Raw genomic sequence first — 55,694 nt, 5'->3', positions numbered from 1 at the left:
GTCTGACCACCGGCCGTGCGCGAGTTGGACGACGCGTGATCAAGAATCCGGTGGAACGTGAACGAAGCCAAATCGAATGATGGCGGCCTGGTGACCTATGCCATCTTCACCGCGTGGGAATGCGCGAGCTGTGACGTTGCTGGACGAACCCCACCGGGCGGGGCCGTCGAATGCTGGAACTGTGGCGGCTCCGTCGTGGTCACCGCGCGCCCGAGTGTCCGGAACGTCATTACCTAGTCTCGCGGAGTCAACGGGCCGGGGAGATCGAAGCCTCCCCGACCCGCAGCTTCCGCGAGGCATCACATTTGGTCAGGACGTGACCGCACACTGTCCGCGGTCTGCCCGAACCGGTCCATCCTTCGTTGGCCGCACGTCGAAATCGAAGATCGCCGTCGGCACATAGATCGTGCAGCAGGCGTTCGGGATGTCGACGATGCCGCTGATGCGGCCTTCGACGGGTGCCGAACCCAGCAGCAGGTAGGCCTGTTCGCCGCTGAATCCCCACCTCTTGAAGTACTCCACCGCGTTCAGGCAGGCCCTGCGGTAGGCAACGGTCGCGTCCATGTAGTGGTTCTCGTCCGTCTCGCGGTCCACCGAGACACCCGAGAAGGAGATGAACTCGGAGTACCGCGGTTCCACGTTCCCCGGCATGAACATCGGATTCGTGGTGATGCCGTACTTTTCCATACCGCCCTTGATCACGTCGACGTGCAGGTCGAGGAACCCGCCCATCTCAATGGCGCCACAGAAGGTGATTTCACCGTCACCCTGGCTGAAGTGCAGGTCCCCGGCCGAGAGCTTGGCGTCGTTGACGAACACCGGGAAGAAGACCCGAGACCCGCGGGTGAGGTTCTTGATGTCCTGGTTTCCTCCGTTCTCCCTGGCCGGCACCGTGCGAGCACCTTCACGGGCGATCCTGTCCGCGGCCTCCCCGGTGGCCATTCCGCCGAGTGCGTTCTGCGGTGTGGGTGGCAGGCCCAGTGGCGGTACACGGTTGGGGTCGCGGTCGATCAGCGCCTGCTCCCTGCGGTTCCACCGCTGGAGCAGCTCGGCCGACGGTGCGGTGCCGAACAAACCGGGGTGGGTGATGCCGGTGTGCCGGATGCCGGGAAGGTGGCGCGAGGTGGCCTGCTGACCGTGGAAGTCCCAGATCGCCTTGTAGGAGTCGGGGAAGTAGTCGGTGAGGAAGCCGCCGCCGTTGTTCTTGGAGAACACACCGGTATAGCCCCAACCCTGTCCCGGCGCCTCGCCGACCTGCTGGGGAACCGGTCCGAGGTCGAGGATGTCCACGATGAGCAGGTCGCCGGGCTCCGCGCCCTCGATGCCGATGGGGCCGCTGAGCATGTGGGCGCGCGTCAGGTCGACATCCCGCACGTCGTTGGCCGAGTCGTTGTTGCCGAGCTGAGCGTCGGTCCACTCCCGGCATTCCAACCGGAACTCCTGCCCGGGACGGACCATCGTGACCACGGGAACGTCCGGGTGCCACCGGTTGTGCCCTGGCACGGTCTGGTCACGCATGGACTTCGACTGGTCTACGGTGAAGATGGTCTCCGGCATGTGATCTCCTCCTCGCTTCGTGAGCTTCTCTCACCAGATGTCGCCCGCTGTTGTCCTGTCCGTATTCGTGCACCTCCTCGTCACGTCGGCGTCGCCGGGCCTTGAGCCGACAGTTGGCTGATGGAGGGTCGGGTCAGCGGCACCAGCGCCACGAAGACCACGACCCCGAAGGCCGCCAGCGCCACGGTGGTGACCGTCGGGTTCAACGCCCAGTAGCCGGTCAGGAGCAGGAACCCGGGAATCGCGCCGGTCACCCAGCCCTCGATCGCGGTCACCCAGCCGGTGTAGTTGTTGAGACGCTCGATCTTGAGCCCGAACAACAGAAAGAACAGGAACCAGAGGAACGCCCAGTACAACCAGATCACGCCGAACGGGTAGTCACCGAGTATGCGGAAGTTGGCGACGGAATAGCCGATCGCCATGATCGCGACGAACAACGAGAACCAGCCGACACCGGTGCTGTCGAGACCGGCGAGCAGGCCGATCCCGACGTACAGATAGGTGAAGCCGAACAGGTAGATTCCCGATGCGGCGAGGATGGTATTGGGATTTCCGCCCGAGGTGAAGATCAGATATGTCGGCGTGATCACCTGTAGTCCGCCGACGAAAAGATTGAAAACGGCGCCGGATTGGGGATTGATCCTGCCCAAGAGCATGACGCCGTTCAGGAAAAGCACAGCGCCGACGAACAGCAGGCCCACAGCTGCCATGAGCGATCACCTCCATGCATCACGCGAGCCGTTGTTCGTGCCGACTCTCGCTGCGTTCGGCGACCTGACAAACGTGCGTGGCCGGGTGCAGGTCAGTGCCGACCGGGCCTGACCCGTGCTCGCCGGCCTGCGCTCATAGTCGGGGAAGGCGGGACAGCGCCGGATGCGGTGGCCGTACCGCCTTGTTGCGAGGTACTTCCGACACGACTGCGGGTTCGTCGCGGGTGCTTTCCGCGCGCTCATGCGCGGCTCCCAACTCCTTGGACATCAGGGAGAGGTGAGCCGTGGTGAACTTTCGGCGAGACGCTCCACCACATTCCGGACACTCCGCCTGTGACGGTGCCGTGCCGATCGGATGCCGCGTCTCGAAGGGCCCACATTGTGCGCAGGCGTACTCGTAGGTCGCCATCACCACCCCCACACATGAGCCGTCTCACGTGTTTCGGGTCGACGGTTGATCTTCACTTTCTGGTCTCTCAGCGTCCAGACCAGCTCACTTCAGCACAACTCCGATAGGAGCGGATGTCAATAGCGGCGACGAACTCGGTTTCAACGGCGCGTCCAACCGTGGCAACGCCTACGCTGCGTCGTTAACGCCGTGGACGCGTGCGTGGTGACCACAGTGGACATGCTGCGCGGTCGACGTCCACATGCGACACCACAGGCACCGTCCTCCAGGCGGCTGGCCAGGCCGTCCAGCAGGCAGGTGAGGCCGAGCTCGAACAAGGCGTCCAGGTCGAGGTCGAGGTCGTCCAGCGCGGTGACTCGCTCGAACATGGGGAACCTGCTCGGCGCGGCGAGCGACGTCAGCACCTCCAGGTTCGCCTTGACCCGTTCGTCGCTGTCCATGCCGGTCTCCGCTTCGGCCTGCGCCGCCGACTCGAGGTTCACCCCGAGCCCGCGTACGAAGCTGAACAGCATGATCTGAATGTTGAGCGAGATGGTGGCGGCGGAAGCAGGACCACAGCGTGTGCGCGGAGGAAGCCAGCGCGTCGCGCCAGCCCGCCTGCTGCTCGTGGGGGAGGAGCTCACGAAGGCCGACGCCATCACGCTGCCCGAGTGCCCGATGGCCGCTGCGGCTCGTTGATCTCTAGGACCGCGCCGCCACGAGCTGGTCGGCTTGCACGATCTCGGCCGCGGTGGGGGCGTGCTCGGGATCGGTGAGCCATTGCAGTGCGGTGCCGACGAGCAGTGAGTAGTAGTGCGTGCCGAGTACGCGGACCTCGTCGTCGGTGGCCTGCGGTCCGGGGCCGCCGAACGCACGCGCCAGCGCGGCGCGGGCCGTCTGCTGGCCCTGGGCGTTCATCGTGCGGATCTTCTCGTCGTGCTTCAGGTAGCTGATGCCCTCGAAGTTGACGAACCACAGCTCGCGGTTGGCCTGGATCGACTCGATGATCCGGCTCCAGCGAGCCTCGTGCGCGGCGGCGAGGTCCGCGGTGTCGGCAGTCTCCGGGGTGGCCGAATCGTCGAGGACGGCGAACAGCAGCTCACCCCACTCCCGGTTCAGCTCGTGGAGCGCCTGCGTGAGCAGCTCCTCCTTCGAGCCGAAGTGGTAGTTGATCGATGCCTGGTTCGCCCCCGACGCGGCTACCAGCTCGCGCACCGTCGTGCGCGCGTACCCGGTCCGCAGGAGGCACTCTCTCGCTGCACTCAGCAGGTTCTCGCGGTGTCCCACGTGTGCTACCGTAGCATGTAAACGTTCGTTTTAAACGAACATTCATCACCTGCGAAAGGGTCAGACATGGGCATACCTGCTGTGCGCACGAGAGACCTGCGCTGCAGATTCGCCGGGGAGGCCGGCCCGGTCGACGCGCTACGCGGGATCGACCTGGACGTCGCACGCGGCTCGTTCGTCGCGATCATGGGCCCGTCGGGTTCGGGCAAGACGACCTTGCTGCACTGCGCTGCCGGGCTACGGACCCCGACCTCGGGAACCGCTGAGCTCGACGGCGTGAACCTGTCCCAGCTTGGCGAGGCGCGGCTCGCGGAGCTGCGCCGCAGGCGCATCGGGTTCGTGTTCCAGTCGTTCAACCTGCTCCCGGCGCTGACGGCGGCGGAGAACATCGAGCTGCCGCTGCGTCTGGACTCGCGCCGGGCCGACCCGCGGCACACGGCTGCCCTGCTCGCCAGGGTCGGCCTCGGCAACCGCGGCCAGCACCGCCCGGACCAGCTGTCGGGCGGGCAGAAACAGCGCGTGGCGGTCGCCAGGGCGCTGATCACCGGCCCGGACGTGGTGTTCGCCGACGAGCCGACCGGAGCGCTGGACATTCGCAGTGCGCGGGAGGTGCTGTCCCTGCTGCGCCAGCTGGCCGATCAGGGACAGACGATCATCATGGTCACCCACGACCCGGTGGCCGCCTCGTTCTCCGACGAGGTGCTCTTCCTCGCAGACGGCCTGATCGTCGACCGGCTGGCCCAGCCGTCCGCCCGCGCGGTCGCCAGCCGCATGGCGACCCTCGTCGAGTCGGCCGAGCGGGCGGCGAATGCGGCGGGGGTGCGCTGAGATGATCGCACTGGCATGTCGCCTCTTCCGTCATCACCGCGCGACGGCGCTCGCCACCGGGCTCGTCGCGCTGGTCGGGATGGCGCTGGTCGTGGCGATGGCCGCGCTTCTCGGCACGGGCCTCGCAGACGGAACGGCCCGTGCGGACCGGCCGTTCCTGACTCAGTTCCCGCTGATCATGGGTGGCTGGGTGGTCGCGATCGTGGTGTTCGCCATGGTCTCGACCGTCGGGGTCACACTCAGCGGAAGGGCCGCCGAGATCGGTGGCCTGCGCCTCATCGGAGCCACTCCGCGCCAGGTGCGGGTGCTGGTCTCGGCGGAGACGCTGGCGGTCTCCGCCGCGGCCGCGCTGCCCGGCCTCGGTGCCGGCTACCTCCTCGGCTGGATCCTCATGGCGAGCATCCGTTCCGCGGGACTGACCGATCCGGCGTCGAGCTTCGCACCCGGACTGGGTGTTCCGGTCGCCGGCGTCGCCCTCGTGCTGGTCGCCAGCACGGTCGCAGCGTGGATCGGCAGCCGTAAACCGGCGGAGCGGAGCCCCGTCGAGGACCCGGTGCCCGCGACGTCCAAACAGCGCAGGGAGAAAGGACGGCGAGTCGTCGCGGCGGTCCTGCTGATCGCCGGTGTCGGCTCGGCGAGCGCGGTCCTCGGCCTGTCGGCGGACAACATCGCGACGACCGCGATGACCGGGCCGGCCACGGTCCTCACCGCCATCGGACTGGCCGTGCTCGCACCCGAGCTCGTGAACGTGGTGAACCGCATCCTGCGCGGCTTCCCGGCGTTGCCACGGGGTGCCGCAGCGCATCTCGCGGCCATCAACCTGTCCGCAGCGCCGGAGCGGGTGCGTCCGGTCGTCACGTTTCTCACCCTGCTCGTCGGGGTGTCGGCAGGCACCCTCAGCATGCAGGGGATCGAGAACCAGCACGCGAGCGCGGACAGCACGGCCCAGGTCCTGGCGTCGATCAACTACCTCGTGGTGGTGCTCATCGCGCTCTTCACGGCGATCGCGTTGACCAACAACCTGGTAGCCGCCATCGGCCGGCGGCGCGAGGAGTTCGCGGTGCTGTCCCTGATCGGCTCGACCACCCGGCAGGCGCGCGGGATGCTGCTGCGCGAAACCACCGCGGCGACGATCGTCAGTGTCGCCGTGGCCGGTATCGGCGCGCTGGTGTGCGTCATCCCGTTCGCCATCGTCAAGACCGGCAGCCCCGCCGCGGCGTTCGACGCGGGCCCCTACCTGCTGAGCATCGCGATCGGCGCCGCCATCGCCCTCGGCGTCACGTCCGTCGCGGGCAGCAGAACCATCCGCAACGCCTGAGAGTGCCGACGCGGAACAGCGGCTGCGGAACGAACACGAGATCTGGCTGACGACAGTGCGGTCGGACGGTCAACCCCAGGCATCGGCGGTCGGCTTCCTCTGGGCCGGCGCGGAGCTGCTCATCCTGACTGATCCGCACAGCCAGAAGATCCGTAATCTCAACGGCAATCCCAAGGTCGCCCTGCACCTCGATATCGACCGGCACAGCGAACAGGGTGGCGTTGTCACACTCGAAGGTCTGGCGATGCTCGATGCCGCACCGTTGAGCTCGGACGAGCGCACCACCTATGCACAGAAGTACACGGACGAGATTCGTGCGGCCGAGCTGACGCCGCACGACCGGTACGGGCTGTCCGTCGACGCGATCACGACGCGGGTGCGCAAAGAGCTCTGACGTGGCCGGTAGCCTTGAGCCATGCCACGAATCGCTACCGCCGAGCACGTTGATCGGTCCGCTCTGCTGGAGTTCTTGCGGCCTCGCCACCGAGGCGTGCTCGTCACCACCCGCTCTGACGGCAGCCCACAGCTGTCGCCGGTGACGTGCGGTGTGGACACGCAAGGCCGGATTGTGGTGTCCACTTATCCGGAGCGGGCGAAAGTGCGCAACGTGCGCCGCGACGCAAGGGTGTCGATCTGTGTGCTGTCCGATGACTGGAACGGTCCGTACGTGCAGGTCGACGGACAGGCGGAAGTGCTGGACATGCCCGACGCTCTGGACGGGCTGGTGGAGTACTTCCGCTGTATTTCTGGAGAGCACCCGGACTGGGACGAGTACCGCGATGCCATGGTCCGGCAGAACAAGTCCTTGATCCGCATCGATATCGAGCGCTCGGGTCCAATCGCGACCGGCGGTTTCCCGCCCCAGCTCGCCGGTTCCTGAACCCAGCCGTCCTATCAGGACTGTCAGCGGGAACGGGTGAGCGGCCGGAGGATGGTGTCGACCTCGTCGTGGGCCGGGCTGTCGACGTACCGGTTCTCCGGCTGGCACCAATCCAGCGGGGTGCGCTGGTGCTGTGGGTCGCGGAGGCCGGGGTCGGCGCCGTGGGCGAGCAACCGTCGGACACTGGCGGGCCGCCCATGGTGCGCGGCAACGTGTAACGGCAGCCGTTGCCATTCGGCGTCGGCCTGGTTGACCGGAGTTCCGGCGGCGACGAGCTGGTCGATCACCGCCAGCCGCTGGTGGTCGGAGGCGAACACCAGCGCCCGTAGCCGGCTCTGCAGCGTGCACCGGCCCGGCTCCCAGCGGCTGATGTCTCCAGCGGCGGCGGCCATTTCCAGACTGCCGGTGCGGGCGCCGGCGGCCACCAGCAGGTCGAGGACCTGGGTCATGCCGAAGACCGCCGCATGGTCCAAGGCCGTGGCGCTGGGTACTCCGCCGGAGTCGGGCGCGGAGACGGCGTCGATGTCAGCCCCCGCCTCGATGAGAACCTCGGCGACCTCGGCGTCGCCGTAGCTGGCGGCCGTGATCAGTGGCGTTTCCTTGTCACCGGCATGCCCGTCGACCGGCGCGCCGGCGTCGAGCAGCGCCTTGGCGATGGCGCCGGTGCCGGGCAGCTCGCGTGGCAGGCCCAGCCGCTCGTGGTCGAAGCGCAGCATGGCCACGTAGCCGAGCAGGTCAGGGCCGTTCTTGTGGTCGCACCAGTGCGCCAGCTTGGTGGTGGCCGACTCGGGGTGCTGGGCCAGCAGCCCGGTCAGGCGGGCGAGGTCCCGGTTGTTGAGGATGTCGCGGCGGTCGACTTCCAGTTCGAGCTCTGCCCAGCTGGGGAACCCGTACTCGCGGGCGATCGCCAGCTGCGCCGACGCGAGGTCGCCGCGTCGCAGCTCCTCGGCTTGGTGCCGCAGCTGGGCCAGGTTCGTTCGCGCGGGAAGGTAGGCCATCTCAGCCGAACTTCTCCGCGATCGACCTGATCCACTCCGCTGACCACGTCAGCTCGCCGGAGTGCAACGCCCCGAGCACGTCGTCGACCCAGCGCAGCTCGGCCTCACGCACCGCGATCGAGTACTCCTCGTCCAGCAGGAACAGGCGCGGCAGGTCCGGTACGGCCGCGAGGGCCTTCCTGTCCTCGTCCACCGTCGCCCGCAGGTCGGCGGCCCGCTTCTCCAGCCGGGCCGCGGCGTCCTCGGGGCCGAGGACCATGAGCGAGGCCAGCGCCGCCGGGAACTCGGGGAAGTCGCGAGCGGGGCTCGCGAGCATCTCGCCGGTCCAGTCGCGCAGCGCCTGCCGGCCGTCCGGGGTGATCGCGTACACCGTCCGCTCCGGTCTGCGCTCGTCGCGAGCGGTCTCTTGCACCGTGATCAGTCCGGCACGCTGCAGCCGGTCGATCGTCTGGTAGACGCTGTTGCGCTGCGCGACGTTCGCGATCCTGTCCTTGCCGCGCTCCTTGATGACCTCGTGCATCCGGTACGGGTGCATCGGCCCCTCCGCCAGCAGGGACAACAGCACGAGCGCCAGCGGTGATCGTCGATGGGTGCTCCTCGCCACGCCATGAGACTAATGCCAGCGCCGCGACCCCCGTTGCCTAGATAGTTATTTTATGTATAGTCATGTCATGACTTCAGCACTCATCGCAGGCGGCGGGCTGGCCGGATCGGTCACCGCCATGGCACTCACGAAGGCGGGCATCGACACGACCGTTTACGAGGCGTACGACCGGTCGGCCGACGGTGTCGGCGCGTTCCTGACGCTCGCGGTCAACGGGCTCGCGGCACTGCGCACGCTCGATCTGCACACGATCGTCCGCGCGCGGGGCTTCGACACGCCGGCCATGTCCATCGGCATGGGCGGCAAGCCGATGGCGGAGTTCGACTTCGGCGACCCGCTCCCGGACGGCACGGTCACGCAGACCATCACGCGGGCGGCGATCTACACGGCGCTGCGGGACGAGGCCGTGCGGCGCGGCGTACGGATCGAGTACGGCAAGCGGCTCGTGTCCGCAACGTCCACTCCGGACGGTGTGACCGCAGTGTTCTCCGACGGCACCAGAGCACACGGCGACCTGCTGGCCGGCGCGGACGGGCTGCGCTCGGCCACCCGCACGCTCATCGACCCGAACGCGCCGACGCCACGGTACGTTCCGCTGCTCAACGCAGGCGGATATGCGAAGGGGCTACGACTCGACGCTCAGCCCGGCCGGATGCACATGGTGTTCGGGCGGGACTGCTTCTACGCGTACGTGATTCACGAGTCCGGTGACGTGTGGTGGTTCGCGAACCCGCGCCAGCCCCGTGAGCTGTCGCGGGAGGAGCTGGCACAGGTGCCGTGGCGGGAGAAACTGCTCGGCCTGTTCGCTCGCGAGGACGGTCCGGCCCGCGACCTGGTGGAGGCGACCGACGAGATCTTCGCGGGCTGGAACACCTACGACTTTCCTTCGGTGCCGACGTGGCACCGCGACCGGATGGTGATCATCGGTGACGCGGCGCACGCGACGTCACCCGCGTCCGGGCAGGGCGCGTCAATGGCCATTGAGGACGCGGTGACGCTCGGGAAGTGCTTGCGGGACATACGGAACGTGCCGGCGGCGTTCGCCCGGTACGAGGCGCTGCGCCGCGCCAGGGTCGAACGTGTGGTGAAGCAGGGCAAGCGCAATGGGGACGGCAAGTCGCTCGGGCCCGTGATGCGGCACCTCATGCCGCTGTTCTTCAAGCTGTACAAGCCGAACGCGGCGTCGATGCGCTGGCTGTACGGGCATCGCATCGAGTGGGATGCTCCGGTCGAGGCCGGCCGCAACGGGTGAACCACACAGCTATTCGAGCTGTCTGGCCAGTTGGTGGGCCGCCGCGACCACGCGGCGGCCCATGTCCTCCTGATCGTCCACTTCGAACAGAGAAAGGCCCACACTCACCGCGCCGTCCGGCCGCCGCGCCGGGACCACCGCGGAGATGCCGGTGACGCCAGGCGCGATCTCCCCGTGCGACACCGCGAACCCACGCCTGCGTGCCATGGCGACCGCCTCGCGCTCACCCTGCACCGGCGGGTCGGCGGCGAGCATCGCCAGGCCCGCTGAACCGCGCCCGATCGGATCCAGCTGACCAGAGCGGAACGCCACGTGAATGCGCGCCTTGCGCGGTTCGACGATCATCAGCATCCGGACCTGCTCGGCGTTCTCGCGCACGACCAGGTGAGCGGTCGCGTTCGTGTCGTCGGTCAGCTCCTCCAGAACCGGCCGGGCGAGCGTCCGCAGATCCTGCTCCACCGGCTCGGCGAGTCGCACGAGCCCAGCCCCCAGCGTGATCCGCTTGAACCGGTCCCTGCGGCAGAGCTGGTGCTCCTCGAGAGTCCGCACAAGCCGATGCGCGACGGTGCGGTGCACCCCGATCCTGTCGGCGATCTCCGTGATCGACAGCCCTTGCGGGGCGGTGACCAGCACCTCCAGTACCTGCAGCCCGTGATGCAGCGTCTTGGACGTGCCCGGACGTTCCGGTTTCCGGACAGGTGAAGAAATAGCTGTCTCTTGACGAGCGCTCACCGACGACCTACTTTCTCTTCATAATCGCACGCTGTGTGCGATTATCGCACGCTTGTCGAAGAGAATCAAGGAGCCCGACATGGACGTCGCCGTTGCCGACGTGCTCGCCGTCCACCAGCTCTATGGTCGGCAGAGCCACGCGATCGATTCGGGGCGGGCCGCCGACTGGGCGGCGACGTTCACCTCCGACGGCGAGTTCCGTTCGCCGAGCTACCCCGCACCGTCGTCCGGCGCCGCCGAGCTGATCGCCTTCGCCGAGCGCTTCCACGCCCAGTGCGCCACAAGCGGCGAGGTGCTGCGGCACGTGATCAGCACCATCGAGGTCCTGCCGGCCGGACCGGACGCCCTCCATGCCAGGGCCTACCTGCAGATCATCGGTACCCCGGCCGGTGAGCCGTCCCGGCTGCACCGGCTCACCCGGATCGACGACGAGTTGGTCCGGACCTCCAGCGGTTTGCGGATCCGCCGCCGGACCGTTCACCGCGATGCCTGAGTTCGAAGGAGAGAAGAACCTGTGACCAATCTCGAGCCGACCGGTCCTGGCCGAGTTCTGCACCAGCCGGTCACCGCGGTCTACCCGGAGTTCCCGGGCAAGGTCGCCGTGGTCACCGGTGCCGCCCGTGGCATGGGAGCCCGCTTCGCCGCCGCGCTCGCCGGCCGCGGCGTCGACATCGTCGGCGGTGACATCGCCGCCGGCGACATGGCCGCCACCGCGGGTGAGCTGAGTGCGGCACTCGCGGCGCAGTCGATCGAGGCCAAGCCCGGCCGGATCGTCCCGGCGACCGTCGACGTCACGAAGGCCGAGGACCACCGCGCGCTCGCGCAGCGCGCGGTCGACGAGTTCGGGCGCCTCGACTTCTGGGTCAACAACGCGGGGATCTTCCCGTTCGCCGAGGTCGCCGACATCTCCCCGGAGCAGATCCGGACGACACTGTCGGTGAACGTCGAGGGCGTGCTGTTCGGGGCGCAGGCGGCAGCGGAGCGGATGCAACCGGGCGGCGCGATCGTGAACATGTCCTCGGTGTCCGCGGTCCGGGTGCGCAGGGGCAGAGCAGCCTACTGCAGCTCGAAGGCGGCCGTCGCGCACCTCACCGAGGCGCTCGCGGTCGAGCTGGGGGACAAGGGGATCAGGGTCAACGCGATCGCGCCCGGATACATCGACACCGAGATGACGCGGTGGATCCGGGACGACGCACCGGCGCTGGCGAAGGCACTCGACGCCGTTCCGCTGCACCGGATCGGCTCGCCCGAGGAGGTCGCGGGAGTGCTGCTGTTCCTGCTCTCGGACAGCGCACGCTACGTCACCGGGCACAGCATCGCGGTCGACGGTGGTTCCCGGCATGTCTGACAGCGCGGCTGAGAGCCAGGAAGCCATCCGATACCCGGACGTCGTACTGGTCACCGGCGCGGCGAACGGCATGGGCGCCCAGCACGCCAGGGCGCTGGCCGCCCGCGGGGTGCACATCTGCGTGGCCGACCTTGCGGAGCCCGACGATGTCGTAGCGGAGATCGTCGCGGCCGGCGGCTCGGCCTCGGCGCACAGTCTCGACGTCACCGACCCGTTGCAGTGGGAACGGGTGATCGGCCAGATCCGCGAACAGCGTGGCCGGCTCGGCGGACTGGTCAACAACGCGGGTATCTCACGCAGGCTGGAGTTCATGGACACCACCCACGAGGTGTGGGAGCAGGTCCTGCGCGTGAACCTGTCCGGCCCCTTCTACGGCATGCGGGCGGCGGCGCCGCTGATCCGCGACTCCGGTGGCGGATCGATCGTCAACATCTCCTCGATCTCGGGGCAGATCGGCTACTTCTCGCCGGCGTACTCGTCGAGCAAGTGGGGGCTCACCGGGCTGTCGAAGTCCGCGGCCGGGAACTTCGCGGCGTGGGGCATCCGGGTCAACTCGGTGCATCCAGGTCTGGTCGGGACGGCGCTGCTCGGAGGAGCGGACGCATTCGTCGAATCGGCCATGCGCAGCATCCCGGCCGGCCGGATGGGCACGCCCGAGGAGATCACCGACGCCGTGCTCTTTCTGCTCTCCAACCGCTCGACCTACCTGACCGGCAGCGAGATCACCGTCGATGGCGGGCTGGTGTCCAACGGCCTCTACCACCGCATCGTCGCCGAGTCGGGGGGTGAGCTGGGATGAGCGAGCACGAGGTCGACGTCGTCGTGATCGGCGGCGGCGGAGCCGGGCTCGCAGCCGCGGTCGCGGCTGCCGAACAAGGCGCCTCGGTGCTGCTGTTCGAGTCCGAGCGCGAGCTGGGCGGATCGACCGCTATGTCCGCGGGCATGCTCACCGCCGCGGGTACCAGCGTGCAGGCGAGCCTCGGGATCTCCGACACCGCCGAGAAGTTCTTCCAGCACTACATGGACCTCAACCAGTGGCTGCTCAAACCGGGCCTGGTGCGTGCGTTCTGTGAGCACGCGGGGCCGACGGTCGAGTGGCTGATCGGGCTCGGCGTGGAGATCCCCGCGGCGGTGTCGCACGACGCGCACACCCCGGGGCTCACCCGGGCCGGAGTCGAGGACGTCTGGCGTGGCCACGTCCCGAAGGACCAGGGCTACGGCCTGGTCCAGGTACTCGACCGCGCACGGAAACGGCTGGGCGTCGAGGCGGTGCTGAACACCCGCGTGGAACGGCTGCTGGTCGAGGACGGGGCTGTGGCCGGCGTCGTCGCGGACGGGATCGACGTCCGGGCCGGGGCGGTCGTCGTGACCACCGGCGGTCTTGCCCATGACCCGGAGCTGCTCACGCGCCACTACCCGGCCGCAGGGCGTGCGGGCGACGACCTTTTCGTGGTGGCTGCCGAAGGCAGCCGGGGAGATCATCTACGCTTCGGCGAGCAGGCCGGCGCCGCGGTGACCGGCGAGGGCTGGGGACTGCTGCTGCCCACGGTCTACTTCCAGCGGCTACACCACTGGCAGTCCGGGTTCCCGCCGGTGTCGCGCGTGCTCGTCAACGCGCGCGGTCGCCGGTTCATGGACGAGGACGCCTCCTATGCCGTGTCCGCGGGGATCGTCGAGGCGCAGCCGGGTCCGGTGTGGATGGTGTTCGACGAGGCCACACGGGCCGGGCTGCCACCGGGTTACGCCCACTGGTCGGCCGAGCACGTCGAGGCCGAGGCCGACGCCGGCCGGACACTGCGGGCCGATTCCCTGGAGGAACTGGCCGGACTCATGGGTGTCCCCGCCGACGCCCTCACCGCGACCGTCGAACGCTGGAACCGGCAGCTGCCCGAGACCGGCGAGGATCCGGACTTCCTGCGCCACCGGACCCTTGCCGCGAAGGGCATCGCCGCGAACCCGGACCCGATCAGCAAGGCACCCTTCCACGCCGCCCGCTTCCTCCCCGCCGAACTCGTCTGCACCCACACCGGTCTGGAGATCGACGCGCGGGCCGCGGTGATCGGCGCCGGTGGCGACCCCGTCCCCGGGCTGTTCGCCGCCGGTGAGGCCGGAGCAGGTGTTCTCGGGCCGCGTTACGTCGGCGGCGGCAACGCCGTCGCCAACGCCGTGACCATGGGCCGCATCGCCGGGCGCAACGCCGCCCACCACACCGCCTGACCGCAGTTCACTGATTCGCACTCACCGTCGAGGAGATCCATGTCAGTCCCCACCACCGCCTCCGCCGCGGGGCAACACGAGGTCGGGCGGCGCACGATCCGCAAGGTCGCCCTGCGGGTCATGCCGATCGTCGGCCTGCTCTACGTCTTCAACTACATGGACCGGGCCAACATCGGCTACGCCCAGCTCGGTATGGCGACCGAGCTGAGCATCACCGCGGCCACGTTCGGTGTCGCATCGGCGATCTTCTTCCTCGCCTACGTGGTGTTCGAGGTTCCCAGCAACATGATCATGAAGCGGGTCGGTGCCCGGCTCTGGCTCAGCCGCATCGCGGTGAGCTGGGGGATCGTCACCGTGCTCACCGGCTTCGTCGCCAACGTCACCCATCTGATCGTCGCCCGGATCCTGCTCGGCATCGCCGAAGCCGGACTGTTCCCCGGCCTGCTGCTCTACATGACCTACTGGTTCCGCGGCAAGGAGCGCGGCCGCGCGATCGCCGCGCTGGCGCTGGCCCAGCCGGTCGCGCTCATCCTCGGCAGCCTCACCGGCGGCCTGATCCTCGACCACATCCACTGGTTCGGGATGAGCAGCTGGCAGTGGGTCTTCATCCTGCAGGGCGCCCCCGCCGTCCTGCTCGGCGTTGTCACCTTCTTCCTGCTGCCCAACAAGCCTGCCGACGCCCGATTCCTCACCAAGGAGGAGAGCACCTGGCTGCAGTCCGAGATCGACGCCGAGTACGTGCCGGAGGAGAAGACGACGTTCCGTCACGAGCTCCGGGCCGTGCGTAACCCGAAGGTAGTGCATCTCGCGGTGGCGAATCTGTTCATCGCGTGCGGGCTCTACGGGCTGGCGTTCTTCCTGCCGCTGATCGTCAAACAGCTCGACCCGTCGTACTCGTCGACCAACATCGGCCTACTCGGGGCGATCCCGTACCTCGTCGGCGCCGTCGGGATGCTGTTGCTCGCCCGCAACTCCGACCGCACCGGTGAGCGGAAGATCCACGTGATCGCACTGGTCCTGGTGGCCGCGCTCGGGTTCTTCGGAGCGATCCAGTTCAAGTCGGTCCCGGCGCTGTCACTGGTCAGCCTGTCACTGGCAGCGATCGGCGTTCTCGGTTACCTCGCGCCGTACTGGGCGATGGCCGCCCGGGTGCTGACGAAGGAGCAGACCGCCGTCGGCCTGGCCGCGATCAACTCCATTGCCGCGCTGGGCGGGTTCTTCGGACCGTACGCGATCGGCCTCGCCGCCACCGACACCGATGTCACCGTCGGGCTGTACTTCCCGATCGGCTGCCTCGTGGTCGCCGCGGTGATGCTGTCCGTCCTCAAGGTGCCGCGTGAGGTCCGCCCCACCGCGTTGAACTAGTTTCAAGATGTACTTCCTCCGCCGTCCGGATAAGGTACAGCCGTGGCGGCGGAGGACGGGCCGGTGCGGCCGGCGGGAGTGGACCTGGACTTCTGGTCCTTCATCGCGCTGGCCAACCGCAGGCTCGCCGGGGAGTACGGCTTCCGCCACCAGCTCGCCACCCAGGTGCTGCTGACCCTCAACCGGGCCTCCGACCTGGTGACCTATGACCTCGAGGCCGCCGTGCACCGGCCGCGGGGCCGGTCCTGGTCGGCGTTCCGGCTGATGTTCGTGGTCTGGCTGGCAGGCCCGCTCGAACCGTCCGGAGCGGCCCGGCTGACCGGCATGAGCCGCGCCGCGGTGTCCAACCTGACCAAGACGCTGGTCGCCGATGGCCTGCTCGATCGCACTCCGGGCGAACGGGACGGCCGCTCGGTGCGCCTGTCCCTGACCCCGGCGGGACATGAGGAGATGGTCGCCGTCTTCAGCGAGCACAACGAGCGCGAGTTCCGCTGGGCCGGCGCGCTCACCGAGGAAGAGCAGCGCATCCTCGTGATGCTTCTGGACAAACTGATCACCGGCCACAGCGCGCCAGACGTACGCGGCCGCCGCTAGTTCCGGTCACGGCTTCCGCACTTCCGCAATGGAGCCTCGAGGGATATCGTGGCCAGTAAGTAGTACATGTCTTAACCATTTTCGAGTGGATGACAAAGGAGCCGGGTCATGCCTTACTACCGCCGCGCCGGCAACGTGCCGCCCAAGCGGCACACCCAGCACCGCACCCCGTCAGGCGGCCTCTACTACGAGGAGCTCATGGGGGAGGAGGGTTTCTCCTCGGACTCGTCACTGCTCTACCACGCGGGCGTGCCGTCGGCGATCGTCGATGCCACGCCGTGGGAACTGCCGGACCAGTCGACGACGGAGAACCGTCCGCTGATCCCGCGGCACCTGAAGTTGCACGAGCTGACCAGTGCGGACTGGAAGGCCGTCGACGCGGTGCGCGGGCGGCGGTTGGTACTGGGCAACGCCGACGTCCGGATCTCCTACGTCGCCGCCGGTGAGCCGTCGCCGTTGTACCGCAACGCCATCGGCGACGAGTGCGTGTACGTCGAGTCCGGCACCGCCACCGTCGAAACGGTCTTCGGGACGTTGAGCGCCGGCCAGGGCGACTACGTGATCCTGCCGCGAGCCACCACGCACCGATGGGTTCCCACCGGGTCGGAGCCCGTGCGGTTGTACGCGATCGAGGCCAGTTCGCACATCGCGCCGCCGAAGCGGTACCTGTCGCGTTACGGGCAGCTGCTGGAGCACGCGCCGTACTGCGAGCGGGACCTGCACGGCCCGGCCGACCCGGTGGTGGTCGAGGGAACCGATGTGGAGGTGCTGGTCAAACACCGCGGCTCGCGCGGAATCACCGGGACCCGTTACGTGTACCCGACACATCCGTTCGACGTCGTGGGCTGGGACGGGTGCCTGTACCCCTTCACGTTCAACATCGCCGACTTCGAGCCGATCACGGGGCGGGTACACCAGCCCCCGCCGGTGCACCAGGTTTTCGAGGGCAACAACTTCGTGATCTGCAACTTCGTTCCGCGCAAGGTCGACTATCACCCACTGTCGGTTCCGGTGCCGTACTACCACTCCAATGTGGACTCCGACGAGGTGATGTTCTACTGCGGCGGGAACTACGAGGCACGCAAGGGATCCGGGATCGGGCAGGGCTCGATCAGCCTGCACCCGGGTGGGCACAGCCACGGACCACAGCCGGGGGCGGTGGAGCGGTCGCTGGGGGTGGAGTTCTTCGACGAGCTCGCGGTCATGGTCGACACCTTCCGCCCGCTGGAGCTGGGCGAGGGTGGCCTTGCCAGCGAGGACCCCGGCTACGCCTGGACCTGGTCCGGCAGGGGGCCGGGATCGTGACCGGCTCCCCGATCCCGGGAGTCGTCGCCGGCCTGTGCGACGACGCCGCCGTGTTCCCGCCGGGGCTCGCCCCCCTGCACGAGGCCGTCCGCGCCTACCGTGAACGGCAGGGCACCTGGTACGCCGACCTCGTCGGCCCACTGGTGCTGGCCGCGGCCGACCTGCCCCGGCTCGGTTCGCTGCAGGCGGGGCCATTGCCGTTGTCCGTCACGCTGCCGGACGGTCCCGCGGACCTGCCCGCCGTCGTCGCCGCCACGGCGTCGTTACCGGTCGACCTGCGTTCGGTCGAGGTCGCCGTGCCGGACGGTACAGGTGTGAGCGAGTTCCTGGACCAGCTCGCCGAGGCTCCGCACGGTGACGTCGACGTGTACGTCGAGGTTCCGCGCGACGAACGGCGCTTACCGCTGATCGAGGCGATCGCCGGCCGGTACCGGGCGAAGCTGCGCACCGGTGGTGTCCGCGCGGACCTCTATCCAGGGGAAGCCGAGCTCGCGGACGCGGTCGCCGCCCTGGCCGCGGCCGGAGTGCCGTTCAAGGCCACGGCCGGGCTGCACCACGCGCTGCGCAACACCGACCCGGAGACAGGGTTCGAGCAGCACGGTTTTCTCAACCTCCTGCTCGCCACCGATGTGCTGGCGCACGGCGGAACCGAGCCCGATGCCCGCGCACTGCTCGCCGAACGTGACGGCGCCACCGTCGCCGGACGAGTGCGCGACCTCGACGCCGACCGGGTACACCGCGCCCGCGCCGCGTTCACCTCATTCGGCACCTGCAGCATCACCGACCCGCTCACCGAACTCGTCGAGCTGGGCCTGCTCACCGAACCGAGCACCGCAACCACCACAGGAGGGGCAACCCCGTGAGCGTCATCGAGGTCCCGCAGAACTCGCCGTTCGGCCGGGACAACCTGCCCTACGGTGTGTTCTCCGTTGCCGGAGGCGCACCCCGGGTGGGGACGCGGCTGGGCGACACCGTGGTGGACCTGTCCGTGGTGCTCGACGATCCGGTGTTCGCCGCGCCGTCATTGAACCCGTTCATGGCGCAGGGGCCCGCGCGGTGGGCGCAGGTGCGCGAGAGCATCTCCGCGATCGTGGCCGGGGACCTGCCGGACAACGCCCTGCATCCGGTCGGCGGCGTGCGGCTGCACCTGCCGATCGAGGTGGGCGACTACGTGGACTTCTACGCTTCGGAGCACCACGCGTCGAACCTGGGGCGGCTGTTCCGGCCGGACGCCGAGCCGCTGATGCCGAACTGGAAGCACCTGCCGGTCGGCTACCACGGCCGCTCCGGCACGGTCGTGGTGTCGGGGACCGGCATCGTCCGGCCCTGCGGGCAACGCAAAGCCCCCGACGAGACCACCCCCAGCTTCGGACCGAGCCAGCGACTGGACATCGAGGCGGAGCTCGGGTTCGTCGTCGGGGCGGGATCCGGCCTGGGGGACCGCATCGGGGTCGACACGTTCGCCGAGCATGTGTTCGGGGCTGTGCTGGTCAACGACTGGTCCGCTCGTGACCTGCAGGCATGGGAGTACGTGCCGCTGGGCCCGCATCTCGGCAAGAGCTTCGCCACCTCGGTCTCCCCGTGGGTGGTGCCGCTGGCCGCGCTGCAGGCCGCGCGGGTGCCGCTGCCAGGGCAGGACCCACAACCGTTGCCGTACCTGCGCGGTAGCCAGGACTGGGGCCTGGATGTCGACCTGGTCGTGCGGTGGAACGGCGAGGAGGTCTCCCGCCCGCCGTACAAGGACATGTACTGGTCCCCGGCGCAGATGCTCGCCCACCTGACCGTCAACGGGGCAGCCACGCGAACCGGGGACCTCTTCGCCTCCGGCACCATCTCCGGCCCCGGGAAACATCAGCGGGGCGCGTTCATCGAACTCACCTGGGGTGGCCGCGAGCCCGTCACGGTCCACGGCGAGCAACGCTCCTTCCTGCAGGACGGCGACGAGGTCACCATCTCGGCCACCGCGCCCGGCCCGAATGACACGCGGATCGGGTTCGGCGAGGTCACCGGCACCATCCTGCCTGCCAGATAAGCTCGATACATGCCGTCCAGGCGTGACTACCGACTGTTTCTCGCCGGTCAGACGATATCGAGTCTCGGGTCTTCCTTCACGACGTTCGGGTTGCCCCTGCTCGTGTTCAGACTCACCGGATCCCCAACCGACCTTGCGCTGACGACGATCGCCACCTTCCTGCCATACCTGTTGTTCGGCCTGCTGATCGGCGCCTGGGTTGACCGGGTGGATCGGCGCCGCCTCTTGATCTACACGACAGTGGCCAGCGGGCTGACTGTCGCGGTGCTGCCAACGATGGCGGCTTGTGGCGTCCTGCACGTCTGGATCGTGTACATGGTCGCGTTCGTCAGGGCATCGCTGGGGATCGTTGCGCACGCGGTCGAAGGTTCCGCGATGCCCAGCCTGGTTTCCCGGGAACGGCTGGCCGACGCGAACGGCAAGCTGCGGGCCGGCTCGGCCGCGGCCCAGGTCGCCGGCCCGATCCTTGCTGGTGCGCTCATCGGCGGCGGGTTGCCGATCGTTGAGGTCTTCGTCGTGGACGCGGTCGCGTTCTGGATCGCAGCCACCCTGCTCGTCGTGGTGCGCAGCCCTTTCAACCGCGGCCATTCAGCGCGGGAACCGAAGTCGGTCCGGTCCGAAATTGTCGTCGGACTCCGCTATGTGCTCGCCGATCCTCTCCTGCGCAACATTGCGCTGCATGCGGCTCTGTACAACCTGCTCGGGTCGATAGTCACCTCGCAACTGGTGTTCTTCGCGCATGACAGACTCGGTGCCACCGACGCACAGGTCTCCGTCCTCTTTGGCTGTGGAGCGATCGGCACAGCGGCAGCGTTGTTCGTGTCCGCCAGGCTGAGGCACCGATTGCCGTTCGCCGCCGCCACCCTCGGTGTGATGATGTGCTGGAGCGCCCTCATACTGGGTTTCTCGGCCAGTACCAGTTTCTGGCTCGGTGCGATCCTGTGGACGGTGGCTGCGGGTTTGCCGACCGTCTACGCGGTGCAGACGCTGACGTTCCGGCAACTGGTCGTACCGGACCACCTACTGGCCAGGGTGCAGACAACCGGCCAGGTGCTGGCGTGGTCCGTACAGCCTCTTGGGGCCTTCGTCGGCGCGGCGATCATCGAGGCCACGGCTCACATCGCCGCGGTCTACGCCGGCGCCGCGTTACTGATGGCCTTGGGCACGGCAGGCTTCTGGACCGGCCCGCTCGGGAAGGCCACACGACCGTCGTCGGCGGTGTCGTCCACATAGGAGCGCGGTCAGGCAAGGTGTTCGATGATCTTGCCGGCGGCGTCCGTGGCCATCCTGCGCATCGCCTCGGCGGTCTGCGCCCCGACGTGCGGGGTGATGATCACGGACGGTTCCGTGCGCAATGGATGGTCCGCCGGAAGCGGTTCGAGCACCGTGACGTCGAGGCCGGCTCCGGCCAGATGTCCTTGGCGCAGCGCGGAAAGCAGCGCATCTTCGTCCACAGTGCCGCCGCGGGAGGTGTTGATGACCACGCCACCCTTCGGCATCGACAGCAGCTCGGCGAGGCCGATCAGGTGCCGTGTTCGCTCGGTCAGCGGTACGTGCAGGCTCACCGCGTCGGACTGTGCGAGCACCCGGTCGAGCGGCGCGGGCTCGGCACCGGCCGCGGCGATGCCGGCGTCGGGCAGCAGCGGATCGTAGGCGAGCACCCGCATGCCGAACCCCTGCCTGGCGATGTGCGCGACCCGGGACGCGATACGCCCGAAGCCGATCAGACCCAGCGTCGAGCCGGACAGCTCGCGCCCCTGGATGGCGGCTCGTGTGTCGCCCTCGTTGCGCACGGCCACACCGATGCCGCGGCGTACGGCGAGCAGCAGCGCGATCGTGTGTTCGGCGACCGACTGGGTGTTGGCCGTCGGGGTGGTGGTGACCACGATCCCGCGCTGCTCGGCGGTATCGAGGTCCACGGTGTCGAGGCCGACGCCGTGCCGGGCGATGATCGTCAGCGCGGGCGCGCGGCGCATCATCGCCCCGTCGACCCGCGCCGTGCGCAGCAGGATTCCGGCCACCTGGCCGGCGATGTCGTCGAAGGTCGTCGCGGCGTCGCCGTAGCCGAGGCGGACATCGGCGTGGTCACGCAACAGCGCGAGGCCGTCGTCGTGGACGGGTCGCGGGATCCAGACGAGCGGCCGCTCACCCACGGGGCACGAGTTTCTGGTTCGCGCTGCGCCGCTGCGCCTCGCCGGCGAGGAGTTCCCGGGTGCTCCGCACGACCTCCGCGCACTGGTCCGCGGGCACGATCGCGACCCCGTCGTCGTCACCGACCACCCAGTCACCGGGGCTGACCGGCACGCCACCGACCGCGATCGTCACGCCCATGCGGTACGGCCCGGTCTTCCACGGCCCGGCAGGGGTGACCGCACGGGCGAACACGGGCACCCGCAGCTCGGCGAGATCGGCTGCGTCCCGGGCTGCGCCGTCGAGGACGATGCCGCCGATCTCGAGTGCCCGCGCTTTCTGGACCACCAGCTCACCGATCAACGCGCGGGTCTCGTCCCCGCCACCGTTGACGACGAGTACCTCGCCGCGCCGGATCGTCTCGAACGCCGCGTGCAGCCCCTTGTTGTCCCCTGGGCGGGTCCACACGGTGAACGCCGGGCCGGACAGCGCCGCGCCGGGCCACAGTGGACGGATGCCCTGCGCGACGCCGAAACGCTCCATGGCGTCGGACAGGGTCGCAACCGGAAACTCTCCCGGCTTCGGGTAGGTGGTGGTCAGCTCCACGATCCTCCTCGCTTTCGTCAGTAGAGTGCGGGCGGCAGCCCGGTGCGGGCGATGTCGTCGGCGCAGCGGCGTACGGCCGCCACGAAGCCAGGGATCTTGTCGTCGGTGAACCGGACGGTGGGCCCGCCGAGGGCGAGCACCACCGGCCGGGCGAGTGCCCTCGCGCCTGTGGCCGGGTCGACCGGCACCGCGAGCCCGGTGTTGCCCGGCTCGCGCTGGCCGTGCGAGATGCTCCAGCCCTGCGCCATGGCGTGCTCGACGCCGTCGCGCAGGGTGTCGGCGTTGCTGGGGGACTCAGCGGTCGCGGAGACCCGCGCGATCAGCTCGTCCCGCTCGGCGGGCGGTTCGAGGCCGAGGAGCACGTAGGCCGCGGAACCCGCCCACAGCGGCAGTTCGTCGCCCGTCTGCACGACGTGCCGCAGCGTGTTCGGGCTCGGCGCCTGACCCACGACCACCCGGTGCAGGCCTTTGCGTACGTAGAGGCTCACGGTTTCGCCGGTCTCGGTGGCGAGCTCCCGCATGCGCGCGAGACTCGCCTCGGGCACGGCCCATGCGGCTTCGGCGAATGCGGCCCAGCCGATCATGCGGGTGCCGACGCGGACCTGCCCGTCGACGCCGGATTCCAGCACTCCTTCGGCGGTGAGGGTCTCGATCAGCCGCAGCACGGTGGTTCTCGGCAATCCGGTCGCGCGGACGATCTCGGCCACGCCGAGGGTCATGCGGTCGGCCGAGAATGCCTGCAGGACACGGAAAGCGCGACTGACCGCGCGGATACCTCCGTTGTCGCTGTCCGGAGCGGCGGCCCCAGTGGACTTCATCGTCAGCCCCTCCCCATCGAAGCGTGGTGTTTGCGTCTCGCCAACCGTAACTATACCATCAGGCGGTCAATGATGTCCGCCAGATGGACACTCAACCATGTGTGAACCTAGGTCACAAGGGAGTGATCGTGCAGAGGAAACGTGTCGCTCTCGCGGTCGCCGGAGCCGTGAGCACACTCGTGCTGGCCGGCTTCGCGGCGGTCGACGCGAGCCAGTCGACCTCGGGAACCACGCCGAGATCGAAGCTCACCGTGATGGCACCCGCCGCGCCCGGCGGCGGCTGGGACCTCGCTTCGCGGGAGGCCCAGCAGGCGTTGCGCGGCAGCAGCTCCATCGTCAACAACGTCCAGGTCATCAACGTGCCTGGCGCGGGAGGGACGATCGGGCTGTCGCAGTTCGTCGAACTGGGCGCCGACCCCACGCAGCTGATGATGACCGGCACCGTGATGGAAGGAGCCATCACCGTCAACCGGTCGCCGGTCGGCCTGCTCGACACCACGCCGATCGCGCGGCTGGCCGAGGACTACGAGGTGTTCATCGTCCCGGCGGACTCTCCATACCGGACGTTGGAGGACTTTCTCCGGGCATGGCAGGAGAATCCGCACTCGCACGCCGTCGGCGGGGGCGGGCTCGGTGGCACAGACCACCTGCTGACCGGGCTCGTCGCACGCGAAGCCGGGATCGACCCCGGGCAGTTGAACTACGTGTCCTTCGCGGGCGGCGGCGAGGTGCTCACCGCTCTGCTGTCGGGAACCGTCGAGGTCGGGGTCAGCGGGTACAACGACTTCCGCGACCAGATCGAGACCGGGAACCTGCGGGCACTGGCCGTTTCGGCGGATCAGCCCGTCGCGGGCATCGACACTCCGACCTTCATCGAACAGGGCATCGATGTCGCCCTGCCGAACTGGCGCGGACTGGTGGCGCCACCCGGAATCACGGCCGAGCAACGGCAGGAACTCATCGCCATCGTCGGCGAGCTGGTGCGAACCCCGGAGTGGGCCGACGCGCTGAGCCGCAACAAGTGGCAGGACAGCTTCCTGGCCGGTGACGAGTTCACCGACTTCATCCGGCAGGACCAGGCCAGGGTCAACGCGATCATCGAGGAGTTGGGACTGTGAGCACACCAGTCACCGGCTCGGCCTCCTATCTACGCCGCCGCACCGGTCTCATCGTCCCGTTGCTGTTGTTGATCGTCGGGATTGGACTCGGCATCGGAACGATCACAATGGACGTTCCCGACAACGTCTCCTCGCCGGGACCACAGCTGTTCCCGACGATCGTCGCGATCGCGTGTGTCGTGTTCGCAGTTCTGCTGGCCGTCGACGTGATCCGCCGACCCGAGCCTGCGGCGGTCGCGATCGCCGGCACTGACGGTGAGACAGCAGCGCAGGACGAGCAGCCCGTGCGCACGTGCAGCAACCATCCGGCGTTGTTCGGCGTGGTCGGCACCATCGTCGTCTTCATCGCCATGCTGAACCCGGTGGGCTGGCTGATCTCCGGGGCGGCGCTGTTCTGGGGTATCGCCCGCGCGCTCGGCAGCCGCCGCACGGTGTTCGACCTCTTCCTGTCGGTCGCGATCTCCTCGATCGTGCAGCTGGCCTTCTCCGCGGGGCTCGGGCTCAACCTGCCCCCCGGCATCCTGGCGGGAGTCTTCTGATGGAGTCACTGACCAATCTCGGTGAGGGCTTCCTCACCGTACTCACCCCGATGAACATGCTGTGGGTGTTCATCGGTGCCCTCCTCGGCACCGCGGTGGGGGTCCTGCCCGGGCTCGGCTCCGCGATGGCGGTGGCGCTGCTGCTGCCCGTCACGTTCTCGCTCGACCCCATCGGGGCCTTCATCATGTTCGCCGGGGTGCTCTTCGGTGGCCTGTTCGGCGACTCGATCGCGGGCATCCTGATGAACACGCCCGGCAACAGCACCGCGATCGCAGGATCGATCGAGGGGCACCGGATGGCCAAGAGCGGGCGCGCCGCGCAGGCGCTGGCGACCTCCGCGATCGGCGCGTTCGTCGGCGGCATCGTCGCCTCGATCCTGGTGGTCTTCTTCGCACCCTCACTGGCAGAGCTGGCCACCCTCTTCGGCCCCGCCGAGTACCTGGCGCTGGCGATCTTCGCGTTCGTCGCGATCTCGGCCGTCGTCAGCGAATCCGTGATCCGCGGGTTGGCCGCACTCGTCATCGGGCTCGCGATCGCTCTCGTGGGCATCGACGGCACCTCCGGTGCCGCGCGTTTCACCGCGGGCCTGCCGGAGCTTTTCGACGGCATCGACATCGTCGTGATCACCGTGGGGCTGCTCGCTCTCGGCGAGGTGCTCAGCGTCGCCGCACGCCGTGGCACGAAGGACGACACCGAACTGATCCCATCCACCGGGCGCCTGTGGTTGTCCCGGCGGGAGTTCCGGCTCGCGCTGCCGGCCTGGCTGCGTGGCACCGCGATCGGGGTGCCCTTCGGCATCATTCCCGTCGGCGGATCCGAGGTGCCGACGTTCCTCGCCTATGGCACCGAGCGCAGGCTCGGGTCCCGCAAGCCGAACTCGATGTTCGGCAAAGGTGCGATCCAGGGCGTCGCCGGACCGGAGGCGGCGGGCAACGCCACCGCGGGTACCGCGATGGGCGCCTTGCTCGCGCTCGGGCTGCCGACCTCGGCCACCGCGGCGATCCTGCTCGCCGCGTTTCGCCAGTACGGCCTGCAGCCGGGGCCGCTGCTGTTCGAGCGCGCCAGCGAGCTGGTCTGGGCACTGCTGGCGAGCTTCTTCATCGGCATGGTCGTGCTGCTGATCCTGAACCTGCCGTTCGCGCCGCTGTGGGCCAAGTTGCTGAAGGTGCCCAAGCACTACCTCTACGCCGGCATCACGGTGTTCGCGATGTTGGGTGTGTACGCCACCAGCGCCAAGATCCTCGACCTCGTGCTGGTGCTGGCGATCGGCCTGCTCGGGTTCGTCATGCGCCGCTACGGGCTGCCCATCGCGCCGGTGCTCATCGCCGTGATCCTCGGTCCACTCGCCGAGACCGAGTACCGGCGCGCGATGGCGGTCAGCGAAGGAGACCCGGCCGCGCTCGTGTCGAGCCCGATCTCGATCACGTTGTACACCCTGCTGGTCCTCGTCGTCGCGGTACTGCTGCTTCAGCGGTTCCGGGCCCGCCGTCAACAGAAAGCGGTGGTATGAAACAGGATTCGCCCACAGAGCGCCCGCTCGCCGGGATCCGGGTCCTCGACCTGACGAACGTCCTCGCCGGACCCTATGCTGCCTACCAGCTCGCACTGCTCGGCGCGGACGTGATCAAGGTCGAGGTTCCCGACGGCGGCGACCTCGCCCGCAAGCTGGGTGCCTCCGCCGAGCTGAACCGGCGCGAGCTCGGGGCCTCGTTCCTGGCACAGAACGCGCAGAAGCGCTCGCTCACGCTGAACCTCAAGTCGGCTCAGGGCAAGGAGCTGCTGCGCAAGCTGGTCGCCGGCGCGGATGTGCTGTGCGAGAACTTCCGGCCGGGCGTGCTCGAACGGCTCGGCTTCGGCTGGCCGGAACTACGGCGGATCAACCCGCGCCTGGTCTACTGCGCGATCTCCGGTTTCGGCCAGACCGGGCCACTGCGTGCCAAACCCGCCTACGACCAGATCATCCAGGGCAGTTCCGGGATGATGAGCGTGACCGGGACCGCTCAGGTGGCACCGTTGCGTGCCGGTTATCCCATCGCCGACACACTGGGCGGGCTGGCGGCCGCGTTCGCGATCTCCTCTGCACTGCTTGGCAGGGAACAGACCGGTGCCGGATGCATGATCGATGTGTCCATGTTGGAGACTGCGGTGACGGCGATGGGCTGGGTCGTGTCCAACCACCTCATCGCGGGCCAGGAGCCCAGTCCGCTCGGCAACGACAACGGCACGGCTGCCCCGTCGGGCACCTTCCGTACAGCCGATGGCGAGCTCAACATCGCCGCCAACAAGCAGGAGCAGTTCGAACTGCTGTGCCGGATCATCGGCAGGCCCGAGCTGGCGGCCGACCCTCGCTTCGTCGAACGGGAGGCGCGTAAGACCCATCGCGCGCAGCTGACCGCCGAGCTGGAGGTGGCGCTGACGAAGCAGACGGCGGCGCACTGGGAGGAGGCACTCAGCACGGCGGGTGTCCCGGCCGCCGCGGTGCTGAGCGTGCCGGAAATGCTGGCGAGCGAACAGATCCGGGCCCGCGAGCTGGTGCACGAACTGCCGTTCCCCGGTGGTGAACCCGGGCCGCTGCGGGTTCTCGGGCACGGCATCCATATCGACGGCGGCCCGAGCAGGCCCGAGCTGCCCCCGCCGACGCTCGGCCAGCACACCGACGACATTCTCGCCGAACTCGGCTACTCGCCCGCCGAGATCGCGCGACTGCACGAGGAGAAGGCCGTATGACCGACGTGCCCACCGTCGCCGACGCCACCGCATGGTGGTCCACCGCGATCACCCGCATCGAACCCGGTGTGATCGAGCTGCGCGGCTACCCGATCGAGCAGCTGATCGGACGGCTCGACTTCGTCAGTATCGTTTGGTTGCTCACCAAGGGGGAGCTGCCGACCGACACCGAGTCGCGGCTCCTGCAGGCCGCGCTGGTCGCGAGCGTGGACCACGGGCCGCAAGCGCCGTCGATCGCGAGCGCGCGCATGGCGGCGACCTGTGGCGTGGGCATCAACTCGGCGATGGCCAACGGAATCAACGTCCTCGGCGACACTCATGGCGGCGCCGGGCAGCAATGCGTGGCGCTGCTCAACCGGATCGTCGCCACCGTGGCGGAACAAGGCGGTCGCGTCGACGACGTCGCGGCCCAGGTCGTCGCCGACTACCGCGCGCGGTCGGCGTTCGTTCCCGGGTTCGGGCATCGCTTTCACCCGCGCGATCCCCGGCGCGACGTGCTCCTCCGCCTCGTCGAGGACGCCGTCGCTGCGGGAACTGTTCCGGGTGACTACCTGCGGGCCGGGGTCGCCGTCGAGCGGGCGCTGGCGAACGGGACACGGAAACCACCGATGAACATCGACGGCGTCACAGCGATCGTCTACGCCGAACTCGGTGTGGAACCCGAGCTGGCGCGCGGGTTCTTCGTGCTGGCGCGCTCCGTCGGCATCCTCGCCCACGCCTGGGAGGAGACCAGCGGTGGCCGCAGGGTCAAGGGCCCGCTGCCCCCGCCGCTTTTGGCCGACTACACCGGCGAGGCGACCCGGGACTACGCCAAGCCGTGACCATCACGAGCTGGCCAGCACGTCCTCGTGCCGATTCCCAGACCACGCCGCCGCGAACTTGGCTCGCCGCCGTCACCGGGCTCAGTAGTGTTCTCGCGTGTGACTGGATCTTCCTCGTACCTGAGCGCGCCTGGTCTCTGGAGCGGTGGTGGGTCGTGGAGTGGTTCGGGGTCGCTGGTGTAGGTGGCCCCGCTGGGTGTGGTGATGGTGACGGCCCCCGTGTCCGGGTGCAACCGGTAGGTCCACCCTGGACGGTCCTTGAGCCGATGATGGCGCCGGCAAAGGTTGACCAGATTCGAGTGGCTCGTGGACCCTTGGGCGCTCCACGGGATGTGGTGGTCGTTGTCGCCGAAGTGCGCAGGCCGATGGCACGACGGGAACCGGCACTCGCGATCCCGCACCCGCACGAACTCGTCGGTCACAGCCGGTGGCCGGTAACGGTGGCGCCCCACATCCACCGGCGCCCCGGTCAGCGGATCGGTGACGATCCGCCGCCAGGTGGAGGAGGGCTGGTGAGCGATTTCCCGTGCCACCGAAGCGGGAACCGGACCATAACCGGCCAACTGTGCGGGATTGTCGTTGAGCCCAGCCAAAGTGGTGAGGTCGACGTAGACGTGCACATCGGCCTTCGCCCCGGAACCGTCGGTGTTCGTGCCGAGCAGGAGTTCGGCGAGCACGTCGGCCCGGAGTTGGTCGAGGGTGCGGGATTCGTTGGTGCCGCGCAGGGTGCGGGCCATCCGGTCGATCCGGGCGTAGGCGGATGAGGCGACCTCGGCGGGTAGATCGGCGAGCAATGTGGACATCCCGTCGTCACCAGGCAGCAACTGCACCGACCGCTCCGCCCGACGAACGGAAGCCCGCCGGGCAGCACCCTCCGGATCGGCTTTCATTGCCCAGTAGGTGGCAACCCGCCGGACCTGATGAGGATTCTTTCCAGCAAGCTTGGAGGAGATAGTCGAGTCGACCTGGCGGGCCTGCTCGTCGTCGAGCCAGGCGGTAGCGCTGGCAACTTTCGAAGCACGACAGGAATCGAGTACACCGGACTCCATGGCAGCCAAAGTCTGCGGAAGCCGCCGAACCAATGTGGCAGACAAATCCACCACCCGCCGAGCATGCTGCTCGCTAACCGAGAGCACCAACGCCAACTCGGCAGCCACATCCGAAGCGCGCCCCCGAGAGTCGTCGAGCGCCTCGACAGCCCGATGAACCAAGGCATCTACCCGCATCTTGAGCCGATTCAAACCCTCGATCAGACTCAAAAGTTCGTGATCCTGCAACGAATTCCCCACAGGTGTCATGGTATCAAAAGATGTAGACCACTACAAGGGAAAAGGGACCAGAAACCCGAGCCGTGGGGAACTGTCGCTAGTGGACAATGATGAAAGTCGCCCCGGTCGGGTGGCCCGGGGGAGTCTCACCCCCCCGGGGGCTCCCGCAGATCCCGGCGTGACAGTCTCCCGTCGCCGGGCTCTTGTCGTTCTGATCGTCAGGTAAGGCGGGGTGCGGAGGCTCATCTCCAGTGGGCGAATATGGCGGGATATGTCGTGACGATCTCCCGCCAGCGCTTGAAGGCTTTCTTGGTCCGCGTGGGGTAGCACTGATCTTGTTCAGAGCGCCATTGCTGATCGCGGGCGTAAACGAGCTGAACGGCTGCCCGCCTTTGGTTCGTGCTTCACGCTGGCGGAACGTGAAAATCCCAGAGAGGTGAACGCGGTGTGCTCGAAGCCGCCGCGCCGATTACCGTCCTGGCATCGAACGCGTAATGCAGGAACAGGTTCGCCAGCAGCGGAGAGATCGCAGACCCCTTCTCTTTGCACAGCACCGCATCCAGAAGCGACCTACCAACCCCTTTCCACGTTCGTGACACACTGGAGCGACAGTTTCACACGGCGCGCCGAAGGCGTGCTTGAAACACAATCACCTAAACTCCGAAACGCCAGGGACGACCCCTCGAAACGCCGCCGACGATCCGCTGATACCGCTCCACAACGTGCGGAGCAAACTCCGGATGCGTGACCAGATACAGTTGATCGTCACGGATCGCATCAAGGACCATCGAACCGACCTCGTCCGCCTCCAACCAACGCAACTGCCGGCCGCCTGCGCTGAGGTCCACTTCGTACAGTCCGGACGAGCCGGTGGCGGGACGTGACCGAAGGCTGTGCTTGATGTTCGTACGCACGGCACCAGGAAGCAGTGCCGTCACGCCGACCAGCGAGCTTGCAGCGCGCAGCTCTGCGGCGAGCACCTCGGTGAGGCCCAACACCGCCGCCTTGCTCGCCACATAGGCGGAGGTGTTCGGGGGCGTGAGCATCACCGACAACGACGAGGTGTTGACCACGTGTCCCCAGTCGGTATTCCGTTGCAGCAGTGGGAGGAAGGCGTGCACGCCGTGAATGACGCCGTGCAGGTTGATGTCGAGCACCCAGCGCCAGTCCGCAGGCGTCATGCTGGAAACAGCTCCGAAAGGCCCGACACCGGCGTTGTTGCACACGACGTGGACCTCGCCGAACTCCGCCAGCGCGCGGTCGGCCAGTGAGCCCACGCTGTCGGGGTTGGTGACATCGGTCCGGATACCAAGCACGCCCAGCTCCTCTGTGGCCGCGGCCAGTGCGTGTTCGTCCACGTCGGCGATGATCACGTGGCAGCCCGCGGTCAAGAACGCCTTTGCCATGGCTTTGCCGATGCCGGACGCGCCACCGGTCACCACGGCCGTCGTACCGGCGAACTCCACGCTGCGGGACATGTGCAACTCCTCGTGGTGAGATGGCGGCGGTTCATTTCAGCTCGTAGCGCTTGAGCTTTCGGTAGACGGTCGCTCGGGAGATGCCCAGCTTCTCCGCGACGGCGTTGCGGTCGCCGCCGGTCTCGCGCAGTGCTGCCATGAGGACGCGGCGTTCAGCGGTCTGGACCTCGTCGAGTGGGCCGTTCGTGCGGTTCTTGCCGTGCTGGCTCGGCAGGTCCTGGAGGTCGATGACCGTTCCGGCCACCCGGATGAGGGCGCTCGCGAGTACCTGCTGCAACTGGCGGATGTTGCCGGGCCAGTCGCTGGCCATCAGCGCGGCGACCGCTCGCGGCGTCAGGCTCGCCTTGTCAGCACCGGGCTCGACGAGACGACGAAGCAGGCTTTCGCACAGCGCGGGAAACTCGTGGCGGCGCTCCCGCAGCGGTGGGGCCGTCAACATCACGACGAAGCTCTCGCGCACCAGAACCGCGCGGCTGTCTTCGGCGCTGTCGTCGGTGGTGGTGCCGACGACAGCGGCGCGGGCGCCGGCAACCAGGTCGGCCACTGTGGTCATCAGGTCCGCGGGAACGCTCGTGACGTGGCCGAGCAGCACGGCAGCGCGTTCGTCGCTCAGGGCGTCGGCGAGATCGCATAACCAGCTGTCGGGGGACAGGTGTGCCAGTGCGCCGTCGAACTCGACGACCATGCGGGGGCGCTCCGTCAAAGCCGCGCGTGCCTCGTATCGCTTACCGCAACCGCGTTCGCCGGCCAGCAGCACCGGCAGTCGATCGCGTACCGCGCGCTCCAACCCGTCGCGGAAGTCCACCGGCCTCTCCGGTGAGTTCCGCTCAGGAACACGTGTATCGCCCTCGACCGTTCGCAGCGCGAGGACCGCAGCGAACTCACCCGCCGGTTGCGGCACAGGGAGAACCTCGATGGTCACCACAATGCCGGAGCTGAGATGCCTGCAGACGGTGCGGGTTCTCGAACCGGATTCCTCGGCCAGGCGGCGTAACAGTTCCTCGTCGGCCTCGCGCACGAGCGTCCGGGCCTCGGTGCTGACGATGAACAGCCGCCTGCTCACCCCGACAACGGGACAGCGGTAGCGACGCTGTGCGGCGGAGTAGGCATCGAAGAACTCCCGGTCGCCATCCGTGCGGCTCGCGAGGAGCTGCGCCTCGATCGACCGGCCGATCTCGATCACCAGGGGTAGCAGCGCGGCGGTGCTGTACTCGCGGAGGCAGTGCGCGCCCAGCGTCCCGACGTACCTCTTGGTGAACGGATCGCGCAGAATCACTCCGGTGGTGGTGAGGATCTCGGTGTCGCTGCGGAAGTGCTCGGTGCCGGAGATGATGAAGGCGCGCTGCGTCTCGTGCGCGCAGCCGAGCCCGTTGGTCCCCATGACATCCTCGGCGAAGCACATACCCGGCCGGAGCTGTTGCCGGTGCACCCGTTCAGCCTCAGGGAAATCTCCGACGACCGCTGTCAGCAGCCGGCAGCCGCGGTCGGCGAGGAATCCCCAGCAGTTGAGATCGGAGATCTCGTCCTTGAGCCGGTTCATGATCGGCCGCGCTACCGCGGCGAGCCGGGTGCGGGACTGGAACGTCTCGTGGCCGGTGTACGCCCGCCCGGCGGGGTCGACGCCGGACAGCATCGAGCGCCGCCACGAGGTGACCACCTCCGGGCGGACCTCAGGATAGTCCGTGGGGTGGACCGAGAACGGGTCTCGGGACAATGCGTCCAGCTTCGCCTCGCGGACCTTGTCCCACTCGGGGGTGCTGCGCGGCAACGGCGGGCCGGTAGGCGCTGACAGCGATGTCATCTCGCGGCCTCCTCCTGGCGTTGGCGGACAACCCGGCCCGGCGCCTGGTCACTGCGCCGGCGGGCGATCTCGTCGCGGTCGCGTGCCCAGTTCTCGAGCGCCGCGGTCCGACTGGCCACGCCGTCCGGGTCCGTCGACGTTGCCGGTATCGCCGCCAGGATGTCCTCGACGTGCTGCCGCACGGGTACGGCGGCCTCCGGGTAAGGGATGATATAGAGATCGTTGCGTTCGATGCCTGCCTTGACGTGACCGGCCAGTTCCAGCGGATCCATTCCGTGCGCGAAAATCCCTTGTAGCGAGGCCGTCGTGGCGTCGTCGACCACGTAGCCACTGGCCCGCAGCTGCGCCGGACGGACCTGCGAGGAGAGCCCGATGTTGGAGTTGATGTTCATCGGGCACAGCACCGAGACGCCGATCCGGTACTTGGCCAGCGCTTTCCGGTAGCCCTCCATCAGGTTGATGACCGCGGCCTTGGACGCGCTGTAGATGGCGACGGCGTCGGCGCCGTAGAACCCTCCCACCGAAGCGGTGGTCACGATGTGCCCAGGCCTGCCCGCGTCGATCATCCGCGGCACGAGGGTGACCATGCCGTTGACGACGCCGCCCAGGTTGACACCGAGCACCCAGTCGAAGTCCTCGTAGCGAGACATCTCGGTCGGCCCGATGGCGAAAACCCCTGCGGTGTTGAACAGTAGGTGCGGCGGCTCGCCGTAGACCTCCTCCACGCGGTCGGCCACCCGGGCGTACGCGACGCGGTCAGTGAGGTCGAGCGCACAGCCTTCGGCTTCGATGCCTTCGGCGCGCAGCTGCTCGATCGCTGTGGCCAGTGCGTCGGCTCGGATGTCGACCAGGAACAGCCGGCAGCCCGCCCGGCCGAAGACGTGTGCCTGACCGAGCCCGGCGCCATTGGCTGCGCCCGTGATGAAGGCGATCTTCCCTGAGAAATCCATGGGTTCTCCTTCCTGGCATTCATGAGGAGGCGATCCCGCAGCGAGGGGCCGCGTCAGGTTCCGCTACCCGCACCGCTACACAAACCACTTCGAACCAGTCTTTTAGATCGCGGTGTGCGTGCCGTAGACGCGGCGGTGATAGACCAGCGGCCGACCGCCCGTTGCCTCGGCGGCCACCACGTGCCCCAGCACAATGACATGGTCGCCGCCAGGCACGAGGCTTGTGACGCGACAGCCGACGAAGCCGCCCGCGCCGGGAATACGGGGCACATCCGTGTGCGGCTCCCACGCGACGCCGTCGAACTTGCCAGGGCCGCCCTTGCCTGCGAACCGCCGTGCGAGGTCCGCATGCGCGCTACCGAGGACGTTGACCCCGAACCGGCCGGTCCGCCGGACGATGGTGAGCAGTTGCGAGGAACGGTCGAGCGAGACCAGGAGCATCGGCGGGGCCAACGAAAGGGATGCGAACGCGCTGACGGTCGTGCCATGGGGGAGACCGACGTCCATAGTGGTCACCACGGCGACCGGGGTGCAGACAGCGGCCATCACCTCCCGGAAGGCGGCGACGTCAGAGTTCATGTGCTGACCGGCTTGCCGCGGAGGCTGCGGGCCTTGGGCAGCACCTCGCGGGCGAACAGTTCCAGGCTCGCCGTGGCCTGGTCGTAGGGCATGCCGCCGAAGGACGGCGCCAGCGTGAGCTCGAAGTCGCCGAGTGTGTCGCGGATGTCCTCGATCTGGCCGAGGATGCGCTCCGGGGTGCCCCACAGCGCGGTGGCCGCGTAGTCGTTGGCGGCCTTCTCCAGGCCGATCTCGCGGAAGTACGCCGCGTTGACGGCGTAGCGTTCGTGGCCCTTGAGGCCCTCGAAGTGGGTACCGGCCATCTCGTAATGCTCCACATTGGACATGAAGAACCGGTTGACGTACTCGAAGTGGCGCTCGCGGGCCAGTTCGTTGTCCTCGTGGCAGTACATGTTGACGTTCAGGGCAATGGGCGGCGCGACCTCGCCGTGCTCGGCCTCATATGTTTCGCGGTACTTGGTGAAACCGGGCATCAGATCCCGCACCGGCCGGACAATGAACGACATCATCCTGGCCTGGAGCTTGGCGGCCATGAGAACTGAGTCAGGGGAGCCGGCCACCATGTACCGCCGGCCGAGGAACGACGTGCGAGGGCGGGGTCGCAGCTCGGCGCGTGGCTGCGGGTAGTAGGTGCCGTCGCCTTCGATGACGCCGGTCTCGAGCGCGTCGAAGATCATCGGTGCCGCTTCGTCGAACCGGCCGCGTGTTTCGTCCAATGTGATCCGGAACGGCTCATACTCCTTACGGGACAGTCCACGGCCGAATCCCAGCAGGAGGCGGCCGCCGCAGATGTTGTCGACCATCAGCGCCTTCTCGGCCACCCGCAGCGGATTGTTCCAGGGCAGGATGACGGCGGCGGTGCCGAGTTTGATCTGTTTCGTACGACCGGCCAGGTGAGCCAGCAGCACCAGGTTGTCGGGACAGAGCGAGTAGTCTTCGAAGTGGTGCTCGACAACCCACACGCTGTCGTAACCGAGCCTGTCGGCCTGAACCGCGAGATCCAGCTCGGCGTGGTACATGTCTTCGTCGGTGAGTTCGGGGTTGAGTGCGGCGAAGCCGAGATTGATGCCGATGTTCAACAACGGTGTTCCACCTTTCTCAGTGGGTCAATCCAATGGCAATGACGGGGAGCCGGATGGCGCTGGCGTGTCCAGCACCGAAGAAGATGTGCTGGGTGGCGGTGACGAAGTCGCTCTCGGTGACCTCTCCGGCGAGCTTGCCACTGCCGGAGTTGCGGTCGTAGCAGGGAAAGTTCGAGCTCGCGATGTCCACCCGGATCCGATGCCCCGCCCGGAACACCTGGCTCGTCGCGCCGAGATCGATTGTGTACTCGTACATCTGGCCAGGCACGACTGGTCGTGGTGAATCCATCCCGGTGCGGTAGCGGGCGCGTACCACCCCGTCCACAATGCCCATAGCCCTGCCGTCCGGGTGAACGTCCACGAGCTTGGCCGTGAAGTCGGTGTCGGCGGCTGACGTGGCGGCGTTGAGCGAGACGGTGATCGGGCCGGTCACCTCGATGTCCGTGGCCAGCGGGGTGCTGGTGAAGCGCAGAATGTCCGTGCGGCCATCGAGTTCCCGCTGGTCCCGCGAACCCGGCTGGTAGCCGAGCCTGCCGTCCCGGCTGCCCGTCAGCAGGATCGCGCCTCCTGTGGTGGGCACCGGATCATGCGGATCGTGGACGTACTGTGTCTCGGCGGCGCCGGGCAACTCCCGGCCGAGTGTCCCATCGGGGCCGAGGTACCAGGTCTGCCAGTCGGTGCGGGCCAGTGGCCACTCGTTCTCCGTGCGCCAGCGGTTCGCGCCCATCACGTAGATCTGCACGGGTGGCAATGTCGTCGGCAGGTCGTCGACGCTTTCCCGGAGGAACCGGATCTGCTGGCTCTCGAGCTGGATCGCCTGTGCGCTGCCGCCGTCATAGAAGTTCTCGCCTACGACACCGGTCTGGTCGACGTGTGACCACGGCCCGACGACCAGGTGCTGGTTCGGGGTGGCTGCCATGGTGGTGTAGTTGTCGAGGGTGCCGCGCAGGAAGACATCGAACCAGCCGCCGACGTGCAGGCCGGGTATCGCCGTGGCGGACCGTTTTGCGGCGTAGCTGAGATTGTCCCAGTATGCCGGGTCATCCTCGGTGGACAGCCAAACACGCCAGCTGGGCAGGACCTCGGTGATGCCCGGCTGGTCGGGCAGTGGGAGCGCTCGGTAAGCGGCCTCGACGTCATGCATCAGTGTCATCAGGTTGGCCATCGCTGCGGCGATGTCCGCGCCACGGGTGGCCGCGTCGCCGATCGCCTGTGCGGCCTTCATTAGATGCCAGGCCAGCCCCTGCCCGAGCTGAAAGGCGCCCTGCCGGTAGACCAGCCCGTCGCGGTAGTCGTCCGGCGTGACCGTCGGAGCGATCGCCACCAGCCCTTCCGGGCGTTCCCCGCTCACCGCGAGCTGGACCATGCCGAGATAGGACTGGCCGAACATGACGATCTTGCCGTCGCACCAAGGCTGCCGCCGCAGCCAGGCCAGCGTGTCCAGCCCGTCGGCCTGCTCGTTCTCGAATGTCCGGAACTCGCCGTCGGAACGGCCCGTGCCGCGGCAGTCCTGGACCAACACTGCGAAACCCGCATCCATCGCAGGCTGTACGGGAAGAGCGCGGGATAACGGCTCGCTGTAGGGTGTCCGGACCAGCAACACCGGCTGGGGCCCGGCGTTGAGGTGATAGACGATCCCGGCGAGATCCACCCCATCCCGGGTGGGCACGCGGACCCGCTCCACCACGAAGTTCGCCACATTCGGCAAGGTCCCGGTCATCGGCGTCCCGCCTCCCTTCAACAACGCTGATGCGGGTCGTCCCGCGGAGGTGACGCGAACGTTACGACCGCACTCGCCGTTCTCCGTCTCATTTCTGAGACTCCGCCGATTTCGGGCGAGTCGGGACCAACGTCGGGACAAATGACGCAGCCGGGTACGGACAACTCGCCCGCCCGAGCTGGGTCATTCGTGGCTTCACAACTGACGGCGTGGCTGCTCAGCGCCGGCCGCTGGTCAGTGGAGCAGTCCGCCGCCATCGCAGACCAGTGACTGGCCGGTGATCATGGCACCGTCGGCCGAGGCGAGGAAGGCGACCAGGCCCGCGAAGTCGTCGGGCGTGACGAACTCCTGGATGGCCTGCTGGGACATCGTCCGGTGGAAGATCTCGTCGCCGGAGTGGGCGCGTGTGCCGGGCGTGGCGACCTGGGCCGGCATGACCGCGTTGACGGTGATGCGGTGCTCGCCCAGTTCGCGGGCCATGACACGGGTCATCCCGATCAGCGCGCCTTTGCTGGCGACGTAGGCTATCTGGCCCGGGGCGCCGGTGAAGAAGGTGCGGGAGGCGACATTGATGACGCGGCCGCGGTGGGTGCTGTCTCGCAGATGCGGGAAGCACGCCTGGACCATCAGGAGCGCGCCAACGGCGTTGACGTCGTAGAAGCGGTGGAGCTCGGCTGGGGTCGCGTCGAGCAGGCTCGAGCGCCCGGAGAGCAGGCCTGCATTGTTGACCAGGATGTCGATGCCGCCGAGTGTGCCGGCGATGTCGGCGACTGTTGCGGCCGCCGCGTCGGGGTCGCTCACGTCGCACGTCCAGTGCCTGACCGAGCCTTCGTCGTCGACGCGTGGTCGGGTCGTCGTGTCGAGGGCGGCGACCGTGGCCCCCTCGGCGGCGAGGCGCTGGGCGATGGCGTGACCCAGTCCGCCGGCTGCGCCGGTCACGATCGCGATCTTGCCGGCCAGGCGGGCGGACGAGTCCATACGTTCTCCCCCTTGAGGTGTTGCGGACAGAGCTTTCCGATCGAAACAGTAGAAGTCGTGCGGGGCCGGTTGTCAGGTCCTGCGGTCCGGTCCGCTCTACGTCATTTGACTCGATGACGCCCGGATGATTGCCCTCGCGAGAGTCGACATCGGACCGTTTCGGCTACTTTCGCGGGCTCATAGCGTCGTTCCGTTATGAGACCGCTGACCGCCTGGGCCCGATTCGACGACCTGCGGGCAGGAGTCGCCTGCCGTTTCCCGGAGGTCGCCTACGACCTCGTGGCGACCAGGCCGGAACACGTGCCTGCCGTGCTGGCAGAGGTCGAACACGCGACCCGGAACGGCTGGTGGGCGTTCGGGTTCGTGTCCTATGAGGCCGCCGCGGGACTGGATCCCGCACTTGCCGTGCATGAACCCGCGGACGGCCTGCCGCTGGCCTGGTTCGGGATCAGCGCCGCCCCGGAAAGGGCACCGCTGATACAACCGACCGACCACCGTACCTACCGCGTCGGGGAGTGGCACTACGAATGGGGTCCGGACGAGCATCGCCGCGCGGTCGAGGCCGTTCGCCGTGAGATCGCGGCGGGGGAGACCTACCAGTGCAATCTCACCACACGAATGACCGCTGAGATCGACGGTGACCTTCCCCAGCTCTATGCGGACCTCGCACACGCTCAGGGCGGCGCCCACAACGCCTACCTCGACACCGGTCAGTTCGTGATCGCCAGTGCGAGTCCCGAGCTGTTCTTCGAGACCCGAGGCGACCGGCTGCTCATGCGCCCGATGAAGGGCACGGCAGGGCGGGGGAGCACGGAGGACGAGGACCAGGAGATCGTGGCTCGCTTGCGGGCCAGCGAGAAGGAACGCGCCGAGAACATCATGATCGTCGACCTCGTCCGCAACGACCTCGCCCGGCTGGCGGTGGCCGGGGGCGTGTCCGTCACCGCGTTGTGCCGGGCGGAGCAGTACGAGACCGTGCACCAGCTCACCTCCGACGTCACCGCCAGGCTGCGGCCGGATGTCGACCTCGTCGAGATGTTCCGTGCGTTGTTCCCCTGCGGTTCCGTGACCGGTGCCCCCAAGCCGCGAACCATGGAGATCATCCGTGCCCTCGAGCCGACACCACGCGGTGTCTACTGTGGAGTGATCGGGGTCGTGGCTCCGTTGGGCGCCCGGGTCAGGACGCGGTTCAATGTCGCGATCCGCACCCTGGTCGCCGACCGCGACCGCGGCCGCGCCGGCTATGGCACAGGCGGCGGCATCACGTGGGACTCCACAGCCGACGCGGAGTACGCCGAGCTGCGGGCGAAGGCGGCCGTGCTCGACGCTGCCGGAGGTGGCGTGAGCCTACGGCAAGCCGCCCGCGCGTCTCGGTCATTTGTCGCAGCCAAATCTGTCTCGATGCTGGACGAAACGTGACGCGTGGTCGGTTTCACTGTGAGCACAGGCGGTGTTGCCGGGGCCCGCCACGTCGAGCATCGAGGCTTGGACCACGGGTCCGGCCGCAGGAGGTAAGCCACGTCATGGGTGTTGACAGTCTTGAGGCCGCGATCCAGCGTGTGGGGTCTGCCGTCGAGCTGCTACGCAACTCGACAGTCCGCCCCATGACCTTCCCCGTCGCTCCGGAGTTCACGAACTGGCGTTCCGAGCAGCAGGCCTGGCGCACGTCCTGTGCCCTCCTCGACCAGTCGCACCACATGACCGACCTCTACCTCGGCGGCAAGGACGCGCTGCGGCTGCTGAGCGACTTCGGCGTGAACACGTTCGCGAACTTCACGCCGGGCAAGGCGAAGCAGTACGTCGCGGTGAACTCCGACGGGTACTTCATCGGCGACGCGATCCTGTTCCACCTCGACGACGACCTGTTCGACATCGTCGGCCACCCGACGGTGCTCAACTGGCTGCAGTACAACGCCGAGACCGGCGACTACGACGTGACCATCGAACGCGACGAGAACTCCTACGACCGGCCCTCCGGCCCGCCGAAGACCTACCGCTACGAGCTGCAGGGCCCGACCGCCAAGCCGCTGGTCGAGAAGCTGATCAACGCGCCCCTGCCGGACGTGAAGTTCTTCAACATGACCGAGTTCACCATCGCCGGGCACCGGGTTCGCGCGCTGCGGCACGGCATGGCCGGTCAGCCAGGGTTCGAGCTGTTCGGTCCGTGGTCCGACGGCGAGGACGTGCTGGCGGCCATTGTGGACGCCGGCAGGGAGTTCGGCCTCGTCCGCGCCGGTGCGAAGGCCTACTCCACCGCCAACCTGGAGTCCGGCTGGATTCCCACTGCGGTGCCCGCGATCTTCGGGCCCGAGATGCGCGGCTACCGTGAGTGGCTCGGTGCCACCTCGCTCGGATCGCTGGGCGGAAGCATGGACTCGGGCGAGATCACCGACTACTACGTGACCCCCTACGACATCGGCTACGGGCGCACCGTCAAGTTCGACCACGACTTCCATGGCCGTGAAGCGCTGGAGCGCATCGCGCAGGACCCGGCGCGGACGAAGGTCACGTTGGTGTGGAACCCCGAGGACGTCGCCGCCGCGGTCCGCTCGCTCTACGAGCCGGGCACGCCGGCCAAGTACCTCGAGCCGCCGAAGGCCCGCTACGCGTTCTTCCAGGTCGACAAGGTGCTACGAGACGGTGAACCGGTCGGCCTTTCGCTGGACCTCGGCTACATCGTCAACGAGCAGGACTTCGTCTCACTGGCCACTGTGGACACGGCCGTCGCCGAGCCTGGCACCGAGGTGACCGTGCTGTGGGGTGAGGCTCCCAACTCGGCCAAGCCCGCTGTCGAACGTCACCGCCAGGTCGCGATTCGCGCCACTGTCGCGCCCGCGCCGTACGTGCGTGAGGTCCGCGACTCCTACCGCAAGTCCTGACCTCTCCCTGCTCGCATCCGGGATCGAGAAACCATGCTTCCCCGAACTGCCAACAACATCAGCGGACTGCACATCTTCACCTTCAACGAGCTCCGCAAGACCGAGCTCTGGCGCCAGGAGCTGCTGAGGAGGCTCGAGTGACCGCGACGATTCTGGACGGACGCGCCGTTTCGGCGACCATCCTCGACCGGGTACAGAAGGACGTCGCGGAGTTCGTCGCCCAGCACGACCGGCTCCCGGTGCTGGCGACCGTGCTCGTCGGCGACGATCCGGCGTCCCACACCTATGTCCGCATGAAGGCCAACCGCTGTGGACGAGTCGGGATGCAGTCGCGCCGCGTCGAGCTCGACGCCGGCATCACCACCGCGACGTTGGTCGACCGGATACGGGACCTGTCGGCCGATCCCGCGGTCGATGGGATCCTGCTGCAGCACCCGGTGCCCGAACACATCGACGAACGTGCCGCCTTCGAGGCCATCGCACCGTCGAAGGACGTCGACGGCGTGACCCGAACCTCTTTCGCGACAATGGCTTTCGACGAGGGCGGCTTCCACTCCGCGACTCCCGGCGGGATCATGGCCCTTCTCGACGCCTACGACATCCCGCTGGCGGGCAAACACGCGGTCGTCATCGGGCGTAGCCCGATCCTCGGTAAACCAGCCGGCATGTTGTTGCTGGCTCGCGACGCCACGGTGACCTACTGCCACTCCCGGACCAGGGAGCTGGCCGACCACGTGCGTCGCGCGGATGTGGTGGTCGCCGCGGTCGGCCGCCCCGCACTGATTCGCGGTGAGTGGATCAAACCCGGCGCCGTCGTCGTCGACGCCGGATACGCCGACGACAGCGGAGATGTCGAGTATGAGTCCGCTGTGGAGCGAGCGTCCTACATCACCCCGGTTCCCGGGGGTGTCGGGCCGATGACCATCGCGACCCTGCTCGCGCAGACGATCAGGGCGGCGCGGCACCACGGATCGGCATCGGCCACCAACACCTGCGAAGGCTCATAGAAATTCCCATCCCCACCGTTTGACCGCTCAACGAGGAGCTCACATCATGTCCACCACCGGTACCGCGCCCGTCAGGGCACGCAAGGCCAGAACAGTCGCACTGGCCAGCTATATCGGCACGACGATCGAGTGGTACGACTTCTTCATTTACGGTGTCGCGGCGACGCTCGTCTTCCGCACACAGTTCTTCCCCGAGTTCTCCGAACTCGGCGGAACACTGGCCTCGCTCGGTACTTTCGCGGTCGGGTTCATCGCGCGCCCCATCGGCGGTGTCGTGATGGGACACTTCGGTGACCGCGTCGGCCGTAAGTCGATGCTGGTGGTATCGCTGCTGACGATGGGAATCGCCACCACACTCATCGGCCTGATCCCCACCTATGACACCATCGGCATCTGGGCCCCGATCCTGCTTGTGGTGCTCCGGCTCGCGCAGGGCATGGGCGTCGGTGGCGAGTGGGCCGGTGCGGTGCTCATGGCGGTGGAGAATGCGCCACCGAAGCGCAAGTCGCTCTACGGATGCTTCCCCCAACTGGGGTTGCCGTCGGGAATCCTGTTGTCGCAACTGGTTTTCCTGCTGCTGACCGGGATCATGCCGGCTGACACGTTCGCCTCGTGGGGCTGGCGGATCGCGTTCCTCATCAGTGCCGCGCTGATCATCGTCGGCCTGGTGATCCGGTTGCGGATCGAGGAGAGTGCGGATTTCGAGCGCATCCGCGAGGCCGGCCAGGTGGCGAAGCTACCCGTGGTCGAGGTCTTCCGCCGCTCCCCGGTGCAGCTGCTGGTCGGGAGCCTCGCCTCGATTGCCGCGCCGGCACTCGGCTACCTCGTGTCGGTCTACATGGTCTCCTACGGCACGACACAGCTCGAGCTGCCGACCACCACGATGCTGTGGATCATCGTCGGCGTGAGCGTGCTGTGGATCCTGATGATGCTCGCCGCCGGGATAGCCGGCGACCGGGCCGGGCGCAAACAGACGTTCGTCGTCGGCGCTGTGCTCGCCGTGTTGTGGGCGTTCCCGATGTTCATCCTGGTCGACACGAAGGCCATCCCGCTGATCTTCATCGCGCTGGTCGTCATCACCGCCGCCAACGCGATCATGGCGGGCCCGCAGCCTGCGCTGATCACCGAGATGTTCCCGATCCGGCTGCGCTACAGCGGGGCCTCGCTCTGCTACACGGCCGGTTCGATCCTGGGTGGCGGCATCACGCCGATCCTGGCCACCGCGCTGTTCGCGGAGTTCGGCAGCACGATCGCGGTCTCGGCCCTCATCGCGGTCGCGTCGCTGATCAGCCTGCTGGCGATTGTGCCTGCGGGACGCCGGATCCTGCAGCCAGGGGAGTGACCGGGAGCCGGCCGTCTCACCCCGGAGACGGCCGGCTCTGCTGTGCTCAGCTCTGGGGCGGAACGAGTCCCTCGCGGACGGCGACCAGCGCCGCCTGGGTCCGCGAGGTCAGCTGGAGCTTGCGCAGGACATTACTGACGTGGGTACGGGCGGTGCGTTCGCTGATCACCAGTTCCTCGGCGATCGCCTTGTTCGACCTGCCCGTCGCGATCAGGGCGAGCACGCCACGCTCCCTTTCCGTCAGCGCGTTGAGTCCCGTGGGCGGCGAGATGATCTCCTGCGTCAGCCGGCGGGCCACCGCCGGGTCGAGGAAGACCTCATCGCGGGCCGCCGCGCGGATGGCGCCTGCCACCTCGGCGGGCCCCGCGCTTTTGAGCAGGTACCCGGACGCGCCGTTGGCCAGCGCGGCGTGCACGCGCTCCATCTCGCCGAAGCTGGTCAGCACGACGACCCGGACCCCGGGATGGGTGCTCGTGATCCTGGCCGTCGTGGCGGAACCGTCGAGCCTCGGCATGAGCAGGTCGAGCAGGACGACGTCGGGGAGTTCCCGGTGAGCGGCCATCGTCTCCAGCTTGTCGAGCGCGTCCTGGCCGTCCACCGCCTCGGCGACGACCTCCATGCCGTCGAGCACGTCGAGGTAGGCGCGGATGCCCCGGCGGACCACAGCGTGGTCGTCGACGATCAGCACCCGGACAGTGGGCGGCTCCTCGGTCGCGACGTCTGCCGCAGCGGTACCCCGACCGCGAGTGGCACCACGAGCCGGACGACCGTGCCGGAGTTCTCGCGTGGCTTCACCGTGACTGTTCCGCCCCATCGCTGTGCCCTTTCCTGCATTGTCTTCAGTCCATAACCGGAATCCGGTGCGGGTGCCTCCTGGCGTGAGGTGGCCAGGCCGCGTCCGTCGTCGGCGACGCTGGCCCGCACCTGCTCGTCGCGCACGGTCAACCGGATGACGACCTTGCCCGCTTCGGCGTGTTTGACCACGTTGTGGATGGCCTCGGCGAGGATGCGGTAGACGTCCTCGGCCAGTTCGCCCGCGATGCCGTCCAGGCCCTGCCCCACGACGAGGCTGAACCGGAGGCCGGTGCGGTTGGTGGTGCTGTCGACCAGTGCGCGCACGGCTTCCTCCAGGCCGCCGAGCTCGGTGGTCGACGACGGCCGCAGCTCGTGCACCATTGCCCGCAGGTCCGCGAGCACCGTCTGTGACAGCAGGCCGACCTCGTCGGCGATCCTGCGGACGGTACCGGCAGGCAGTGAGGTATCCCGCTGGGCCAGCACCTCCATCGAGCTGGCCTGCATCGAGATGGAGAACACCTGCTGCACGATCGAGTCGTGCAGGTCGCGGGCCAGCCGTTGCCGCTCCTGACGGCGAGCGACGTCTCGCTCGCGCTGCATCAGCGAGGCGTAGTCGACCGCGATCGCCGCCTGCTCCGCCATCGCGACGAGGAACTCCAGGGTTCGTCCGCCGACGACCTGTCCGGATGCGAAGAAGGCGTTGAGAACTCCGGCGGCCCGTCCGCGGATGATCAGCGGCACGCTCGCGAAGGAGTCCCAGCGCAGCTCGCCCAGATAATCCCGCAGGGGTTCCCAGGCCGGATCCGTGCGGATCGTGTCCCAACGGTGGGCGACCACGACGGGTTCACTGTCCCGCAGCGCGTCGAGCATCCGCAGGGACGCGCCCCGCTGTCGGCAGTCGAGGAGCCGGTCGAAGAAGTCCGGCAGGTCGCGGAAGCCCGCTGAACCCATGATGCGCAGGCCGCGCCCGCTGTCGTCGACCGTGAGGATCTGTACCCCGGCCAGCGCGTCGGTCTGCAGCACCTCGCGAGCCAGCGCGTCCAGGGTCGCGGAGAGCGAGCCCTGTGAGGCCAGGTTCGCGGCGCTGCGGGCGATCGCGGCGATCCGGCGCTGCCGGTGTCGCTCCTCCGTGACGTCACGGAAGGCGATGACGGTGAGGGCGGGATCCCGTGACGTGCGGCGCAGACGGTAGGCGAACTCACGGCGGAGTCCCGAGGGAGGCGTCCACGCCGTCAGCTGCTCGCCCGGACCGTCATCGAACAGCCCGGCGGGTCCGGCGACGACATCCAGAGCGAGCGGGAAGGGAGCAGGCGTGCCGATCAGGGCGGTCTCGGCAAGCCCGAACAGGTGGGCGCCTGCCCGGTTGACACAGACGAAGCGCCCTGCCGAATCCACGATCGCGAGACCGTCCGGGGCCTCGGCGGCCAGGTCGGTCCATGGCGTCGGCGGGGGAACGGTTGTCCCCCCGCTCTCGCGGTGGCCGGCCATGGCGGACCTCCTCAGCGTCGGCTGTGACGGTGAGTATCGAGCACCGGTTGTGTCGATCTACCTGCCCAGGATGCATAACCGATGGACCTGACGCACCACTGGGCCCGCACATCGCCGGCGCAGGGCCCGAATCCAGGTCATTCGACGTAGTGCAGTCTCGGAGAGATGTCCAATGAGGAACTCCGACAGGTTAACCGATCCATAAGCTCGTGGTAATTGACTCCCCGGTTGTCCTTTTGCAATCCCTTGAAATAACACGGATAAACACCCCACTGACGAATTCGCTGTACTATTCAGGAATGTCCGCCGCCTGGCACGTGAGCAAGGAGTCCGGTGACGAGCGTGATGTACCGGCGGGTGGGGAACCTTCCAGCTGAGGTGACAAGTTTTGTGGGCCGGCGGCGTGAGGTGGACGCGGTCAAGCGGCTGCTGACGTCGTCGCGGCTGGTCACGCTGACCGGTGTCGGTGGAGTGGGCAAATCCCGGTTGGCGTTACAGGTGGCGCGCCAGGTGCAGCGGGCGTTTCCCGACGGGGTGTGGCTGGCCGAGCTGGCCGGGCTGCGGGATCCCGCATTGCTGACCCACGCGGTCGCGGAGGTCCTGCAGTTGTGGGACCGGTCGGCACGCCCGCCGGAGACCGTGCTGAAGGAGTACCTCGCCGACAAGCGCCTCCTGCTCGTACTGGACGACTGCGAGCACCTGCTCGATGCCTGTTACGAGCTGGTCGGCTCGGTGCTGCCTGCAGCCCCGGAGGTCCAGGTTCTCGTCACCAGCCGGGAACCGCTGGGCCTCGCCGGGGAACACACACTGTCGGTGCCGTCCCTGTCGGTGCCCGAGCAGAACGGGCCGGATGGCGAGCGTCCGGCCAAGGGTGTCCGTCATCGGCCGGAGGCACTGGCCTTGTTCGAGCAGCGGACTTCGGCTGTTCTTCCCGGGTTCACCCTCAACCAGGACAACGAAGCAGCGGTGACCCGCGTCTGCCAGCGGCTCGACGGGCTGCCGTTGGCCATCGAGCTCGCGGCCGTGCGGATGCGAACGATGTCGGTCGACCAACTCGTCGCCGGGCTGGAAGGCCGCCACCAGCTCCTGGACGGAGGCAGCCGCGACGGACTACCACGTCACCACACGCTGCGTGCGGCCATCGAGTGGAGCTTCGAGTTGTGCACCGAGCAGGAGCGCACGCTGTGGGCGAGGATGTCGGTGTTCGCCGGCCCCTTCGACCTGGAAGCGGCCGAGGACGTGTGCGCCGGCGACGGTCTGGCGGTCGACGACGTGCTCCCGGGTGTGGCAGGGCTCGTGGAGAAGTCCGTGCTCGTGCGGGAGGGGCAACAGGGACCACGGGCGCGATACCGGCTGCTGGAGACCATCCGCCAGTTCGGGTGCGAACGGCTGGGTGACCACACTGACGAGGCAAGCCTGCGGCGGCGGCACCGAGACCACTACCTGCACTTGGCGGCGCAGACCGAATGGTTCGGCGCGAACCAGGTCGAGTGGGGCACCCGGCTGCAGCTCGACTACGCCGATGTGCGCGCCGCACTGGAGTACTGCGCCACCGAGCCGGGTGAAGCGCAGGCCGGGCTCCGGCTTGCGGTCAGCCTGCTCTACCACTGGCTCAGCAGCTACTACCTCAACGAGGGACGCGACTGGCTGGACCGGTTGCTGGCGATCGAGACGACGCCCACTCCGGCGCGCGCCGAGGCGCTCTGGGTGAACGGCTGGCTGGCCGTCATCCAGGCCGATTTTCCCACCGCGAGGGCGATGCTGGCCAAGGCGCGCTCGTTGGGCGAACTGCTCGAAGCGCCGGCCGTGCTCGGCTACGTCGCCCTCTTTTCCGGCATGGTCGAGATGTTCACCGGGGACACCGCCGTGGCACTCGCGCTCTACGGCGAGGCGCTCGCCCGCCATCAGGCCATCCACAACGCGCACGGGATCGCCGCCACCCTGATCCGGTTGTCCATGGCCTATTCGCGACTTGGCGATTCCGAGCGGGCCGTAGCATTCGGCGAGGAATGTGTGGCGTTCTGCGATGCCGCCGGTGACATCTGGCACAAGTCCCACGCGCTACTGGCCCTCGGCATCGATGTGTGGCGACAGGGTGACGCGCAGCGGGCGACCGTGCTGGAACGAGAAAGCCTCCGGTACAACCGGATGCTGGACGGCCGCCTTGGCATCGCGCTGAACGTCGAGGTGCTGGCTCTCGCCGCCGTCACCGACCACCAGTACGAGCGCGCGGCCCGGCTGTTCGGCGTCCTGCAGGCCCTCCTGCAGTCGAGCGGCGTGCCGCTGATCGGGTACACACACCTGGCGGCCTACCGCGACGAGTACGTGGCGAAGATCCGCCATGCCATCGGAGAGCGGTCCTACCGGGCCAAGGTCGGCGAGGGCGCGGAGCTCGGCTTCGAGGAGGCCCTCACCTTCGCCCTCGACGACGAGCTGATCCGGCGCCCGGCGACCAGGCGCCCCGGGCCATCGCGACTGACCCGCAGGCAACAGCAGGTCGCCGAGCTGGTCGCGCAGGGCCACACCAACAAGGAGATCGCCGACCTCCTCGTGATCGCCCAGCGAACCGCTGAGTCGCATGTGGAGACAATCCTGACCAAGCTCGGATTCACGTCGCGTGCGCAGATCGCCGCATGGGTCGCCGATCAACAGGCGGCACCGTAACGCCGACAGAACGGGTCAGGTGCGGTATCCGGCAGGAATGCCGTCGAGGATCACCGTTTTGGGTTCGAGGTAGAGCCGCAGTCCTTCGGTGCCCCCTTCGCGGCCGATGCCGGACTGCTTGAACCCACCGAAGGCGATACCGAAATCCATCCGCATCGCGTTGTGGCCGACCGTTCCTGACCGCAGCTGACCGGCGACGGCGCGAGCGCGGTCCGGGTCAGCGGTGAACACCGACGCGTTGAGCCCGTAGACCGTGTCATTGGCAATGCGCACCGCATCCGCTTCGTCGACGGCCGGAATGACGGTGAGCACCGGACCGAAGATCTCTTCCTGAGCGATGGCGTGGCTGTTGTCCACTTCCGCGAACACCGTCGGCTCCACGTAGTAGCCGCGGTCGAGATGCCGGGGCCGGCTGCCGCCGGCGACCAGTTTGGCGCCCTGCTCGATGCCCTTGGCGATGTAGCCCTCCACCCGCGTGCGCTGGCGATCGGCGGCCAGCGGGCCCATCTGCGTCTGCGCGTCGTAGGGGTCCCCGACCCGCACCTCGGCGAACGTGCTCGCGAGGGCGTCGACGAGCTCGTCGTGCCGGTTCCGGCTCACCACGATGCGGGTCAGCGAGGAGCAGACCTGCCCGGACAGCAGGCACTCCGCGGTCGCCAAGGTCGTGGCCGCGTGCGCGAGGTCCGCGTCGTCGAGGATCACCGCAGCCGACTTGCCGCCGAGTTCCAGGCTGACGCGGGCGATCCGGTCACCGCAGAGCGCGCCGATCCGGCGGCCCGCGGCGGTGGAGCCGGTGAAGGAGATCTTGTCCACCCGGGGGTCGCGTACCAGTAGCTCGGAAACCTCACGGTCGGCGGTGACCACATTGAACACACCCGGGGGCAGCCCGATCTTCTCCGCGATCTCCGCGGCGACCAGTCCCTCCCCGGGCGCTTCCGGTGCCGACTTGAGAACGACCGTGCACCCGGCGAGCAGCGCGGGCGCGACCTTGTGGCTGATGGACGACACCGGGCCGTTCCACGGGATGATCGCACCGACCACGCCCACCGGTTCCCGCACCAGCAGGCCGAACTCGCCACCTGCCGTCGGCTGCACCGGCTCCTCGAAGGGGTAGGTGTCCGCGAGTCCGGCGTAGTAGTCCCATTCGGCGGCGGCGCGCCGGGTGAACGGCTCCGCGAGAGCGTGTAGCGCGCCCGATTCTCGCGGCCACAGCTGACCGATGTCCGCTGCCCGTTCGCGCCAGCCTTCGGCGAACGCGCGCAGGTATCCGGCCCGCTCGGCGTGACTGAGCCTCGGCCACGGGCCGTTGTCGAACGCGTCGCGCGCCGCCGCGACAGCGCGTGCCATGTCCTCGGCCGTGGCCTCAGCGACGTGGAACAGTGTCTGTTCCGTCGCCGAGTCGATGACCTCGATGGTCGCTGTCGATGACGGGGCGACCCATTGTCCGCCGATGAAGAGGCGGTTCGGATGCCGCAGTGGCACCTCGGCCTGCTTGGTCGGACTCACAGTTGTCTCCTTGCTGTTGCCGCGGTTCAGTAGTCGTCGCTGTCCAGCTCGTAGTGGCGTGTTTCCGCGAGCGCGCGGACGCACAGGAGGCTGACCGTGCAGAGTGCGGCGAGGCACAGGCCGAAGACGAACCCACCGTAGGCCGCGGTGATCGCCGCCGCGACCATCGGCGGGATCGCGCCGCCGACGATGTGGGCGGCGTTGTAGCTGAACCCGGCGGCGGTGTAGCGGTACCGGGTGTGGAAGAGCTCCGACATCAGCGCGCTCATGGGGCCGTAGGCGACACCGGAGATGAACATGGTCAGGAAGACACCGAGCCCGAACGCCCACGTCGATCCGATGTCGACAATCGGGAACAGTGCGAGTGACCAGGTGACCGCCAGGATCGCACCGGTCAGGATCACCCGGCGCCGCCCGACCCGGTCGGACAACACGGCTCCGACGACGATGCCCAGCGAGATGGCGACGCCGCCGCCGACGCCCATGGCGAGCACGGCGGTGCGGGGCAGGTCAAGCGCCGATGCGCCGTAGTTGGTCAAATAGGATGATCCGAGATAGGTGAAGGTCGGGACCATGATCACCATTCCCGAGGCCAGCAGGATCTGCTTCGGCTGACGGCGCAAGGCTTCGAAGAAGGGCAGCCGGGACGTCTCACGGCGCGCGAGTTGCGTGGCGAACACCGGTGTCTCGTCGATCCTGAGCCTGATCCAGAGGCCGACGACGATGAGCACGGCGCTGGCGACGAACGGGATCCGCCAGCCCCAGCTCATGAAGGTCTCGTTGCTCATGCCCAAACCGGTGAGCAGGAACGTCGCGTTACCGAGCACGAGTGCCGCGCCGCCGCCGAGCGAAGGGAACATCGCCCAGAAGCCACGTTTTTCTCGTGGCGCGTTCTCCGCGGCGAAAAGCACGGCGCCTGCCCATTCGCCTCCTGCCGCCAGGCCCTGGACGATGCGGAGCACCACCAGACATATCGGGGCGACGACTCCGATCTGCCCTGCCGTGGGCATGAGGCCGACCAGAACCGTAGCGATCCCCATCATGAGCAGTGTCGTCACGAGCGTCTTCTTGCGGCCGAGACGGTCACCGAAATGTCCGAAAAGGATGCTGCCGATCGGCCTCGCCACAAACGCGACGCCGAGAGTGGCGAAGGAGGCCACCGTGCCCGCCGCGGACCCGAGTGCGGGGAAGAATATGTGCGGGAACACCAGCGCTGCCGCGATGCCGTAGATGAAGAAGTCGTAGAACTCGATCACGCTGCCGGTGAAGCTCGCGATCGCGATGCGCGGCATGGAGGAGCCGCCTGTCGTGCTGGACGCGGTGCCCGCTGGGGACTGCAGCGAACTCTGGTGTTCAGACATCATCGTCTGTCCTTTACCTGGCTGGGGATGAGGTGTCAGGCGCTCTGCCGGCTCGCCGAGCTTATGAGCCGCACGCGTGCTCGTCAAGGACGATACAGACAAGCGATTGACAAATATTCCGCCGGTGGGAGAGGCTCGGCTCGACCTCGATACGGAAGAAGGATCGCGATGGACATCAACGGCGCGTCGGCTGTGATCACGGGAGGAGCGAGTGGACTCGGGTTGGCCACGGCCCGCAGGCTGAGCGGCGCGGGAGCCCACGTCGTCCTGCTGGATCTCCCAGGCAGCGATGGTGCCGCGGCCGCGTCCACACTGGACGGTCCGGCGCAGTTCGCCCCAGCCGACGTGACCGACGAAACCGCGGTCGCCGCCGCGTTCGACCTCGCCGAGGAGCGCGGCCCGGTCAGGGTGGTGGTCAACTGCGCCGGTATCGCGACACCTGCCCGGGTGCTGACCAAGGAAGGCAAGGCCACACCGCTGGCTGCCTACCGCAAGGTCGTCGAGGTCAACCTGATCGGGTCGTTCAACGTCCTGCGGCTGGGCGCCGAGCGGATGTTTCGGACGGAGCCGGTCGATGGTGAGCGCGGCGTCGTCGTCAACACGGCGAGTGTGGCCGCGTTCGACGGTCAGGTCGGGCAGGCGGCGTACTCGTCGAGCAAGGGAGGTGTCGCCGGGATGACCCTGCCCGTCGCCCGCGACCTCGCGCAGCACCTCATCCGGGTGGTCAGCATCGCCCCGGGGCTGTTCAACACCCCGCTGATGGCAGCGCTACCCGCGGAGGCGCGGGCCTCGCTCGCCCACCAGGTGCCGCATCCGAGCAGGCTGGGCGAGCCCAGCGAGTACGCGGCACTCGTCGAGCACATCATCGCCAATCCGATGCTCAACGGCGAGGTCATCCGCCTCGACGGAGCGATCCGCATGGCGCCGCGCTGAATCCTGCTCAGCGGATCGGGTCGATGGTGTCCAGGTCGGCCAGCAGTCGCCGCGCACGCTCCCGTGCCTTGGCCGCGACGCCAGGACCGACCGGCAGGTACAACACACCGGACTCGATTCCGGCCACCAGTTCTGCCGCGGCCTGGTCGGCGGAGATCGAGGGCAGGTCGTGGTCGAAGGAGGGATCGATGGGCCTTGCCCGCCGTGCCGTCGTGGCGTACCGCTCCGGGCGGTTGCGCTCGGCATCACGGATCCGGGTGGTGACCGGACCGGGGCAGAAGATCGTTGTCCCGACACCGGGGGCGACCGTGTCCAGCTCATGCCGGAGCCACTCGGTGAGCCCGACGACCGCATGCTTGCTCGCCGCGTAGGTCGCGAGCCCGGCGCCGAGCAGTGCGATCCCGGTGATCGACGCGGTGTTCACGACGTGTCCTCGCCCGGCGCTCACCAGGTGGGGCACGAACGCGCGCACCCCGTGCAGCACACCGAGGTAGTTCACCTCGGTGATCCAGCGCCAGTCCTGCTCATCCTGCTCCCAGGTGTAGGCCCGCGGGCCGACCACACCGGCGTTGTTCACCACGAGGTCGACGTGGCCGTACCTGGCGAGGACGTCCTCGGCGAGTGCGGTGACCTCGGCGAGGATGCGCACGTCGACGACCCTGCCGCTGACCTCGGCCCCGGTCCCGCTCGCCTCGGTGACCGTCTCGTCCAGCGCTGGTTTCTCCACGTCCGCGGCGACGACCCGCAGACCCCGGTCCGCGAGGGCCTTGACGAGCGACCGGCCGATGCCGCTGCCGGCGCCCGTGACGACGGCGACCTGTCCGTGCTGGAGCTTCATGCGTTCACCATCTCGCCATCCGGTGAGACAGTCAAGGGCGGATCTGTCTTGTCGTTGACATTAGGCTGTGCATCGTCATAGCGTTGACAGGAAAGGAATTGCAGTGTCCAGACTCGAAGGCAAGATCGCCTATGTCACCGGCGCAGGCGGGGGTATCGGCCGTGCCATCTGCGAGCGGTTCCTCGCCGAGGGAGCGCGTGTAGTCGCGACCGACATCGACGCCGGCGCCGCGGAGAACGCGGTTGCCGGAGCGGGGGACCGGGGGCTTGCACTCCGCTGCGACGCCGGTGACGGTGACCAGGTGCGTGCGGCGATTGCGCGTGCTGTCTCGGCCTTCGGTTCGCTGAACGTCCTGTGCAACGTCGCCGGAGGCTCGTCTTCCCAGGACGCCCGGGTCACCGAGGCGCCGGAGGAGGAGTTCTGGCGGGTGATCCGGCTCGACCTCTTCGGGACCTTTCTCGCGTGTAAACACGGCATCCCGGAGCTCATCCGGGCCGGTGGTGGATCGGTCGTCAACCTGACGTCGATGGGCGCACTCATGGCGTTGCCCGACCGGGACTGCTATACCGCGGCGAAAGGCGGCGTCGCGTCGCTGACCAGGTCGATGGCGGCCGGTTATGCCGAGGATCGCGTGCGCGTCAACGCGATCGCACCGGGCATGATCATGACGCCGAGGGTGGCGAGCCGCCCCAGGACCGGGCGGGTCAAGGACATCGCGGACCGGCACCTGCTGGGCGTCGGCGAGCCGGAGGACGTCGCGCACCTGGCGGTTTACCTTGCTTCTGACGAGTCGAGGATCGTCACCGGGCAGGTCCTCTCGGTCGACAGCGGCGTGACCATTCACTGAGGAGACGGCGCATGGGAATCCGGGTCGACGGTCCGTTCGCGCACCGCAGCCAACTGGGTGAGGGGCCGCATTGGGACGGCGATCGCCTGCTCTACGTCGACATTCAGCGCGGGGAGGTGCACCGGCTCGACGTTCACACCGGCGAGCAGGACACGGTGACGCTGCAGGGGCCGGTGGGTTTCGCCGTGCCCAGCCGGGAAGGGCGGCTGATCGTCGGGCGACAGTCCACAGTGGAGGAGATCGACTGGTCCGGCCGTACCGTGCGGGTACTCGCCACCGTCGAAAAGGGACTCTCCGAAACCCGGATCAACGATGGCAAATGCGATCCGCGTGGCCGGGTGTTCTACGGAACGATCTCGGCGGAGCGCCGTCCCGTAGGCGGCTTCTACCGCACATCCGCCTCCGGTTCCACCGTGCGGGTGCTCGATGGGGTCACTGTGTCCAACGGCCTCGGCTGGGACGACCGGCGGCACCGTCTCTACTACGTCGACTCATGGACCTGGCGTGTCGACGTCCTCGACTACGACGAGGACACCGGAGAGACGACGAACCGGCGCCCCTTCGTGAGTATCGACCGGGCCGACGGCCTGCCCGATGGGCTCACGGTCGATGCGGAGGGCGGCGTGTGGGTCTGCCTCTTCAGCGGTGGCGCGGTACACCGCTACTCGCCCGAGGGGAACCTCACCGAGGTCCTCTCTCTACCGGTGTCACTCCCGACGAGTGTCGCGTTCGGAGGAACCGGATTGCGGACGTTGTTCGTGACGAGCGCGCGGCACCGGCTGAGTGCGGCCGAGGCGGCGGAACAGCCCCTCGCGGGCGGCGTACTAATGGCCGAGGTCGGGGTGGCCGGGTGCCGGGCGGTCGGCTTCGCGGGCTGAGGCGTGGGCCAGCGCGCTGGGGGAGAGGCGCCCGACGATCGCCGGCGCCTCGTGGATGAGTGTGTCGTCGGTGAGTGCTTCCACCATGAACAGCGCGAAGTCCACGCGCCGCGTCAGATTGCTCGCCAGGACCGGGTCGCCGACGTGCCGGCTCCACACGGGTAGGCCCTGGCTCTCGCCCTCTTCGAGGTCGCTCCCGCGGACGACGGTCCACCGCCGGTCGCTGGCGAAGATCCGCCGGCATGCCTCCACCTGGTCGTCGATCTCGGCAAAGCGCAGGAGGCGGGCTAGCAAGGTGGCGACCCGCAGGGCTGCACGGAACTTCCAGGAGTACTGGTCCTTGCCGTCCCGGGTGATGTGCCAGCCGCACGAGAAGACCAGGCGCGCGCCGGGGTCGGCGTAGTCGAGCACCGCCTGCGCCGTGCCCGACGAGTACTGCTGCACGCGCCAGGGAACCAGCACGCTCAGCACCCCATCGCAGCCGGCGACCGCCTTCTGGATCACCTCCCGGTCGTTCGTGGGCCCGGGCACGATCGTGATCCGGTCGGCGAACGCGGCGAGCTTTCCGACGCTGCGTTCGCGGCACACGCCCACGACCTCGTAGCCGCGGTCCAGCGCGTGCCGGACCATGTACTGCCCGAGCTTGCCCGAGGCGCCGACAATGCAGACCTTCCGCAACTGGTCCGTGCTCATGTCCCGCTCCTGCCTCTCGTGTCGCCGGTCGAACTTACGGTGTAAGTAACGCTATACTTACGGCGTAAGTTCGTCAAGTGGCAGCGGGAGGAGGGCAAGTCATGCGCCAGCGCGCGAAACCGAAGCGGGAGCCGCTGAGCCGGGAGCGGGTGATCACCGCCGCCATGGTGCTGGCCGACGAGAAAGGTGAAGCCGGGGTCAGCATGCGGGCGATCGCCGCCCGGCTGGGTGTCGAGGCGATGTCGCTCTACAACCACGTGGCCGGCAGGGAGGACCTCCTCAACGGGATGGTCGACGCGGTGTTCGCCGAGATCGACCTTCCGGCGTCGGCCACGGACTGGAAGGAGGCCATGCGCGAGCGTGCCGCGTCATCGCGCACGGTGCTCCGGCGCCATCCCTGGGCGGTCGGCCTGATGGACTCCCGCAGCCGGC

Annotated in this window: 55 protein-coding genes (1 of these 55 cut by a window edge); 30 read left to right on the top strand and 25 right to left on the bottom strand. The window is 68.2% G+C overall.

What is annotated here, in order from left to right; translation table 11 throughout:
* Positions 1–309 precede the first annotated feature (309 nt).
* The 4 genes from fmdA to ABZ863_RS16475 form a co-directional block, all read right to left on the bottom strand.
* The gene (gene fmdA, locus ABZ863_RS16490; protein WP_358536031.1) at positions 310–1,557 is read right to left on the bottom strand and encodes a formamidase; all 1,248 of its coding nucleotides are present in this window, start codon (positions 1,555–1,557) and stop codon (positions 310–312) included.
* An 80-nt stretch (positions 1,558–1,637) separates the two neighbouring features.
* Entirely contained in the window at positions 1,638–2,267 is a 630-nt protein-coding gene (locus ABZ863_RS16485) for an AmiS/UreI family transporter (protein WP_358536029.1), read from the bottom strand.
* Positions 2,268–2,400: 133 nt separating this feature from the next.
* Positions 2,401–2,676: a zinc ribbon domain-containing protein gene (locus ABZ863_RS16480; RefSeq protein ID WP_358536027.1), complete on the bottom strand. Its 276-nt coding sequence runs from the start codon at positions 2,674–2,676 to the stop codon at positions 2,401–2,403.
* A 140-nt stretch (positions 2,677–2,816) separates the two neighbouring features.
* Positions 2,817–3,188, bottom strand: coding sequence for a TetR/AcrR family transcriptional regulator C-terminal domain-containing protein (locus ABZ863_RS16475; RefSeq protein ID WP_358536025.1), 372 nt, complete (start codon positions 3,186–3,188; stop codon positions 2,817–2,819).
* Between the two features lie 7 nt (positions 3,189–3,195).
* Here ABZ863_RS16475 and ABZ863_RS16470 point away from each other — a divergent pair, with 7 nt between their 5' ends.
* Entirely contained in the window at positions 3,196–3,354 is a 159-nt protein-coding gene (locus ABZ863_RS16470) for a hypothetical protein (RefSeq protein WP_358536023.1), read from the top strand.
* Positions 3,355–3,357: 3 nt separating this feature from the next.
* Here the strand turns inward: ABZ863_RS16470 and ABZ863_RS16465 are convergent, their stop codons facing one another.
* Positions 3,358–3,942, bottom strand: coding sequence for a helix-turn-helix domain-containing protein (locus ABZ863_RS16465; protein ID WP_358536021.1), 585 nt, complete (start codon positions 3,940–3,942; stop codon positions 3,358–3,360).
* Positions 3,943–4,008: 66 nt separating this feature from the next.
* Between ABZ863_RS16465 and ABZ863_RS16460 the strand changes: the two genes are divergently transcribed.
* From ABZ863_RS16460 to ABZ863_RS16445, 4 genes are read left to right on the top strand one after another with little or no spacing between them, the layout of a single operon-like run.
* Entirely contained in the window at positions 4,009–4,770 is a 762-nt protein-coding gene (locus ABZ863_RS16460; protein ID WP_358536019.1) for an ABC transporter ATP-binding protein, read from the top strand.
* A gap of 1 nt (position 4,771) precedes the next feature.
* Complete coding sequence (locus tag ABZ863_RS16455) at positions 4,772–6,088, top strand: ABC transporter permease (protein ID WP_358536017.1); 1,317 nt, start codon at positions 4,772–4,774, stop codon at positions 6,086–6,088.
* Between the two features lie 22 nt (positions 6,089–6,110).
* On the top strand, positions 6,111–6,482 hold the full coding sequence (locus tag ABZ863_RS16450) for a pyridoxamine 5'-phosphate oxidase family protein (protein ID WP_358536043.1): 372 nt from the start codon (positions 6,111–6,113) through the stop codon (positions 6,480–6,482).
* Positions 6,483–6,503: 21 nt separating this feature from the next.
* Positions 6,504–6,968 carry a PPOX class F420-dependent oxidoreductase gene (locus ABZ863_RS16445; RefSeq protein WP_358536015.1) on the top strand — a complete coding sequence of 155 codons (465 nt, stop codon included), beginning with the start codon at positions 6,504–6,506 and terminating at the stop codon, positions 6,966–6,968.
* Between the two features lie 23 nt (positions 6,969–6,991).
* On the opposite strand, the gene ABZ863_RS16440 is transcribed toward ABZ863_RS16445, so the two are convergent.
* Positions 6,992–7,966, bottom strand: a complete 975-nt coding sequence (locus ABZ863_RS16440) for an ankyrin repeat domain-containing protein (protein WP_358536013.1) — start codon at positions 7,964–7,966, stop codon at positions 6,992–6,994.
* Position 7,967: 1 nt separating this feature from the next.
* Complete coding sequence (locus ABZ863_RS16435; RefSeq protein ID WP_358536011.1) at positions 7,968–8,570, bottom strand: helix-turn-helix transcriptional regulator; 603 nt, start codon at positions 8,568–8,570, stop codon at positions 7,968–7,970.
* A gap of 67 nt (positions 8,571–8,637) precedes the next feature.
* Here ABZ863_RS16435 and ABZ863_RS16430 point away from each other — a divergent pair, with 67 nt between their 5' ends.
* Complete coding sequence (locus ABZ863_RS16430; protein WP_358536009.1) at positions 8,638–9,822, top strand: NAD(P)/FAD-dependent oxidoreductase; 1,185 nt, start codon at positions 8,638–8,640, stop codon at positions 9,820–9,822.
* A gap of 9 nt (positions 9,823–9,831) precedes the next feature.
* Here ABZ863_RS16430 and ABZ863_RS16425 read toward each other — a convergent pair whose 3' ends face one another.
* Positions 9,832–10,554 (bottom strand): helix-turn-helix domain-containing protein, encoded by a 723-nt coding sequence (locus ABZ863_RS16425; protein WP_358536007.1) that lies wholly within the window; start codon positions 10,552–10,554, stop codon positions 9,832–9,834.
* 79 nt (positions 10,555–10,633) lie between these two features.
* Here ABZ863_RS16425 and ABZ863_RS16420 point away from each other — a divergent pair, with 79 nt between their 5' ends.
* From ABZ863_RS16420 to ABZ863_RS16375, 10 genes are all read left to right on the top strand, one after another.
* Complete coding sequence (locus tag ABZ863_RS16420; RefSeq protein ID WP_358536005.1) at positions 10,634–11,047, top strand: nuclear transport factor 2 family protein; 414 nt, start codon at positions 10,634–10,636, stop codon at positions 11,045–11,047.
* A gap of 21 nt (positions 11,048–11,068) precedes the next feature.
* Positions 11,069–11,902, top strand: a complete 834-nt coding sequence (locus tag ABZ863_RS16415; RefSeq protein WP_358536003.1) for an SDR family NAD(P)-dependent oxidoreductase — start codon at positions 11,069–11,071, stop codon at positions 11,900–11,902.
* Complete coding sequence (locus ABZ863_RS16410; protein ID WP_358536001.1) at positions 11,895–12,701, top strand: SDR family NAD(P)-dependent oxidoreductase; 807 nt, start codon at positions 11,895–11,897, stop codon at positions 12,699–12,701. Before ABZ863_RS16415 ends, ABZ863_RS16410 begins: the two co-directional genes overlap by 8 nt.
* Positions 12,698–14,119 carry an FAD-dependent oxidoreductase gene (locus ABZ863_RS16405; protein ID WP_358535999.1) on the top strand — a complete coding sequence of 474 codons (1,422 nt, stop codon included), beginning with the start codon at positions 12,698–12,700 and terminating at the stop codon, positions 14,117–14,119. The genes ABZ863_RS16410 and ABZ863_RS16405 overlap by 4 nt, the downstream gene beginning before the upstream one ends.
* A gap of 39 nt (positions 14,120–14,158) precedes the next feature.
* Positions 14,159–15,484, top strand: a complete 1,326-nt coding sequence (locus ABZ863_RS16400) for an MFS transporter (protein WP_358535997.1) — start codon at positions 14,159–14,161, stop codon at positions 15,482–15,484.
* A gap of 42 nt (positions 15,485–15,526) precedes the next feature.
* Positions 15,527–16,078 (top strand): MarR family transcriptional regulator, encoded by a 552-nt coding sequence (locus ABZ863_RS16395; protein ID WP_358535995.1) that lies wholly within the window; start codon positions 15,527–15,529, stop codon positions 16,076–16,078.
* Positions 16,079–16,186: 108 nt separating this feature from the next.
* A complete protein-coding gene (locus ABZ863_RS16390) occupies positions 16,187–17,383 on the top strand; it encodes a cupin domain-containing protein (RefSeq protein ID WP_358535993.1) in 1,197 nt (398 codons plus the stop codon).
* Positions 17,377–18,246, top strand: coding sequence for a hypothetical protein (locus tag ABZ863_RS16385; protein ID WP_358536041.1), 870 nt, complete (start codon positions 17,377–17,379; stop codon positions 18,244–18,246). Before ABZ863_RS16390 ends, ABZ863_RS16385 begins: the two co-directional genes overlap by 7 nt.
* The gene (gene fahA, locus ABZ863_RS16380; RefSeq protein WP_358535991.1) at positions 18,243–19,415 is read left to right on the top strand and encodes a fumarylacetoacetase; all 1,173 of its coding nucleotides are present in this window, start codon (positions 18,243–18,245) and stop codon (positions 19,413–19,415) included. The genes ABZ863_RS16385 and fahA overlap by 4 nt, the downstream gene beginning before the upstream one ends.
* A 9-nt stretch (positions 19,416–19,424) precedes the next feature.
* The gene (locus tag ABZ863_RS16375; RefSeq protein WP_358535989.1) at positions 19,425–20,648 is read left to right on the top strand and encodes an MFS transporter; all 1,224 of its coding nucleotides are present in this window, start codon (positions 19,425–19,427) and stop codon (positions 20,646–20,648) included.
* An 8-nt stretch (positions 20,649–20,656) separates the two neighbouring features.
* Here ABZ863_RS16375 and ABZ863_RS16370 read toward each other — a convergent pair whose 3' ends face one another.
* Genes ABZ863_RS16370 through ABZ863_RS16360 form a run of 3 tightly spaced genes read right to left on the bottom strand, consistent with a single transcriptional unit; the run spans position 20,657 to position 22,969 of the window.
* Positions 20,657–21,568, bottom strand: a complete 912-nt coding sequence (locus tag ABZ863_RS16370; protein WP_358535987.1) for a hydroxyacid dehydrogenase — start codon at positions 21,566–21,568, stop codon at positions 20,657–20,659.
* A complete protein-coding gene (locus tag ABZ863_RS16365) occupies positions 21,561–22,151 on the bottom strand; it encodes a methyltransferase (protein ID WP_358535985.1) in 591 nt (196 codons plus the stop codon). The genes ABZ863_RS16370 and ABZ863_RS16365 overlap by 8 nt, the downstream gene beginning before the upstream one ends.
* Before the next feature lie 17 nt (positions 22,152–22,168).
* The gene (locus ABZ863_RS16360) at positions 22,169–22,969 is read right to left on the bottom strand and encodes an IclR family transcriptional regulator (RefSeq protein ID WP_358535983.1); all 801 of its coding nucleotides are present in this window, start codon (positions 22,967–22,969) and stop codon (positions 22,169–22,171) included.
* Positions 22,970–23,097: 128 nt separating this feature from the next.
* On the opposite strand from ABZ863_RS16360, the gene ABZ863_RS16355 reads away from it, so the two are divergent.
* From ABZ863_RS16355 to ABZ863_RS16335, 5 genes are read left to right on the top strand one after another with little or no spacing between them, the layout of a single operon-like run.
* The gene (locus ABZ863_RS16355) at positions 23,098–24,087 is read left to right on the top strand and encodes a tripartite tricarboxylate transporter substrate-binding protein (protein WP_358535981.1); all 990 of its coding nucleotides are present in this window, start codon (positions 23,098–23,100) and stop codon (positions 24,085–24,087) included.
* Positions 24,084–24,626, top strand: a complete 543-nt coding sequence (locus ABZ863_RS16350) for a tripartite tricarboxylate transporter TctB family protein (RefSeq protein ID WP_358535979.1) — start codon at positions 24,084–24,086, stop codon at positions 24,624–24,626. Before ABZ863_RS16355 ends, ABZ863_RS16350 begins: the two co-directional genes overlap by 4 nt.
* Positions 24,626–26,137, top strand: coding sequence for a tripartite tricarboxylate transporter permease (locus ABZ863_RS16345; protein WP_358535977.1), 1,512 nt, complete (start codon positions 24,626–24,628; stop codon positions 26,135–26,137). The genes ABZ863_RS16350 and ABZ863_RS16345 overlap by 1 nt, the downstream gene beginning before the upstream one ends.
* On the top strand, positions 26,134–27,354 hold the full coding sequence (locus ABZ863_RS16340; protein ID WP_358535975.1) for a CoA transferase: 1,221 nt from the start codon (positions 26,134–26,136) through the stop codon (positions 27,352–27,354). Before ABZ863_RS16345 ends, ABZ863_RS16340 begins: the two co-directional genes overlap by 4 nt.
* On the top strand, positions 27,351–28,175 hold the full coding sequence (locus tag ABZ863_RS16335) for a citryl-CoA lyase (RefSeq protein ID WP_358535973.1): 825 nt from the start codon (positions 27,351–27,353) through the stop codon (positions 28,173–28,175). Before ABZ863_RS16340 ends, ABZ863_RS16335 begins: the two co-directional genes overlap by 4 nt.
* Here ABZ863_RS16335 and ABZ863_RS16330 read toward each other — a convergent pair.
* From ABZ863_RS16330 to ABZ863_RS16295, 8 genes are all read right to left on the bottom strand, one after another.
* On the bottom strand, positions 28,160–29,401 hold the full coding sequence (locus ABZ863_RS16330) for a DUF222 domain-containing protein (protein WP_358535971.1): 1,242 nt from the start codon (positions 29,399–29,401) through the stop codon (positions 28,160–28,162). The two genes, ABZ863_RS16335 and ABZ863_RS16330, sit on opposite strands and share 16 nt — an antisense overlap.
* 695 nt (positions 29,402–30,096) lie before the next feature.
* Entirely contained in the window at positions 30,097–30,921 is an 825-nt protein-coding gene (locus ABZ863_RS16325; RefSeq protein ID WP_358535969.1) for an SDR family NAD(P)-dependent oxidoreductase, read from the bottom strand.
* Positions 30,922–30,952: 31 nt separating this feature from the next.
* The gene (locus ABZ863_RS16320; RefSeq protein WP_358535967.1) at positions 30,953–32,722 is read right to left on the bottom strand and encodes a helix-turn-helix domain-containing protein; all 1,770 of its coding nucleotides are present in this window, start codon (positions 32,720–32,722) and stop codon (positions 30,953–30,955) included.
* Positions 32,719–33,672 (bottom strand): SDR family NAD(P)-dependent oxidoreductase, encoded by a 954-nt coding sequence (locus ABZ863_RS16315; protein ID WP_358535965.1) that lies wholly within the window; start codon positions 33,670–33,672, stop codon positions 32,719–32,721. The genes ABZ863_RS16320 and ABZ863_RS16315 overlap by 4 nt, the downstream gene beginning before the upstream one ends.
* Before the next feature lie 102 nt (positions 33,673–33,774).
* Positions 33,775–34,251 (bottom strand): flavin reductase family protein, encoded by a 477-nt coding sequence (locus ABZ863_RS16310; RefSeq protein WP_358535963.1) that lies wholly within the window; start codon positions 34,249–34,251, stop codon positions 33,775–33,777.
* The gene (locus ABZ863_RS16305) at positions 34,248–35,333 is read right to left on the bottom strand and encodes an LLM class flavin-dependent oxidoreductase (protein ID WP_358535961.1); all 1,086 of its coding nucleotides are present in this window, start codon (positions 35,331–35,333) and stop codon (positions 34,248–34,250) included. The genes ABZ863_RS16310 and ABZ863_RS16305 overlap by 4 nt, the downstream gene beginning before the upstream one ends.
* A 16-nt stretch (positions 35,334–35,349) precedes the next feature.
* Entirely contained in the window at positions 35,350–37,053 is a 1,704-nt protein-coding gene (locus ABZ863_RS16300; protein ID WP_358535959.1) for a CocE/NonD family hydrolase, read from the bottom strand.
* Positions 37,054–37,287: 234 nt separating this feature from the next.
* The gene (locus ABZ863_RS16295) at positions 37,288–38,031 is read right to left on the bottom strand and encodes an SDR family oxidoreductase (RefSeq protein ID WP_358535957.1); all 744 of its coding nucleotides are present in this window, start codon (positions 38,029–38,031) and stop codon (positions 37,288–37,290) included.
* Between the two features lie 195 nt (positions 38,032–38,226).
* Here ABZ863_RS16295 and pabB point away from each other — a divergent pair, with 195 nt between their 5' ends.
* From pabB to ABZ863_RS16275, 4 genes are all read left to right on the top strand, one after another.
* Positions 38,227–39,450, top strand: coding sequence for an aminodeoxychorismate synthase component I (gene pabB, locus ABZ863_RS16290; protein WP_358535955.1), 1,224 nt, complete (start codon positions 38,227–38,229; stop codon positions 39,448–39,450).
* 185 nt (positions 39,451–39,635) lie between these two features.
* Positions 39,636–40,910, top strand: coding sequence for an aminomethyl transferase family protein (locus tag ABZ863_RS16285; protein ID WP_358535953.1), 1,275 nt, complete (start codon positions 39,636–39,638; stop codon positions 40,908–40,910).
* 137 nt (positions 40,911–41,047) lie between these two features.
* The gene (locus ABZ863_RS16280; protein WP_358535951.1) at positions 41,048–41,917 is read left to right on the top strand and encodes a tetrahydrofolate dehydrogenase/cyclohydrolase catalytic domain-containing protein; all 870 of its coding nucleotides are present in this window, start codon (positions 41,048–41,050) and stop codon (positions 41,915–41,917) included.
* A gap of 46 nt (positions 41,918–41,963) precedes the next feature.
* Entirely contained in the window at positions 41,964–43,259 is a 1,296-nt protein-coding gene (locus ABZ863_RS16275) for an MFS transporter (protein ID WP_358535949.1), read from the top strand.
* 46 nt (positions 43,260–43,305) lie between these two features.
* On the opposite strand, the gene ABZ863_RS16270 is transcribed toward ABZ863_RS16275, so the two are convergent.
* Both ABZ863_RS16270 and ABZ863_RS16265 read right to left on the bottom strand, forming a co-directional pair.
* Positions 43,306–43,947: a response regulator transcription factor gene (locus tag ABZ863_RS16270; protein WP_358535947.1), complete on the bottom strand. Its 642-nt coding sequence runs from the start codon at positions 43,945–43,947 to the stop codon at positions 43,306–43,308.
* A complete protein-coding gene (locus ABZ863_RS16265) occupies positions 43,941–45,542 on the bottom strand; it encodes an ATP-binding protein (protein WP_358535945.1) in 1,602 nt (533 codons plus the stop codon). The genes ABZ863_RS16270 and ABZ863_RS16265 overlap by 7 nt, the downstream gene beginning before the upstream one ends.
* A gap of 333 nt (positions 45,543–45,875) precedes the next feature.
* Between ABZ863_RS16265 and ABZ863_RS16260 the strand changes: the two genes are divergently transcribed.
* Positions 45,876–48,206, top strand: coding sequence for a LuxR C-terminal-related transcriptional regulator (locus tag ABZ863_RS16260; protein ID WP_358535943.1), 2,331 nt, complete (start codon positions 45,876–45,878; stop codon positions 48,204–48,206).
* 15 nt (positions 48,207–48,221) lie between these two features.
* Here ABZ863_RS16260 and ABZ863_RS16255 read toward each other — a convergent pair whose 3' ends face one another.
* Together ABZ863_RS16255 and ABZ863_RS16250 are read right to left on the bottom strand one after the other, a co-directional pair.
* Positions 48,222–49,712, bottom strand: a complete 1,491-nt coding sequence (locus tag ABZ863_RS16255) for an aldehyde dehydrogenase (RefSeq protein WP_358535941.1) — start codon at positions 49,710–49,712, stop codon at positions 48,222–48,224.
* A 26-nt stretch (positions 49,713–49,738) separates the two neighbouring features.
* Positions 49,739–51,073: an MFS transporter gene (locus tag ABZ863_RS16250; protein ID WP_358535939.1), complete on the bottom strand. Its 1,335-nt coding sequence runs from the start codon at positions 51,071–51,073 to the stop codon at positions 49,739–49,741.
* A gap of 168 nt (positions 51,074–51,241) precedes the next feature.
* On the opposite strand from ABZ863_RS16250, the gene ABZ863_RS16245 reads away from it, so the two are divergent.
* On the top strand, positions 51,242–52,006 hold the full coding sequence (locus tag ABZ863_RS16245; RefSeq protein WP_358535937.1) for a 3-hydroxyacyl-CoA dehydrogenase: 765 nt from the start codon (positions 51,242–51,244) through the stop codon (positions 52,004–52,006).
* A gap of 7 nt (positions 52,007–52,013) precedes the next feature.
* On the opposite strand, the gene ABZ863_RS16240 is transcribed toward ABZ863_RS16245, so the two are convergent.
* A complete protein-coding gene (locus ABZ863_RS16240) occupies positions 52,014–52,844 on the bottom strand; it encodes an SDR family NAD(P)-dependent oxidoreductase (RefSeq protein ID WP_358535935.1) in 831 nt (276 codons plus the stop codon).
* Positions 52,845–52,947: 103 nt separating this feature from the next.
* Between ABZ863_RS16240 and ABZ863_RS16235 the strand changes: the two genes are divergently transcribed.
* Together ABZ863_RS16235 and ABZ863_RS16230 are read left to right on the top strand one after the other, a co-directional pair.
* The gene (locus ABZ863_RS16235; RefSeq protein WP_358535933.1) at positions 52,948–53,691 is read left to right on the top strand and encodes an SDR family oxidoreductase; all 744 of its coding nucleotides are present in this window, start codon (positions 52,948–52,950) and stop codon (positions 53,689–53,691) included.
* A gap of 11 nt (positions 53,692–53,702) precedes the next feature.
* Positions 53,703–54,569 (top strand): SMP-30/gluconolactonase/LRE family protein, encoded by an 867-nt coding sequence (locus ABZ863_RS16230; RefSeq protein WP_358535931.1) that lies wholly within the window; start codon positions 53,703–53,705, stop codon positions 54,567–54,569.
* Here the strand turns inward: ABZ863_RS16230 and ABZ863_RS16225 are convergent.
* Positions 54,516–55,262, bottom strand: a complete 747-nt coding sequence (locus ABZ863_RS16225) for an NAD(P)H-binding protein (RefSeq protein WP_358535929.1) — start codon at positions 55,260–55,262, stop codon at positions 54,516–54,518. The two genes, ABZ863_RS16230 and ABZ863_RS16225, sit on opposite strands and share 54 nt — an antisense overlap.
* 101 nt (positions 55,263–55,363) lie before the next feature.
* Between ABZ863_RS16225 and ABZ863_RS16220 the strand changes: the two genes are divergently transcribed.
* Positions 55,364–55,694, top strand: partial view of a TetR/AcrR family transcriptional regulator gene (locus ABZ863_RS16220; protein WP_358535927.1) — the 5' portion only. The gene runs 335 nt beyond the window's last position; only the first 331 of its 666 coding nucleotides appear in the window; its start codon is at positions 55,364–55,366; the stop codon falls past the right edge of the window.

It is taken from the genome of Saccharomonospora sp. NPDC046836 (assembly GCF_040645195.1).
GTDB lineage: Bacteria > Actinomycetota > Actinomycetes > Mycobacteriales > Pseudonocardiaceae > Prauserella_A.
This window is presented reverse-complemented; position numbering and strand designations above follow the sequence as displayed.

Excerpts from the sequence above, each read along its gene's own strand:
- fmdA (WP_358536031.1), bottom strand. The coding sequence starts at position 1,557 with ATGCCGGAGACCATCTTCACCGTAGACCAGTCGAAGTCCATGCGTGAC.
- ABZ863_RS16485 (WP_358536029.1), bottom strand. The coding sequence starts at position 2,267 with ATGGCAGCTGTGGGCCTGCTGTTCGTCGGCGCTGTGCTTTTCCTGAAC.
- ABZ863_RS16480 (WP_358536027.1), bottom strand. The coding sequence starts at position 2,676 with ATGGCGACCTACGAGTACGCCTGCGCACAATGTGGGCCCTTCGAGACG.
- ABZ863_RS16475 (WP_358536025.1), bottom strand. The coding sequence starts at position 3,188 with ATGCTGTTCAGCTTCGTACGCGGGCTCGGGGTGAACCTCGAGTCGGCG.
- ABZ863_RS16470 (WP_358536023.1), top strand. The coding sequence starts at position 3,196 with ATGTTGAGCGAGATGGTGGCGGCGGAAGCAGGACCACAGCGTGTGCGC.
- ABZ863_RS16460 (WP_358536019.1), top strand. The coding sequence starts at position 4,009 with ATGGGCATACCTGCTGTGCGCACGAGAGACCTGCGCTGCAGATTCGCC.
- ABZ863_RS16455 (WP_358536017.1), top strand. The coding sequence starts at position 4,772 with ATGATCGCACTGGCATGTCGCCTCTTCCGTCATCACCGCGCGACGGCG.
- ABZ863_RS16445 (WP_358536015.1), top strand. The coding sequence starts at position 6,504 with ATGCCACGAATCGCTACCGCCGAGCACGTTGATCGGTCCGCTCTGCTG.
- ABZ863_RS16440 (WP_358536013.1), bottom strand. The coding sequence starts at position 7,966 with ATGGCCTACCTTCCCGCGCGAACGAACCTGGCCCAGCTGCGGCACCAA.
- ABZ863_RS16430 (WP_358536009.1), top strand. The coding sequence starts at position 8,638 with ATGACTTCAGCACTCATCGCAGGCGGCGGGCTGGCCGGATCGGTCACC.
- ABZ863_RS16420 (WP_358536005.1), top strand. The coding sequence starts at position 10,634 with ATGGACGTCGCCGTTGCCGACGTGCTCGCCGTCCACCAGCTCTATGGT.
- ABZ863_RS16410 (WP_358536001.1), top strand. The coding sequence starts at position 11,895 with ATGTCTGACAGCGCGGCTGAGAGCCAGGAAGCCATCCGATACCCGGAC.
- ABZ863_RS16405 (WP_358535999.1), top strand. The coding sequence starts at position 12,698 with ATGAGCGAGCACGAGGTCGACGTCGTCGTGATCGGCGGCGGCGGAGCC.
- ABZ863_RS16400 (WP_358535997.1), top strand. The coding sequence starts at position 14,159 with ATGTCAGTCCCCACCACCGCCTCCGCCGCGGGGCAACACGAGGTCGGG.
- ABZ863_RS16390 (WP_358535993.1), top strand. The coding sequence starts at position 16,187 with ATGCCTTACTACCGCCGCGCCGGCAACGTGCCGCCCAAGCGGCACACC.
- ABZ863_RS16375 (WP_358535989.1), top strand. The coding sequence starts at position 19,425 with ATGCCGTCCAGGCGTGACTACCGACTGTTTCTCGCCGGTCAGACGATA.
- ABZ863_RS16360 (WP_358535983.1), bottom strand. The coding sequence starts at position 22,969 with ATGAAGTCCACTGGGGCCGCCGCTCCGGACAGCGACAACGGAGGTATC.
- ABZ863_RS16345 (WP_358535977.1), top strand. The coding sequence starts at position 24,626 with ATGGAGTCACTGACCAATCTCGGTGAGGGCTTCCTCACCGTACTCACC.
- ABZ863_RS16340 (WP_358535975.1), top strand. The coding sequence starts at position 26,134 with ATGAAACAGGATTCGCCCACAGAGCGCCCGCTCGCCGGGATCCGGGTC.
- ABZ863_RS16335 (WP_358535973.1), top strand. The coding sequence starts at position 27,351 with ATGACCGACGTGCCCACCGTCGCCGACGCCACCGCATGGTGGTCCACC.
- ABZ863_RS16330 (WP_358535971.1), bottom strand. The coding sequence starts at position 29,401 with ATGCGGGTAGATGCCTTGGTTCATCGGGCTGTCGAGGCGCTCGACGAC.
- ABZ863_RS16325 (WP_358535969.1), bottom strand. The coding sequence starts at position 30,921 with ATGTCCCGCAGCGTGGAGTTCGCCGGTACGACGGCCGTGGTGACCGGT.
- ABZ863_RS16320 (WP_358535967.1), bottom strand. The coding sequence starts at position 32,722 with ATGACATCGCTGTCAGCGCCTACCGGCCCGCCGTTGCCGCGCAGCACC.
- ABZ863_RS16315 (WP_358535965.1), bottom strand. The coding sequence starts at position 33,672 with ATGGATTTCTCAGGGAAGATCGCCTTCATCACGGGCGCAGCCAATGGC.
- ABZ863_RS16310 (WP_358535963.1), bottom strand. The coding sequence starts at position 34,251 with ATGAACTCTGACGTCGCCGCCTTCCGGGAGGTGATGGCCGCTGTCTGC.
- ABZ863_RS16300 (WP_358535959.1), bottom strand. The coding sequence starts at position 37,053 with ATGACCGGGACCTTGCCGAATGTGGCGAACTTCGTGGTGGAGCGGGTC.
- ABZ863_RS16295 (WP_358535957.1), bottom strand. The coding sequence starts at position 38,031 with ATGGACTCGTCCGCCCGCCTGGCCGGCAAGATCGCGATCGTGACCGGC.
- pabB (WP_358535955.1), top strand. The coding sequence starts at position 38,227 with ATGAGACCGCTGACCGCCTGGGCCCGATTCGACGACCTGCGGGCAGGA.
- ABZ863_RS16285 (WP_358535953.1), top strand. The coding sequence starts at position 39,636 with ATGACCTTCCCCGTCGCTCCGGAGTTCACGAACTGGCGTTCCGAGCAG.
- ABZ863_RS16275 (WP_358535949.1), top strand. The coding sequence starts at position 41,964 with ATGTCCACCACCGGTACCGCGCCCGTCAGGGCACGCAAGGCCAGAACA.
- ABZ863_RS16265 (WP_358535945.1), bottom strand. The coding sequence starts at position 45,542 with ATGGCCGGCCACCGCGAGAGCGGGGGGACAACCGTTCCCCCGCCGACG.
- ABZ863_RS16250 (WP_358535939.1), bottom strand. The coding sequence starts at position 51,073 with ATGTCTGAACACCAGAGTTCGCTGCAGTCCCCAGCGGGCACCGCGTCC.
- ABZ863_RS16245 (WP_358535937.1), top strand. The coding sequence starts at position 51,242 with ATGGACATCAACGGCGCGTCGGCTGTGATCACGGGAGGAGCGAGTGGA.
- ABZ863_RS16240 (WP_358535935.1), bottom strand. The coding sequence starts at position 52,844 with ATGAAGCTCCAGCACGGACAGGTCGCCGTCGTCACGGGCGCCGGCAGC.
- ABZ863_RS16230 (WP_358535931.1), top strand. The coding sequence starts at position 53,703 with ATGGGAATCCGGGTCGACGGTCCGTTCGCGCACCGCAGCCAACTGGGT.
- ABZ863_RS16225 (WP_358535929.1), bottom strand. The coding sequence starts at position 55,262 with ATGAGCACGGACCAGTTGCGGAAGGTCTGCATTGTCGGCGCCTCGGGC.